The 57,671-nt window shown below is 55.4% G+C and carries 45 protein-coding genes, 2 tRNA genes and 5 pseudogenes; 24 read left to right on the top strand and 28 right to left on the bottom strand.

What is annotated here, in order from left to right; all coding sequences use genetic code 11:
• The first annotated feature begins 113 nt into the window (after positions 1-113).
• Together AC1DOQ_RS20770 and AC1DOQ_RS20765 are read left to right on the top strand one after the other, a co-directional pair.
• Entirely contained in the window at positions 114-569 is a 456-nt protein-coding gene (locus tag AC1DOQ_RS20770; RefSeq protein ID WP_477368630.1) for a TadE/TadG family type IV pilus assembly protein, read from the top strand.
• A 13-nt stretch (positions 570-582) separates the two neighbouring features.
• Entirely contained in the window at positions 583-1,179 is a 597-nt protein-coding gene (locus AC1DOQ_RS20765) for a TadE family protein (RefSeq protein ID WP_477368628.1), read from the top strand.
• Between the two features lie 367 nt (positions 1,180-1,546).
• Here AC1DOQ_RS20765 and AC1DOQ_RS20760 read toward each other — a convergent pair.
• Together AC1DOQ_RS20760 and AC1DOQ_RS20755 are read right to left on the bottom strand one after the other, a co-directional pair.
• Positions 1,547-1,622, bottom strand: a tRNA-Ile gene (locus AC1DOQ_RS20760).
• Positions 1,623-1,926: 304 nt separating this feature from the next.
• Positions 1,927-3,522 carry an AAA family ATPase gene (locus AC1DOQ_RS20755; protein ID WP_477368625.1) on the bottom strand — a complete coding sequence of 532 codons (1,596 nt, stop codon included), beginning with the start codon at positions 3,520-3,522 and terminating at the stop codon, positions 1,927-1,929.
• A 544-nt stretch (positions 3,523-4,066) separates the two neighbouring features.
• Between AC1DOQ_RS20755 and AC1DOQ_RS20750 the strand changes: the two are divergent.
• From AC1DOQ_RS20750 to AC1DOQ_RS20735, 4 genes and pseudogenes are all read left to right on the top strand, one after another.
• Positions 4,067-4,965, top strand: a pseudogene (locus AC1DOQ_RS20750) (IS3 family transposase); the annotation flags it as partial.
• Positions 4,966-5,223: 258 nt separating this feature from the next.
• Positions 5,224-6,288: pseudogene (locus tag AC1DOQ_RS20745) on the top strand (IS110 family RNA-guided transposase); the annotation flags it as partial.
• A 17-nt stretch (positions 6,289-6,305) separates the two neighbouring features.
• A pseudogene (locus AC1DOQ_RS20740) lies at positions 6,306-6,587 on the top strand (IS3 family transposase); the annotation flags it as partial.
• A 228-nt stretch (positions 6,588-6,815) separates the two neighbouring features.
• A complete protein-coding gene (locus tag AC1DOQ_RS20735) occupies positions 6,816-7,097 on the top strand; it encodes a tyrosine-type recombinase/integrase (protein ID WP_477368622.1) in 282 nt (93 codons plus the stop codon).
• A gap of 8 nt (positions 7,098-7,105) precedes the next feature.
• Here the strand turns inward: AC1DOQ_RS20735 and AC1DOQ_RS20730 are convergent, their stop codons facing one another.
• Both AC1DOQ_RS20730 and AC1DOQ_RS20725 read right to left on the bottom strand, forming a co-directional pair.
• A complete protein-coding gene (locus AC1DOQ_RS20730; protein WP_477368619.1) occupies positions 7,106-7,981 on the bottom strand; it encodes a restriction endonuclease in 876 nt (291 codons plus the stop codon).
• A 102-nt stretch (positions 7,982-8,083) separates the two neighbouring features.
• Positions 8,084-8,185, bottom strand: a tRNA-Met gene (locus AC1DOQ_RS20725).
• A 126-nt stretch (positions 8,186-8,311) separates the two neighbouring features.
• Between AC1DOQ_RS20725 and AC1DOQ_RS20720 the strand changes: the two genes are divergently transcribed.
• Positions 8,312-9,634 carry a tyrosine-type recombinase/integrase gene (locus AC1DOQ_RS20720; RefSeq protein WP_477368616.1) on the top strand — a complete coding sequence of 441 codons (1,323 nt, stop codon included), beginning with the start codon at positions 8,312-8,314 and terminating at the stop codon, positions 9,632-9,634.
• Between the two features lie 351 nt (positions 9,635-9,985).
• Here the strand turns inward: AC1DOQ_RS20720 and AC1DOQ_RS20715 are convergent, their stop codons facing one another.
• The 5 genes from AC1DOQ_RS20715 to AC1DOQ_RS20695 form a co-directional block, all read right to left on the bottom strand.
• Positions 9,986-10,564, bottom strand: a complete 579-nt coding sequence (locus AC1DOQ_RS20715) for a GNAT family N-acetyltransferase (protein ID WP_477368613.1) — start codon at positions 10,562-10,564, stop codon at positions 9,986-9,988.
• A gap of 199 nt (positions 10,565-10,763) precedes the next feature.
• Positions 10,764-11,000 (bottom strand): hypothetical protein, encoded by a 237-nt coding sequence (locus AC1DOQ_RS20710; protein WP_477368611.1) that lies wholly within the window; start codon positions 10,998-11,000, stop codon positions 10,764-10,766.
• Positions 11,001-11,169: 169 nt separating this feature from the next.
• The gene (locus AC1DOQ_RS20705) at positions 11,170-11,634 is read right to left on the bottom strand and encodes a protein-export chaperone SecB (RefSeq protein ID WP_477368608.1); all 465 of its coding nucleotides are present in this window, start codon (positions 11,632-11,634) and stop codon (positions 11,170-11,172) included.
• Complete coding sequence (locus tag AC1DOQ_RS20700; RefSeq protein ID WP_477368605.1) at positions 11,631-12,260, bottom strand: type II toxin-antitoxin system MqsA family antitoxin; 630 nt, start codon at positions 12,258-12,260, stop codon at positions 11,631-11,633. Before AC1DOQ_RS20700 ends, AC1DOQ_RS20705 begins: the two co-directional genes overlap by 4 nt.
• Before the next feature lie 19 nt (positions 12,261-12,279).
• Complete coding sequence (locus AC1DOQ_RS20695) at positions 12,280-12,753, bottom strand: hypothetical protein (RefSeq protein ID WP_477368602.1); 474 nt, start codon at positions 12,751-12,753, stop codon at positions 12,280-12,282.
• Positions 12,754-13,178: 425 nt separating this feature from the next.
• Between AC1DOQ_RS20695 and AC1DOQ_RS20690 the strand changes: the two genes are divergently transcribed.
• The gene (locus tag AC1DOQ_RS20690; protein ID WP_477368599.1) at positions 13,179-14,333 is read left to right on the top strand and encodes a tyrosine-type recombinase/integrase; all 1,155 of its coding nucleotides are present in this window, start codon (positions 13,179-13,181) and stop codon (positions 14,331-14,333) included.
• Positions 14,334-14,530: 197 nt separating this feature from the next.
• On the opposite strand, the gene AC1DOQ_RS20685 is transcribed toward AC1DOQ_RS20690, so the two are convergent.
• From AC1DOQ_RS20685 to tssK, 5 genes are all read right to left on the bottom strand, one after another.
• Positions 14,531-14,836: a hypothetical protein gene (locus AC1DOQ_RS20685; RefSeq protein WP_477368596.1), complete on the bottom strand. Its 306-nt coding sequence runs from the start codon at positions 14,834-14,836 to the stop codon at positions 14,531-14,533.
• 55 nt (positions 14,837-14,891) lie between these two features.
• Positions 14,892-15,413 carry a helix-turn-helix domain-containing protein gene (locus AC1DOQ_RS20680; protein ID WP_477368593.1) on the bottom strand — a complete coding sequence of 174 codons (522 nt, stop codon included), beginning with the start codon at positions 15,411-15,413 and terminating at the stop codon, positions 14,892-14,894.
• Between the two features lie 231 nt (positions 15,414-15,644).
• Complete coding sequence (locus AC1DOQ_RS20675; RefSeq protein ID WP_477368591.1) at positions 15,645-16,931, bottom strand: McrC family protein; 1,287 nt, start codon at positions 16,929-16,931, stop codon at positions 15,645-15,647.
• The gene (locus tag AC1DOQ_RS20670; RefSeq protein WP_477368588.1) at positions 16,928-19,456 is read right to left on the bottom strand and encodes an AAA family ATPase; all 2,529 of its coding nucleotides are present in this window, start codon (positions 19,454-19,456) and stop codon (positions 16,928-16,930) included. Before AC1DOQ_RS20670 ends, AC1DOQ_RS20675 begins: the two co-directional genes overlap by 4 nt.
• 423 nt (positions 19,457-19,879) lie before the next feature.
• A complete protein-coding gene (tssK, locus tag AC1DOQ_RS20665) occupies positions 19,880-21,214 on the bottom strand; it encodes a type VI secretion system baseplate subunit TssK (RefSeq protein WP_477368585.1) in 1,335 nt (444 codons plus the stop codon).
• Between the two features lie 154 nt (positions 21,215-21,368).
• Here tssK and tssE point away from each other — a divergent pair, with 154 nt between their 5' ends.
• From tssE to tssG, 3 genes are read left to right on the top strand one after another with little or no spacing between them, the layout of a single operon-like run.
• Positions 21,369-21,890: a type VI secretion system baseplate subunit TssE gene (gene tssE / locus AC1DOQ_RS20660; RefSeq protein WP_477368581.1), complete on the top strand. Its 522-nt coding sequence runs from the start codon at positions 21,369-21,371 to the stop codon at positions 21,888-21,890.
• A gap of 11 nt (positions 21,891-21,901) precedes the next feature.
• Positions 21,902-23,734 (top strand): type VI secretion system baseplate subunit TssF, encoded by a 1,833-nt coding sequence (gene tssF, locus AC1DOQ_RS20655; RefSeq protein WP_477368578.1) that lies wholly within the window; start codon positions 21,902-21,904, stop codon positions 23,732-23,734.
• Entirely contained in the window at positions 23,698-24,813 is a 1,116-nt protein-coding gene (gene tssG / locus AC1DOQ_RS20650; RefSeq protein WP_477368575.1) for a type VI secretion system baseplate subunit TssG, read from the top strand. The genes tssF and tssG overlap by 37 nt, the downstream gene beginning before the upstream one ends.
• 10 nt (positions 24,814-24,823) lie before the next feature.
• Here the strand turns inward: tssG and AC1DOQ_RS20645 are convergent, their stop codons facing one another.
• A complete protein-coding gene (locus tag AC1DOQ_RS20645; protein ID WP_477368572.1) occupies positions 24,824-26,092 on the bottom strand; it encodes an AcrVA2 family anti-CRISPR protein in 1,269 nt (422 codons plus the stop codon).
• A 185-nt stretch (positions 26,093-26,277) separates the two neighbouring features.
• On the opposite strand from AC1DOQ_RS20645, the gene AC1DOQ_RS20640 reads away from it, so the two are divergent.
• The 4 genes from AC1DOQ_RS20640 (at position 26,278) to AC1DOQ_RS20625 (ending at position 32,248) form a co-directional block, all read left to right on the top strand.
• Positions 26,278-28,914, top strand: a complete 2,637-nt coding sequence (locus AC1DOQ_RS20640; protein WP_477368569.1) for a type VI secretion system Vgr family protein — start codon at positions 26,278-26,280, stop codon at positions 28,912-28,914.
• A complete protein-coding gene (locus tag AC1DOQ_RS20635; protein ID WP_477368567.1) occupies positions 28,911-30,809 on the top strand; it encodes a hypothetical protein in 1,899 nt (632 codons plus the stop codon). The genes AC1DOQ_RS20640 and AC1DOQ_RS20635 overlap by 4 nt, the downstream gene beginning before the upstream one ends.
• 102 nt (positions 30,810-30,911) lie before the next feature.
• On the top strand, positions 30,912-31,952 hold the full coding sequence (locus tag AC1DOQ_RS20630; RefSeq protein ID WP_477368564.1) for a T6SS immunity protein Tli4 family protein: 1,041 nt from the start codon (positions 30,912-30,914) through the stop codon (positions 31,950-31,952).
• A 41-nt stretch (positions 31,953-31,993) separates the two neighbouring features.
• Entirely contained in the window at positions 31,994-32,248 is a 255-nt protein-coding gene (locus AC1DOQ_RS20625; protein ID WP_477368561.1) for a PAAR domain-containing protein, read from the top strand.
• A gap of 614 nt (positions 32,249-32,862) precedes the next feature.
• Here the strand turns inward: AC1DOQ_RS20625 and AC1DOQ_RS20620 are convergent.
• Positions 32,863-33,068 (bottom strand): annotated as a pseudogene (locus tag AC1DOQ_RS20620) (transposase); the annotation flags it as partial.
• Between the two features lie 118 nt (positions 33,069-33,186).
• Between AC1DOQ_RS20620 and AC1DOQ_RS20615 the strand changes: the two are divergent.
• The 4 genes and pseudogenes from AC1DOQ_RS20615 to AC1DOQ_RS20600 form a co-directional block, all read left to right on the top strand.
• Entirely contained in the window at positions 33,187-33,474 is a 288-nt protein-coding gene (locus AC1DOQ_RS20615) for a transposase (RefSeq protein WP_477368558.1), read from the top strand.
• On the top strand, positions 33,471-34,142 hold the full coding sequence (locus AC1DOQ_RS20610; protein WP_477368555.1) for an IS3 family transposase: 672 nt from the start codon (positions 33,471-33,473) through the stop codon (positions 34,140-34,142). Before AC1DOQ_RS20615 ends, AC1DOQ_RS20610 begins: the two co-directional genes overlap by 4 nt.
• The gene (locus AC1DOQ_RS20605; RefSeq protein ID WP_477368747.1) at positions 34,130-35,506 is read left to right on the top strand and encodes an IS30 family transposase; all 1,377 of its coding nucleotides are present in this window, start codon (positions 34,130-34,132) and stop codon (positions 35,504-35,506) included. Before AC1DOQ_RS20610 ends, AC1DOQ_RS20605 begins: the two co-directional genes overlap by 13 nt.
• A 1-nt stretch (position 35,507) precedes the next feature.
• Positions 35,508-35,786 (top strand): annotated as a pseudogene (locus AC1DOQ_RS20600) (IS3 family transposase); the annotation flags it as partial.
• Positions 35,787-36,452: 666 nt separating this feature from the next.
• On the opposite strand, the gene AC1DOQ_RS20595 reads toward AC1DOQ_RS20600, so the two are convergent.
• The 8 genes from AC1DOQ_RS20595 to AC1DOQ_RS20560 all read right to left on the bottom strand — a co-directional run bounded on the left by AC1DOQ_RS20595 (position 36,453) and on the right by AC1DOQ_RS20560 (position 47,966).
• A complete protein-coding gene (locus tag AC1DOQ_RS20595; protein ID WP_477368552.1) occupies positions 36,453-37,655 on the bottom strand; it encodes a TerD family protein in 1,203 nt (400 codons plus the stop codon).
• 31 nt (positions 37,656-37,686) lie between these two features.
• Positions 37,687-40,338 (bottom strand): virulence factor SrfC family protein, encoded by a 2,652-nt coding sequence (locus AC1DOQ_RS20590; RefSeq protein WP_477368549.1) that lies wholly within the window; start codon positions 40,336-40,338, stop codon positions 37,687-37,689.
• A 14-nt stretch (positions 40,339-40,352) separates the two neighbouring features.
• Positions 40,353-43,427, bottom strand: coding sequence for a virulence factor SrfB (locus tag AC1DOQ_RS20585; protein ID WP_477368546.1), 3,075 nt, complete (start codon positions 43,425-43,427; stop codon positions 40,353-40,355).
• The gene (locus AC1DOQ_RS20580; RefSeq protein ID WP_477368543.1) at positions 43,424-44,452 is read right to left on the bottom strand and encodes a hypothetical protein; all 1,029 of its coding nucleotides are present in this window, start codon (positions 44,450-44,452) and stop codon (positions 43,424-43,426) included. The genes AC1DOQ_RS20585 and AC1DOQ_RS20580 overlap by 4 nt, the downstream gene beginning before the upstream one ends.
• Entirely contained in the window at positions 44,449-45,105 is a 657-nt protein-coding gene (locus tag AC1DOQ_RS20575) for a S1C family serine protease (RefSeq protein WP_477368540.1), read from the bottom strand. The genes AC1DOQ_RS20580 and AC1DOQ_RS20575 overlap by 4 nt, the downstream gene beginning before the upstream one ends.
• A 358-nt stretch (positions 45,106-45,463) precedes the next feature.
• Positions 45,464-46,360, bottom strand: coding sequence for a hypothetical protein (locus AC1DOQ_RS20570; protein WP_477368537.1), 897 nt, complete (start codon positions 46,358-46,360; stop codon positions 45,464-45,466).
• A gap of 41 nt (positions 46,361-46,401) precedes the next feature.
• A complete protein-coding gene (locus AC1DOQ_RS20565) occupies positions 46,402-46,845 on the bottom strand; it encodes a hypothetical protein (protein ID WP_477368534.1) in 444 nt (147 codons plus the stop codon).
• 56 nt (positions 46,846-46,901) lie between these two features.
• Positions 46,902-47,966, bottom strand: coding sequence for a DUF475 domain-containing protein (locus tag AC1DOQ_RS20560; protein ID WP_477368531.1), 1,065 nt, complete (start codon positions 47,964-47,966; stop codon positions 46,902-46,904).
• Between the two features lie 431 nt (positions 47,967-48,397).
• On the opposite strand from AC1DOQ_RS20560, the gene AC1DOQ_RS20555 reads away from it, so the two are divergent.
• A complete protein-coding gene (locus AC1DOQ_RS20555; RefSeq protein WP_477368528.1) occupies positions 48,398-48,631 on the top strand; it encodes a hypothetical protein in 234 nt (77 codons plus the stop codon).
• Positions 48,632-49,626: 995 nt separating this feature from the next.
• On the opposite strand, the gene AC1DOQ_RS20550 is transcribed toward AC1DOQ_RS20555, so the two are convergent.
• The gene (locus AC1DOQ_RS20550) at positions 49,627-50,154 is read right to left on the bottom strand and encodes a hypothetical protein (RefSeq protein WP_477368525.1); all 528 of its coding nucleotides are present in this window, start codon (positions 50,152-50,154) and stop codon (positions 49,627-49,629) included.
• Positions 50,155-51,645: 1,491 nt separating this feature from the next.
• On the opposite strand from AC1DOQ_RS20550, the gene AC1DOQ_RS20545 reads away from it, so the two are divergent.
• Together AC1DOQ_RS20545 and AC1DOQ_RS20540 are read left to right on the top strand one after the other, a co-directional pair.
• Entirely contained in the window at positions 51,646-51,975 is a 330-nt protein-coding gene (locus tag AC1DOQ_RS20545; protein ID WP_477368522.1) for a hypothetical protein, read from the top strand.
• Between the two features lie 272 nt (positions 51,976-52,247).
• Complete coding sequence (locus AC1DOQ_RS20540) at positions 52,248-52,508, top strand: hypothetical protein (RefSeq protein ID WP_477368519.1); 261 nt, start codon at positions 52,248-52,250, stop codon at positions 52,506-52,508.
• Positions 52,509-52,602: 94 nt separating this feature from the next.
• Here AC1DOQ_RS20540 and AC1DOQ_RS20535 read toward each other — a convergent pair whose 3' ends face one another.
• Both AC1DOQ_RS20535 and AC1DOQ_RS20530 read right to left on the bottom strand, forming a co-directional pair.
• Positions 52,603-53,319: a hypothetical protein gene (locus AC1DOQ_RS20535; protein WP_477368516.1), complete on the bottom strand. Its 717-nt coding sequence runs from the start codon at positions 53,317-53,319 to the stop codon at positions 52,603-52,605.
• A gap of 80 nt (positions 53,320-53,399) precedes the next feature.
• Positions 53,400-54,692 carry a phage integrase N-terminal domain-containing protein gene (locus tag AC1DOQ_RS20530; RefSeq protein ID WP_477368513.1) on the bottom strand — a complete coding sequence of 431 codons (1,293 nt, stop codon included), beginning with the start codon at positions 54,690-54,692 and terminating at the stop codon, positions 53,400-53,402.
• A gap of 928 nt (positions 54,693-55,620) precedes the next feature.
• Between AC1DOQ_RS20530 and AC1DOQ_RS20525 the strand changes: the two genes are divergently transcribed.
• A complete protein-coding gene (locus AC1DOQ_RS20525; protein WP_477368510.1) occupies positions 55,621-56,628 on the top strand; it encodes a ParM/StbA family protein in 1,008 nt (335 codons plus the stop codon).
• 14 nt (positions 56,629-56,642) lie between these two features.
• A complete protein-coding gene (locus AC1DOQ_RS20520) occupies positions 56,643-57,086 on the top strand; it encodes a hypothetical protein (protein WP_477368507.1) in 444 nt (147 codons plus the stop codon).
• Between the two features lie 110 nt (positions 57,087-57,196).
• On the opposite strand, the gene AC1DOQ_RS20515 is transcribed toward AC1DOQ_RS20520, so the two are convergent.
• The gene (locus AC1DOQ_RS20515) at positions 57,197-57,478 is read right to left on the bottom strand and encodes a hypothetical protein (RefSeq protein WP_477368504.1); all 282 of its coding nucleotides are present in this window, start codon (positions 57,476-57,478) and stop codon (positions 57,197-57,199) included.
• Positions 57,479-57,671: the final 193 nt, after the last annotated feature.

Below are 57,671 nucleotides of genomic sequence, written 5' to 3'. Positions count from 1 at the left end.
GTTCCAGCCACCAAGGACAAACTCATCGCCGAATTCGCCGGAACAGCCCCTGAAAATTCACTCGTTGGTATTGTGGAGCTTTACCCGTGAACCCATCAATTCACAGGACCAGATTGGGCAAACGCAAGCGCCAAGACGGTTCCGCCGCGGTCGAATTTGTGCTCGTACTACCCATCCTTTTCATCACCCTTGTACCCCTGATTCTGTACGCGCGTTATATGTGGCACTACACGGTCGCGCAAAAAGCCGCGCAGGACGCTGCGCGCTATATGTCAAGCGTGTCCCAAGCTGAAATGAAATCAAAAAAACTTGCTGGATATGCCAAGAATATCGCTATTGAGATTGCGAGAAGAGAAGTTGCTGAGCTGAGCCCTGGAGAAGAAATTTATGACGCTGACATACAGTGCACCACCAGCAGCGGCACCCATACCTGCGGCAGTACGACTTCAATACCGACCAGCGTCAATGTTTTTATCAATTTCAAGATCTTCGACACCGTCTTTGGCAGTTACCTGCCCTTCGACATGATCGTCGAATCGAATGTGACAATGCGCTATGTCGGAAAATAATCGATCGAAAGGGATGCGTCACCGTCCCCATATCCGGCAACAGGGTTCTGCGGTTCTCGAGTTTGTCCTGCTTGCGGGGGTCTTCTTCACGCTCGTGTTTGGCATCATCGAGGTTGCCCGGCTCATGTATATCTACAACACACTCCAGGAAGTTACGCGTCGTGCCGCAGCGGCTGCGGTCAACGTGTACCCCCGCGACACGGCCGCGATCAAGAAAGTGAAAGTGGACGCGGTATTCCGCAACTCCCCCGGTGAACTCCCGCTGGCGCCGCCTATCAAGGATGACAATATTCGGATCGAGTATTTGGCACTTAAGCGAGCGAGCTCAAGCAACGAGTTGAGCTTGGCGGACATTGACGTAGGCTCATTACCCACCTGTGCTGCCCAGAATCGGCAGATTTGCATGCGTGATACAAACGCCGATAACTGCATTCGTTTCGTCCAGGTGCGTATTTGCGATACGTCGGATACCACAAATTGCAACCCAGTGGTTTCGAAGATGCTCCTACCGCTGGTTGACCTGCGCGTTCCTCTTCACAGGGCCACCACCATTGTGCCAGCGGAGTCGCTTGGTTACAGCATGGGCATGTCGCCGTGCCCTCTACCTTGACCTCACCTGAAGACAGGTGATTTGCGTCATGCCTTTCTAGGCAAATTCAATTAAGCCAGCCCCGTCTCAACATCAATGCCTGCTGGCTTATAAGATGATTGCCCTCTTCTACAAATCCAAGGTACAGGAGGAAGTAGAACTCCGAATGCCTGGTTAAATGATGCGTAACCCCGAGCACAGATTGAGCTATTCCTGGCCATCGAGGTCCCGCGGCGGTACGCACATCTGGCGCCGGCCCATATGGCCAGGAACGCGGCCGTGATCGATTCCCTGCTGCACGTCAAAACCACGTCATAGTGCCATTTGCAGGGTCAACAAAAAAGGGGCTACGGAACACCGTAACCCCGTGATTCTAATGTTGAAATGGTGGTAGGCCTCCCCGGAGTCGAACCGGGCACCAACGGATTATGAGTGCTTTCGCTTGCTTTGCAAGCTCGCATCCTCCGCTGCTCTTTCCCTTTCAGATCAACAGTTTACGCATACTAGGAGGTCAGCGCAACTCATCCCGAACGCGTCTCTCTTGAGCACCGATTGAGCACCGATTGAGCAGCGATTGAGCACAACCTTGCCTCCCACCCCGGGGGGAATACCCCCTTCGTAGAGTGCATTCCGCTTTCAAAATATCTCAGCAAAATTATGATATTTGGAGCCTTCGCAATCGTTTCAAGGGAAATTAAGTAAGACAACGATCATGTATCGCATAGCCGTCTGGACGATATATCTTCTTCACCCGCGCCAGCAAACTCGTTACTTACCGAATATATCTTTCTTAAGCTCCAAATAAACACTCATGCCAGGCTTGATTAGAGGTGCCAATGTATTACGCGCAAACGCATTCCGATCATTGCCTACCTGTGTCAACCCTAGAATTCGTTTAGTTTCAGTGTAGATTTTTCCTGCCGCAGACTTGATATCATCCGGAGCATTTTTACGATCTACACTTTCGCTTATGGCCTGTTGTTTTGCCGCCAAAATTGCACTAGATTGGCTAGGCTGCCCCACTGAATTACATAACGTGACCAAAACTTCATCATCAAATAAATATGCTTCTATATGACGACGCCCAAGGACCGTTATCCCATTCTGCCTGTAATTTGCGACATCAGCTGGAGCATGATCATCCAAATCAATTAATCTTCTTACGCTCATTCCAACCGCGACTTTTGGCAACGCAGTAGCGAGACCCATAAAATCACCAGATACTTGGCTAGCACTACCAGCCGATATAAATGTTACATCTGGGAACTCCTCTGCGAAGATCGTGGAATAGATACGTGCGTCATACTCTACATTTTTCCCTTGAACAGGACCGTCAGGATTTCCCTCGCATATAACTACTTCACGCGGAGCAACAAGTGTTGCGAGGTCGTCTAACGCTACGTGTAACACGCTTTCCCAGAATGCCCGACTAGGTTTTGTAGGAGTGATTACTGTATGATTGTCAAAATCGTGTCCACTGAAGTCCAAGAAAGCTACTGAGCTAGGATCTTGATTATATAACTCTCTTGCCTTCCTCATCATTCCAATAGAGTGGGAAGCTATCCAAAGTTGAGATTTTTCAGGAATCAAGTTAAGCAACTCTTGAAGTACAGCTCCTTGGACCTTTGTATTCATATGCGTCTCGGGCTCGTCGATGCAATAAATAGCCTCTGAATAACTCTTACGCTTTACTACAATATCTAGGATTAGGTCAAACGCCGCCTTTTCCCCACCAGAGAGGTTACGATAATCGAAATTCTTGATAGCACCCTTCTCAAACTGGAAAGATCCTTGAGATAGAGGATTACCTACTCCTGTGAAAATTAGTCCCGGAAATAATCGACTAATTGGCTCACGTACCTCACCGATAATTTTGTCACGGTAGTTCCCAATGGTAGTTGAAGCCTGTTCATTTACAAATACATCCTCTAGAGCCTGTGATGCAATTCGGCCATAGTTGAGAGCTACGGTCGCATCCGTTTGGATGAGTTTTTGAAGAGGCAAATTATCTAAGATTGGTCCTTGCCGAGCAAGAGAACTGACTTCAAACTCGGCATCATATCGATATGCGGTGCGAACATATACATCGCCACGACTAAAAGATTTCCCCTCATGGTTCTCGACATTAACCATATTAATAGGATTTATATGCAGCACTGTTTCACGGGTAAAGTACTTGCTATCGTTTGCCCATCCAAGCTGTGCATGATAGCGATAACCCATCAGTAGAGCATCGAAGAGTGAAGACTTACCCGATCCGTTAGGCCCTGCAAGCACTACCAACTTAGCAGTCTGTGGAATGTCTTTAATTTCCGTATTAGCGAAACGACGAAAATTAGTCAGCTTTATACTTCGAACGCGCACGTTGACCCCTATGAACATTAAGACCACAGTGTATGCATGAAGTTTTCCAGTTTGCAAGTAAAATTATACAAAAATTGTCTGCAAGTGCCCCTTGGAAGCATGTGGTCCACAATCGCGGTTCGGGTCCTAAATAGTAGCTATAGCGTGTGAAGCATGACTTCGAGCTCATTCCTGACTAGCTCATCACTTAAAAGGTGAGCTGCTATAAATTTAGCGTTGCTATTGTCTGGATAGAGCTCAGCGTAGGCAATTATGGCCGAAGTGCCGTAGCGCCACTCTCGACGGCAGAACGGGTCGTTAGATGTACGCACCTTGATGTCCTTGTACATCGATAGTGGCCAGTTCACACGGGTTGCCATAATCCACAACGTTACCCCTTCCATGAGCGCTAACAGTCCATAGACAATCGAAACCTTCCAGAACACAATCAGTCCAGAGAGTATTTGCAAAAGCGCTAGCGAAGTGCAGGTGTACTGGCGTGCCTGGCCTGCTGCCGATTCCACAGACACCAAGTTAAGGTGGAACATGAAGTCAGGAGGAATCAATGGCAGCAGCAAGAAGGCAGTTCAGTCGCGAGTTCAAACTTGAGGCCGTAAAGTTGGTCGAGGAACGCGGGGTATCGGTACGCCAAGCCGCTCAAGACCTGGATGTGCATGAAAACGTGCTGCGCAAATGGGTGCGCGAATTGCGCGAGCAACCCGAGGAAGCATTTCCAGGCAATGGCAAGATGACGGCTCAGGATGCTGAGATTGCGCGGCTGCGCAAGGAAGTCGCCAAGCTCAAGATGGAGCGCGATCTGTTGAAAAAAGCCGCGGCCTACTTCGCGAAGGAGTCGATTTGAAGTTCGGCTTCATCGCGAAGCACCGAGGAGACTGGCCGGTCAATTTGATGTGCGAGGCGCTCGGTGTCTCGAGGGGCGGTTTCTACGCCTGGCTGACGCGTCTGCCAAGCCATCGCAGCAGACAAGACGAAAAGCTGGGTGTGCAAGTACGGCAAAGCTTCCTGCGCAGTGATCGCACCTATGGAGCGCGGCGAGTGTGGCGCGACGTCCTTGAGCAAGGGCTGTCGTGTGGATTGCACCGTATCGAGCGTTTGATGCGAGACCAGGCATTGCGTGCACGGCCCCGACGCCGAGGTCTGCCCAAGGACCGTGGAGCGCGTAGTGCTGTAGCAGAGCACCTCCTCGATCGGCAGTTCCAGGCTGAAGCGCCAAACCAGAAATGGGTTGCCGACTTTACGTATATCTGGACTGCCGAGGGATGGCTGTACGTCGCCGCCGTTCTGGACCTTTATTCGCGCCGTATTGTTGGCTGGTCGATGCAAGACAGCATGACTTCGCAACTTGTTGTCGATGCGCTGATGATGGGTGTCTGGCGTCGCGGCAAGCCAACTGCGTTGCTCCACCATTCGGACAGTAAGAATGTCTGTACCAGCCATTCCTGGACGAGCTGATCCTCGTAGCATAGATCGGCCAGCGAAGACCTGGTGCCGTGCAGCGTTCTGGGCAACCTGACCCGCATTCTGATCGACAGAGTAATGTCTTCCCCTGGACCTGTCGGTTGCCCAGCAACGTTTTGCGGCGAGGTTTCGCCTCGTCGATACATGTGACCCAAGAAGGGCCTGACGCTCTGTCGCTTTACTGTCTTGTCCAGGTATTCGTAGTGGCGGAATCGCTAACTTTACCTAAAGGAGCGGCAGGCCATGGATGAGCAACGGGTTGTAGTCGGTGGTGTGGATACCCACAAGGACCTGCATTTCGCAGCGGTGGTGGATGAGCAGGATCACGTTCTGGGCAACGAATACTTTCCAAGCACGCGTCATGGGTACAAGCAGATGTTGGCTTGGCTGCGTTCGTTTGGCGAGCTTGCGCGAATCGGTGTGGAGTGCACTGGGACCTATGGGGCCGGGCTGCTTCGCTACCTTCAACAAGCTGGCGTGACCGTGCTGGAAGTGACTGCGCCGGATAAACATGATCGCCGCAAGCGAGGCAAAAACGATACGATCGACGCCGAAAATGCCGCCCATGCGGCGTTGGCCGAGGTCCGGACCGTCACACCCAAAACGCGTGATGGCATGGTCGAGTCGCTACGTGTACTGAAGGCCTGCCGCAAGACTGCAATCGCTGCGCGCCGTGTCGCTTTGCAGCTCATCCAAAATAGCATCATCAGTGCGCCAGACGAGCTGCGAGAATCGCTGCGTACACTCACCCGTATGCAGCTTATTTGGACGCTGGCAGCCTGGCGCCCCGACCTGTCTGATTACCGAAACCTGACCTCGGCTTATCGCATCGCGCTCAAGTCGTTGGGCCGACGCTATCTGGAGTTGCAAGACGAGATCGCTGACCTGGATACCATGATCGCCGCACTTGTCGATGAACTTGCTCCAGAACTCATCGAGCAAAACTCTATTAAGTATGAATCGGCATCGCAGCTGTTACTGACGGCTGGCGATAACAGCGGAAGAATGCAGTCTGAATCCAGTTTCGCTGCCCTATGCGGCGTTAGCCCAGTACCCGCTTCCTCAGGAAAGGTATCGAGGCATCGCTTGAACCGCGGCGGCGACCGGGCCGCAAACAGCGCACTGCACATTATTGCCATCGGTCGCCTGCGAACCGACGCGCGTACCCAGGCATACGTGGCTAAGCGGCTCAATGAAGGGCATTCGAAGCTCGAAGCCATCCGCTGCCTCAAGCGCTATATAGCCCGGGAAGTCTTCTACATCATTCAGCGGCGACAACGCGAGATAAACGCCATCAAAATCACCGCTTGGCATAGAAGGGCGTCGAAGGCAGCCAATACACCAGCGAGCACTTCCAGCAACTGCTCAAGGAACAGGGCATTACCTGCAGCATGAGCCGGGCTGGCAAAGTCTGGGACAACTCGGCAATGGAAAGCTTTTTCAGCTCACTCAAGACCGAACGAACGGCAAGAAAGGTGTACCGTACCCGCGCCCAGGCCCGCTCAGACGTGTTCGACTACATCGAACGCTACTACAATCCTACGCGGCGTCATTCGACGCTGGGATACGTCAGTCCAGTACAGTTTGAAGAAGCTAAAAAAGCTTAAAGCGGTGTCATCCGAATCGGCAGCAGGCCAAAGGTCGGGTCCTGTTTAGCAAAAGCTGCGATGAATGACCACGTTGTTGTCGATTTGTCTGAGCCTGTTGGCAATGGAAGGGCTCGTATCGATACTTGACCCTTGCCTTGCTTGCCATACTCAACCGTCGCCCATGCCTCCCTGAAGACGGCTTGATCGATCAACTGGTCTGTGACTGTCGGGATCCTGGCGCGAAACGTGGCCGAGAAGGTTACAAGCCTGCGATTGATCCCGAAGAGCTACAGCCAGTTCCGCAACGCTTTTGACCGCGCACGCACGAAAGCAGCCGAGCAGCATCCTGAGCTGGCGGCCGAGATTAAGGAATTTCAGTTCCGCGACCTACGTGCGAAAGCCGGTACGGATAAGGAAGAGCAGCAAGGCATGGAAGCGGCCCAGAGCCAACTGGGTCACGCGTCGGCTACGATGACCAGGCAGTATGTCCGCCACCGGAAGGGTAAGCTAGTAAAACCGACGAAATAGTGGATTAATTAGGATAGTTTCGGAGTGTGTATATATTCAACACTTTGAGTATTGAAGTCTTTCAAAATTGCCTCAACTAGATTTTCCCCATGAGAAATAATCTCTTGGCTTATCGACTCTACATAGAACGTACACTCGAGTGCGGCAACACGAACTAATTCCTCAGTTGGTTGCCCCTCATCCATAAGCATGTATGCATCTTTAAGCTCGATACGTTGTGTATATGGGCCACCGTCATCTTTGTCCAGTACTTCCAACTGTTGTGGAATGTACCACCGAAATTCGTCACTGATCGGGAGACGGTCTTTATCTAGCAAACATGCGTCTGGCCTATAAGCTAGTCGGCCCAGACCTCTTGCTTGAAGCGCTACCATTCGGTCTGCCTGTTCTTCGCTAGAAGGCGCAAGCTGAACTTGTACGACCAACGGCTTTTCCTCTGTACTCACTGCAGTTTTTGCAGTGATATTCAGATGAATATCTTTAATTCGCCCCTTCCAATCCTCTTCCGTCGGCTTGCGTAGAAGTTTCAACTCAATACCGTAGTGCTTGCCAAACTCGACTGTTCCTGACTGAAAACCGGTTTTGGTTACCATAATGCCCCGGGCATTTCCGATATCGTGGCACACTGCGAAAAAATTGCGCACTTTCTCAAGAGTTAAAGGCGTCGCGTAGTTTTTGCATTCAATCAAAACCAAGTGCTCTAACCCTGCCTGCCTGAAGCGCCACAACACATCAACTTGATGCGCAACACCAGATCTACCTTTGACATCAACGTTATGCTCCACATTGACGTTGATAATGCCCTCACGCCTCAAAATGGCTTGGTATACGGTTTGCGTCAGCTGCTCATACTGCGTGGCCTGAGCGCGCATTTCTGCGTCCATGGAAACACCTCGAGGTAAGCTTGTGGAAGAGAATTTGCGGAACTCGCCATTTTTTGCAGAACTACAAAGTTCGCAAAAAATGGCATAAGTCCTTGATTATATTGGTAGGCCTCCCCGGAGTCGAACCGGGCACCAACGGATTATGAGTCCGCAAAAATGGGTATTCAGGCGCGTTGATCAATGTTGAAGAATTCTACAAAACCCTTAAAAATCATCGTGTTATGATTTTCTCGCTCGTTCTTGGTGTTGATGAGAGTTCATTGATATACTCGAAATTCACTTACACGGCCGTTACATGGGGCTCATCAGCGGACAAGGACACAGCAACGAATGTCGAGAGTAAAACTGACAGCAGGCCGCATCGAGGCCTTTAGGTGCGAGGACGGGAAATCGCAGTCGTTCCTGTGGCACGCGACGGTGCATCAGCTAGCGTTGCGGGTCACCAGCACCGGAGCCAAAGCATTCATCTTTCAATCGACCTTGGCCGGCAAGACAATTCGCATCACCATCGGTTCGCCCCAGGCTTGGACGATCGAACAGGCCGAGAGCGAGGCCAGGAGGCTGCAAACCATCGTCGACAGCGGTAAGGATCCGCGCCAAGTCAAGCAAGACGAAATCGAGGCCATGAAGGCGGCTGCAGCCGAGAAGGCTGCCGCTGAACTGGCAGCGAAACACGCGGCGGCGCGAGACGCCCTCACTTTGAAAACAGTGTGGGAAACGTATGTTGCGGACCGAGCGCCGCACTGGGGCGAGCGCCACCACGCTGACCACTTCAAACTCATTAAGGAAGGTGGGGAACCGCGGACACGTAGCAAGAAGAAGGTGACGGAACCAGGACCACTTGCTGCCCTCGCAGATGTGCGCCTTGTCGATCTCGTACCAGAACGAATCGAAGCATGGGCAAAGGTAGAGGCGGCTAAAAGGCCGACAAGTGCGAGACTTGCGCACCGAATGCTCAAGGCGTTTCTCAACTGGTGTATGGAGCATCCTGTCTACGGCAGCGCCGTTACCACTAATGCTGCGCGCAGCAAGAGGGCTCGGGAGGTCTTGGGCAAGCCTGGCGTCAAACGTGACTCGCTACAGCGGGAACAGCTTGCTGCATGGTTTGCCGCGGTTCGAAGCCTTGGCAATCCTGTGATGGCGGCTTATCTGCAGACGCTGCTTCTCACCGGGGCACGGCCAGGCGAAATCATGGCGCTTCGTTGGGAGGACCTGAACCTTCGATGGAAGGGGCTTACGATCAGGGACAAGGTAGAGGGCGAGCGCGAGATTCCGCTGACTCCGTACGTAGCAACGCTTCTTGCTGCCCTACCCCGCCGTAATGAATGGGTGTTCTCAAGTACGAAAAGGGGGCATATCACCAGTCCGAACTATCAACTCAACTCTGTGTGTGCTGTCGCTGGCATTGAGGGGATGACATTGCATGGGTTGAGGCGGTCGTTCAAGTCATTATCGGAATGGCTCGACCTGCCTGCTGGCGTGATCGCACAAATTCAAGGGCATAAGCCAAGTGCTACCGTTGAGAAACACTATACGAATCGGCCGTTGGATCTGCTGCGAATTCATCATGAGAAGCTGGAAGCATGGATTCTCGAGCAAGCGGACGTCGACTTAACATTGGGAGCCCGAAAACTCCACGCAATCGCTGCTTGATAACGGCAATCTCTTTGCAATTCAATTGCCGTCCTTGATAGAATCCGGATTCACACGACCCATGATTAGTGAGAGCACTTTGAAATCGTCTAGTATGATGCCGAGGGGTATTGGATTCGTACAAGGCGGGGGTTTTTAGGGGAAAAATTTTTACGGTACTCGACAACGCAATCAGCAAACCGGCTACTCTTCCGGCGGCAACCGGGGCAACAATTTCGCAAGAGGCGGATAAACTCATGCAGGATCAGTTCTGTACTTACTGTCCCGCACTGTATTAACCAAAGACACTGACGATCTTCTTTATATGTAATCGGGTTATTTTAGTTCCCAGATTAATCCACGACGACCAATTCACTTCCGCTCGCGACGCATCCTATTAGAAACGAATTCTTCTGCTTGGCGCACTGCAAGTGCACTCTGCTGATTAAATTTTACATACCCGGCTTGCGATTTTTTTCCAAGTATCGCCGATATCCTCTGCTTTGCTTGCCTTAATTCAGGATAAGTCATCATCTCAGCAGTGTCTAAACTAACCATCTTTCCATTAAGTGGGCCTGTTGCCATTGCAATGTGACATTCTTGGGTATGTGCAACAGCGAAACCGAACTTCTCATAAAGAGTTACTAGATGAGGCGGACAATCAAGCCCAACGATAGGATACTGGCTCAGCAATTCCTTCATCATCATTTTCAAGATGCCTTGCCCTCGATAGCCCTTCTCGACAACCATATAGCCAATGGACGCAGACGTGAGGGCGGGTGAGCGTGGCTTGTAAGTAACAAAGCCTGCAAGTTTAGGAGGGGTGAACGCATCATCAAGCACAAAGATACCTTCCCCCTTATACGACACTCCGCTTTCTACGTATGGCTTTTCGATCAAGTCAAAATCGTTCTTGAGTCTTGTAGATACTTCCGCTTCGGCGAGTGGCATAAAAGGATCGCCTTCAACCAGGTGAAATGCCGACAGGTCTTTGGCGTTATCAATCGCATCCTCAACGCCGCTCTTTGCAAATCCTCAGGAATCCTGCTAATTAGACGAAGAACCTTCATTTCTTTCTCTCATTCGTTATTTATGACAGTTGCAAGAGATATGTTGAGTAACAATGGGTGGCCAGGAAGCTTAAATAGCCTTAGTCTTCCAAATCATCTGGATCATCAATAGGGTGCGAACCGTTTAGGTCTTCTTCATCACCATCATCATCATCGCCACCTTCAAGTTGACGTTGCAAGTCGCGTTCTTCCCGCTGCTCTATTGCACGATAGTGTTCAGCCATCTCAACTTCTTCGGCTTCGTCAGCTATGCGTTGGTTGCACTCACCGCAATCCGGGTCATAGCAGTCACATGGCTCTTCTTCACGGTCGGTCATTGTTTCCTCGATCAAACTGTTATTTAAGTGCTAGTAACCGGCCGGTAATGACGCGCTTGAAGCGGATTTCCTTAGCCCAACCAAGCCACTTAGCTAGATTTTCGCTACGACACCAACATCTTAAAAAATTTAATTTCTAAAGGTCGGCGATTCCAATAAACACCTTTCTTTAGCTTTCTTCCGATTTGCGCTCGGTTTGTTGCTGAATCTTTTTCTGATGACTCTCGAATTCACCAACAAAACTAGCAGTTGGAAGCATGAGAGCACCGTGTGCTGATCGAGATGTCGTCATCGACACCATTTCACGAATTGCTCCATACACTAAAGACGAACCGCTTTCGAAGACGAATTTTTCACGTTTATCTTCAGGAACTTTTTCGCTTATCGTGAACAACCCTACAGCTTTAACTTCGATCAAGTATGGACAGGGTTTTTCCTCGCTTCCTTTTGTGGCGAAGTCCATACCCACCCACCACGATAATCCGTCATCTTTTTGCGGGCCATGCCTAAGTCCCCAGTGCATAGGTGCACCATCAAAGTCATATTCTTTGGAATTTTCGTTGTAGTCGGGATCGATCTCTACACGAATTCCAAGAAATGTCAGGTCACGTAAAGTGAGAGCACTTGGTTTCATGCCGCAATTTCCTCTTCAAGCGCCCATTCGGACGAATTTTTCCTTTTATCATGATCATTTGCCGCATATGCTTTAAAAATTCCGTCATTTGCGCACAAAGATGAATTTGAGTGCCATTCCTTGGCGGACTCTTCCAAGGCTGCCCAGGCTTCCGCAACTGCCATAAATTTTTCGTTCTCGGCCTCGTTAACTCGTTTTACAACTTTTACGGGAAGCTGAACATTGCTTTCTTTAGCTAGCAATATAATATTTTTAGGCTCGGCCAAACATAGCCGCAGGAGACGATCCATTGATACTGTATGAGCTATTTCATCAGCCTCATATTTTGCAAACGCACTTTGCCCGCCCCCAAACAATTCAGCGGCCAACTTCTGGGTCATACCAAAAGAATCTAAGAAATCACGAATTTGATCACCCAACAGTAATCCATCGTGCTTATTCTTTTCTCTTTGCTTGTTTCTTATATTTTCTCTAATTATTTTTGGCGACTGCAGCGCAGTACCACAAGCATCACAATATTCCTCTATATAATCAGAAGATAACGTAACGCCCTGATACTCAAATTCCGCCGGCCAGGTCTCGCGCACGATATTGCCTTCGCAGCAAACGGGGCAGTTGGCACTCATGATTCACTCCTGGTTAAGACTATAAATGTACAGATACAAAAAGAACTACAGAGCCATCAAGACTCTTACACATCTTTAAATAATAATTAGCTATTCCACAGTAGCCAGTTTTTGGATTTTCGTAATCCAACGTGATTGAGTATGCATCGCAAGGAATCCATGCTCCCACTCCGCGAGGTTTCCCGTTGCGATCTTTCGATGGACTGGTCTTACACCACCAAGAGCCCTTGAATACACCTTTTACAGCAAGTTGCGCTAGCACGTCGTTCAAGTCAAAACCATTTTCGACCAGATTTTCGTAATCTCGCACTGCCCTATTCGTTACCATCTTTACATTCTCATCATCATCCGATGATGCTATTTCGACAAGTTCGTGCAGCTTCCACAGTGCTTCCTCCCCAATTTTGCGATCGCTCCCATCTGGGTCGGTGCACAAAGGTGGGTGACAAATGTCAGGCAAGACCGTGAGATAAGGATTGGTAGAGTTCACCATGATGGTAAGTTTTGCGGCCGGAGGGGTATTATTTACCATCAAGGTAAGTCGCGCAACAAGTTTCGAAGTGTGCTCTGGCCTAACGCATCAGTCTGCTGGTTCTTAGGTACGGTTAAGTACGCACGTAGCAAGGTCGATCCGTGATGTGCTATACGCAATGGCCACATACCTAGTCGTACTTCGCAGCATCTCAAGCGTCTCCTCCTTCTAGAGTAGGGAGGGCTCACTGCATTGTTTGGTAGTCGGCTACCCTAATAGGCTAGTTGTCCATTACTACTCGCGAATTTCTTACTATTGATAAAAAGCGTTATCGCTAGTACCGCCGAGCTCAAGGTGAGGGAAGCTGTAAGGCTCGAGCGCCGAGCAGCGGACCGAGGTGGCGGTCAGGAAAACCTGCTGTTGCAGGCTACGGTTTTGGCGACATAATGTGGCGTCGATTCCCAAAGCAGAGTGTCTCGACAAACAAAAGCCACCTAGCCCACGCAAGGCCTCCTGGAGTATTTCAGCGGCCAGAGAACGAAGGTGCACCTGCTCGGCCACACCTGCCTGGCGGCGCCATCCTCGCTCGCCTCGAACGGCGTGTTGAAATTTTTGATGAAGGTGTTCAATTGCCATCGAAGCTACCACTGACTGCACCCCAGGCTGCCCCATCCGGCAGCCTAACACCCGTCCAGTTCCTGCATTTGGTCGACGTGCCGCCAGCGGTTGCCTGGTTCGCCAACATCGACAACCCTCGCACGCGTCGTGCGTATGAAAGCGACCTACGCGAGTTCATGCTCTTTACCGGCATTGAGGAATCGACGCAGTTCCGCAAGGTCAGCCGAGGCCATGTATTGGCTTGGCGTCACGACCTTGAGCGGCGCATCTTGAGTGGTGCGACTATTCGTCGCAAGCTTGCCGCGCTGTCGTCGCTGTTCGACTACCTGTGCGAATCCAATGCGGTGACCGGCAATCCGGTCGAGGGGGTAAAACGCCCCAGGATGGAAAGCGGGCAAGGCAAGACGCCAGCGATTGGCGACCACCAAGCACGCGCGCTGTTGAATGTGGCCGATGTCTCTACTCTGCACGGTCGGCGCGATCGCGCGATTCTCGCCACCCTGCTGTATCACGGCCTTCGTCGTGCCGAGCTGTGCGCACTGCGCGTGGCCGACATCCAGGAGCGTCGCGGAGTCAAGCACCTGCAGGTACGGGGCAAGGGTAGCAAGATACGATACGTGCCGCTGCACCCAGCTGCGGCCGGGGCGATCGCGACATACCTCGAGGCGGCGAGCCATAGCGATGACCCAAGCAGTGCGCTGTTCCGTTCAATCAGCAACAACTCACGAGGCCGCACTGCGTCGATCACGCCCGACGGCGTCTATAAGATGCTGGCCAGTTACGCCAAGAGGCTCCAGATCGACGTCGCGGGTTTCGGGCCGCATGCACTTCGCGCGACCGCTGCTACCAACGCACTTGACAACGGTGCCGATATTGCAAAGGTCCAAGAATGGCTGGGCCATGCAAACATCGCGACTACACGCATTTATGACCGCCGCCAGAGCCGTCCCGAGGATAGTCCCACATTTAAGGTCACATACTAAAAGCTGCTAACGCAACTAGACGAAGAGTCGTTGTCGGGGGGGGTAAGATCGAATATAGCAGGCTGCCAGGGTTGGACGAGCCCGCATGTAGAGTTGCTATAGACGTGACACCGTCGGGCAAGACCGTTCTCGTCGAGACGAAGGTGTACAGCAGTCTGGAAGCGCAACGCACACCCATCGAGCAGATCCTCGACTATTCAGTTCGCAAGCCACTTTTCGTTAAATCGTTCTCTGAAATCTTCAACAATATCTTCAAATCTTTTGAAGCCCTCTTCGCGCATTTTCTTTGCGAAGCTAATGCTTTGCTCCGTTCCACTAACTGCAGACCAGTAGAAGTGGACGATGCCTTTGGCATCACGTTGGTTCATGCGCATGATCGTCTGCCGAATCCCGCTTTTGAGGGAGTTGGATGCGTTAGGGGACGTAAGTATCGGGTCAAAAACCTGCTCGTGAAGAAACCGAAGTACTTCCGCTTTTTTTACACTATTTGTTGGATCGAGCATAATTTTTCTCTGTACGTAAGAGCGCGCCTCTCCGAAAATGCGCACCGTTCATGCACTACCCTTTGATCAGGATCTCGATCTGAGTTGCATCGATACCGAACATCAGTGACAGCCCCTGCTTGGCCTCTGCAATGGTCAACGGACGTATTGCAACGGCTTTATCGGCGACTAACCCGCTAGGGGTTTGAGGCTGCGTAGCGGCGTCATCTTCGGCTGACAATGTGTTCGGAGCCCACAGTGCCTCATCAGGGGCAGCTATTGGCCCGCTTCCGAACAGCCCCTCGTTTTGCAACTCCAGAACATTCGTAAAATCTCGCTCGAGATCAGTTGGGATTTCGTACCCAAGGGCACGATTGAGTGCAAGCCACGTGGTCTCCGGTCGCGGGCGCGCAAACTCACCACAGTCCGGCTCTTCGTAGCGTCGGGGCATCACCCCGTGGATTCCAGCGGCTCTCGCCAACGCTGCTCGGCTCATACCCAGCAACTCCCGTCGCGCTCTCAGAGCCGCAGGAAATTCGGGCGAATACGGATGAGGCAACATGTTCTTCGAGGATGGATGTACAACGTAGTTCGACATATTTCACCTTACAGGGTAAGTAGGGGGCAGGACGTAACTCACATGTCACTTAATATAACTTATAAATCATCAATCAGCAACAAAAAGTTGGATTAAGTGATACTCGTAGCCTTACCTACCTTCTAATCCTCAGGGAACATCGATACAAAAGTTCTATAAAAGTTGTATTGGTGTAGTTGCTCACTTCACCTCGACGCACGCGGCTGCTCGCTCACGAATGCTGCTAGCCTTCTAGTGGCACAAGCCAGCTTCAACCCTCATCAGCTCGAACGGCCATTTCAATAGCCCAGCGTCAAGATCAAAAGGTGCAACCCACAATTTGAGATGAGAAGAAAAATCGAACCTCGGCAACACATCGTCAAACCCGACCGTCTTCGGAAAAATTAGCACCATGTTCCCGATGCCATTCAGATACTTATGGCCATAGGCAAACATTTGATAAAAATCACTCTGGCTCAGGCCATACTTGCTGGCCTTTTCTGAGGTGGCTAGCAGCTTCCACTTCGCGTCCATCACAAGTACGTTCTTGCCCTCGTCAAGCACAAGAAAATCCGGGCGCAGCTGAAACATGTCGATGCCATCGTGCACGCACAGCGATTCGCTGCGCGCCTGGGCTTTCAGCCGGTAGGCCCGCGGCAGCTGCCTGGAAAGCCGCACCTCCACATAGCGTTCGAACAGCTTCTCCATCGGGAACAGCAGGCTGATGCCATTGACCGCGCCGCGTACCGCCAGCGGCATGTGCTCACCCAGAACCAGCTCGCACCACGGTCGGACCGCCGTATAGTGCGCCATCAGGCGATCCGTACGCCACGCCCGGAAATCGGCCCATGTGTCGACGCTGTGCGGCATGTCGGCGAACAGGCCGGCCAGTTCGTGCGCTAGCCGCCAGGTGTCCGGCTGGGCGGTGGTCTGGCATACGCGCATCAGCGCCGATTTGAGCAGGCGGTTCTCCGGCCTGTCGGGCAGGAACAGGTCATGCCGGATGTTGAACATATGCCTCCGCCCGGGAGGCTGGCGCATCTGCCTGACGACATCCAGCCGGCCGCGCAGGTAACGCGCCTCTTCTTGCACCCGCTGGTAATCGAAACGCAACCCACGCTTGACCAGATCGTCGAGCGAAGACACGAAGCGCCGCATGACCCACTCCAGCAGCGGATGGCGAAACATCGCGATGTCGGCCACCTCCGCAGTGCGCACCGGCAGATCGAGCGCTTCCGCGAGCATCCTGACCAGCAGCGCACGAGCCCCGCCTGCCGTCGCCTCATCGGCGATCGGCGTATGTTTGGGCAGGATTTCCAGCAGGGTGCCGCAGGGCGTCTGTATCACACCCACATGGCTGTCGAGGCGCAGCCAGCGCCGGTTTTCCAAGTGCAGCAAGGACGCGCCTGAGCGGCTGAAGCCGGCCGCCAGATTGCACAGCCATTCGAACGCCGAGGACGTGACGGTGGCCTGGTCGAGCGAAGCGGGGACATCGTCCGTGGTCAGCCGTGCGTATTCGCGCACGACCACCGTCTTCACGCCGCGTCTCCGATAATGCCGAGATAGCTGTCGATCCTGTCGAAGGCCTTGTGATTGATACGCCAGCGCTTGTCGGCATCTCTCAGGTTGGCCGCCGCCCCCGCGCCGAACAGCTTGGTCAGGTCGTCCGAAGCCTTCACGACGAAGGCCAGATCGGAGTTCTTCTTTGCCTGGTCGTTCAGGACCCAAGCGATACGCTCCCAGTCCTCGAAAAAATACTCCTGCAGCAAAGGCAGGATCTGCTGCCTGAAAATGAAGGAAAGTTCGGCCAGAGACGGATTCGTTTTCTCGCGCAGAGGCATGAAGTAGGCATGTCCGAGGCAGTGGTCACGGTCCAGCAAGACCTTGATCCGTTCGTTCATCACGCGCAGCATGACACCGATGTTCACGCCCTCGACTTCGGTCTTCATCAGCAGTTCTGGATCCGGAGCCATTTCCCTGAACGTGAAGCGCCGGCGCAGTGCGATGTCCAGTCCGGCCAGAGAACGGTCGGCGGTGTTCATGGTGCCGATCAGATAGACGTTGTCCGGCACGCTGAACGGCTTTTTCGAATACGGCAGCACGACGGTCAGTGCATCCGGCTTTCCCATTCGCTTGCTTGGTTCGATCAGCGTGATGAGTTCTCCGAAGATGCGCGAAATATTGCCGCGGTTGATTTCGTCGATGATCAGCACATGCGGTTTGCGCTCATCCTTGGCCTCGGCCTGCTGAATCGGCTTTGCGCTCGACTGCTCCAGATAGGACAGCAAATCGCCCCAGGTGATGCGGTCGAGCGGGTACACCGTCTTCTGCGTCAGCTGCTTGTTGTCGTTCAGCGGCAGAATCGACAGCGCAAGGTTGCGGTACAGCCAGGTCACGGGACGAACGTGCTGGTAGTCGTCACGAATGCCCCGCGGCGCCTCGTCGTCGTAGCGGTAGTCTCCGGTCACCACCCCCACCGCACAGAATTGTTCCGCAGTGTGCAGCACAAGCAGGATGTCCCCAGGCACGATCTCGTTGGCGAAGTAGGCGAGTGTTCCCTGCTCTCCCGTGCCAAGCCCCTTGTGATAGGCGTTTTTCTCGCCGGACTTCAGGTCGCCCGTGCGGCCCCAGCCGATGCGCGCTTCCTGGTGATTGAGACAGTAGGTTTTCTCGGGGCTAGACCCGCTGCCGTTTATCGAGATCTTCCAGATGCGCGGATTGCTGCGAATTCCCACTCCAGCCTGTACGCCCTGCGTGCGGGCACCATCGCAGACGCGTTTGAAGACGCCCGGCTCGATCACATATTCGACCTGTTTGTCGTCGTTGACCGTCGCCCGCAGACCCTCGACGAAATCCTCGTAACTGAAGCTCTGGTGGAAAGTAACGAAGTGGACCTGTTCTGATGCGTTCAGGGCGTCGAAACGCTCCTTCAGCACGACTGGCGCCGACTCGTGCGCCGCGAGAAATGCCGGGTCCAAAATGCGCAGCGTTTCGCGAATGGTCGCGTGGGTCTTACCCGTGCCCGGCGGCCCGTACAGAATCTGATTCAGTGGAATTTGTACGTCTTCGAAGGAAGATTGGGAACTCATGATGTCATTTGTAGGCGATTCGGGAGTGTCATAGGCGTCGAACAGGGCAAGCAGCGCGGCACGGGTCGGCACCGTCAAGTAGACTGCCGGCCGTCCCCGCGCGAGACGCGGCGCGTTAGCGTCCAGATTAGTGTTGCGAGACTCGTCGGCGGCATATTGCTCGATGTCCTTCAGCTGCGACTTGACTGTATCCAGCCAGGTGCCAGGTTCTAGCCACAATCTGGCCGACTTGTTATCGAGCGCGAGCGCCACATTGCGCCCTTCACTCGTCATGAAACCTGCGATTTTATCGGTCCGGTTCTTGATCGGCTGGAACCTCTCTGGACTTTCCTGCAGATACGCCAACGCGTCTTCCATCCGCAGACTCATCGCCGCCAGCGTTGCCCCTGCGGTATCCCAAACTTCGGCGCCGAACTGGAACAGATCGGTATCGCCTCGCCGCGCCATCGTAGCCTTCTGCAAGTCCGCTATATTGCGTTTCGAGGTCCGCTCAAGATACGCCGCAAGGTGGTCGCCGCTGTACACCGGCAGTACGATCGGGGCGGACCGATCCTGGTACAGGAAGGCGAGCTTCCATTTGATCGTCGCGCCCAGATCGGTCCGCTGGACGGCTTCCAGGTCGCCAGCGCGGGCGGCCCGCGCTACCTCGCAGACCAGCTCGCGCACACGCTCGAACGCCTCTTCTGCGGTGCTGCCATATTTCGCATACCAACCGTACTTGGTCGAATACGCTCTTCCCGCGCCACCAGGCTTGTCGCTCTGGTCCTTGCGCGAATAAACTCCGAATTTAAAGGCGGAGCCGCCCCAGACGGAACCAAGTTGTTCGGTCTTTTGCTCAAGCCAGCCGTACGTAAAACAATCGGCATCCCCCGCCCTGCTGTACTCCTCTAGGGTCATCTCGGCCAGTTTTTCGAGAGGCCAGCGTTTTAGAAAACTGTCCCAAATTGCATTGGCTTCCAAACTTGAAATCGTCATGTCAGGGATAATGTTGAGTTGATATATTTGATGCCCGACGTGCGTTTCGCCAGCGAAGGCAACAGAAGCGCCCCGCGCGGTCTCCTAGGTCAGGTTGCTGAGGCGATCTGGTGCTTGAGTGACGCTCGCATGGTGAAACGCCAGCTCTCGGTCGCTACGGCGAGAAGGGAGGTGCTCGAAGCGGGATGATGCTTGGTAAGAGATATCGTCCATCGGCCAATATTAAGAAAGTGGTGGCCAATGCAGGCCGATTAGATTATGTCAGTTGCTCCACTTGCGTCGCCGGACGCGCTGATGCCGGTCCAGGCCGTGCTTCCTACATACGTGCCAAGTAAAAGATGATTCCTAGATAATAATCGGAAGCGATATCAATTAGCAACGTTCAATAACACTCGAGAAATGACAGTACCGAACCCGTTGAACTCACTGCGTGAACGCGATCAGCTCCATTTTCAGCTCACGCATCCCGTCCGGCGCATAGATCGCAATCGCCTGCGTTTTCAGCGCATTCTCGTAGAGCCCATTCTTGGTCGACAGCAGGAAATAATAGGTGTCTGGACGAATAGGCACCGCCGCCGGCACCTGCGGCATGTGCGTCAGCGTAATGCCGGGGAGTGCCGATGCCACAATGCGTTCGATATCGTCGGGCGATCCGATCTTGACCCGGACCGGTACAGCAGCCACCAGCTCGAGTGGAGGCATGTCCGCACTCACGGCAAGGCAAAGCTGCGTTTCCTGGGTAATTTTCGAAGAATCGAGCGTACCCTTGAAGTGGGTACGGCGACTGTCCTCGGCTATGAGCGGAATGGTGAAGTACTTAGCCGAAATGACGGTATCGACCAGGTCCCGGATCACGGCATCGAGCTGTGCAAACGTGACGCCGGGATCGGCGTGGACGTAGGCGGGCAGATCCGGCGTTGTGTACCTGTCCGAAAAGGTCATCAATCCGCCTGCCAGTGCGAGGAGCTTCTCATACAGGTCCTCGGGATGCTGCACCCGGGAACGCGCGCAGTGCTGCAGGGACGCGTTCGCCGTGCTGATAATGTTGAGCATCCACCAAGACGTGATATCGCCGGCATGGACCTCGAAGGTGGACGCCTTTGTCTTCCGGTGCGAGTTATGCAGCGACACGATTTTTGCCGATAGCGCGCTCATCAGCCCGTCAAGCAACTGCTGGAGCGGACGAGCAGCGCTGATCGCCACGCATGGCGGGACGAATGTCGGATCCGCCTCGAAACCACCGCGCGGGTCGCGATGGATGCGCAGCACCGGAAAGCTGACATGGCCATCTCGCGGCTCAACGTGGGTAATCAGCCGGAGCCGCTTCTTCAGGAACGGCACATCGATCGGAACCGCGTCACTGAACAGGTCGGACGTTTCCGCCTCCGCCAACGCATAACGGCCGCCCTCCTCCGCATTGGCGCCATGCGGCCGGATGGTCGGGAGCGCGGCGTAAATGGTGAAGGTGTTGATCTCCTGCGGCAGCTGGGTCAAGTCGACCGAAAGCGGCAACAGGTCTGTTGCAGGCGCATCGTAGACTGCGCCATCCTGGAAGATCAGCGACATCGCTTGCGCTTCGAGCAGATTATGGCCGAGCCCATCCATATTCCATTGCAGCCGGCGGACACCCCAGAAGTTGGGATTCAGCGCAGACGCCATCCCGAGCAGTCGTGTCTCGTGGTACAGGTCCTGCCGCTGGAAATGCTGGGGTCCCAGCGTCAGTCCCTCGGACCACAAGATTTTTGCTCCCATGCTCATCGGTCTCTCCTGATGCAGATTCGCATTGTTCAGATGCCACAAAGCATGGCCGGCATTGCGTAAAAATTGTTGATCTGGCGCATAAACCTTAAATTTGTTCTGCTAAATAAATACGTTGATGAGACGCAACTTTATTCTCTGCAAGAAGGGAATAATGACGCTTCTTCTGCTTCACGACGGCTTTAAAGGAAACAGCATGCAGAGTTTTGTGCCCGGCTTGTTCGACCGTTTGGACGCCGATGACGACGCCCCTCAGGGCGGATTCCGCACACCGTCCAAAAAGGCCGACGAATGGAAGGAAAGCATCACTCGCGACTTGGAAGCACTCCTCAACACCCGTTCCGCTCTCCTCCCTAACGCACTGGCTGATTACTCCGAAGTCAGCGGCTCCATCGTGAACTACGGCCTGATCGATTTTGCCGGCATGTGCATGACGAGCGACACCGATCAGAAACGGATCTGCACTGCGGTCCGGCAGGCAATCGAACGGCATGAACCGCGGCTACACAGGGTGACGGCAACGCTGCAGCCAAGGAAAGGGGCGATCAACCGAGTCGACTTCGTGATTACCGCCGAATTGAAAAACGCACCGATAGCCGAACCAATGCAATTCAACGCCGTGTTCCAGCCGTCGCTGCAGCGCTATTCGGTCCAGAGCGTACGCAGCGCTCCTTAGGCACAACCACCATGGATGAACTGTTTGCGCAGTACGAACGCGAGCTCGTCACCATGCGGCAGCTTTGCCGCGAGTATGGCGAGCGCTATCCAAAGGTGGCGGCCAAGCTGCAGATCGGCGGCGACGCCTGCGATGATCCGCATGTCGAACGCCTGATCCAGTCCGTCGCCCTGCTATGCGCCCGGGTGTCGAAACGACTGGACGACTCCTATCCGCAATTTACGGAGGCGCTGCTCAACCTCCTGTTTCCGCACTATCTTCGGCCGTTTCCCTCCTGTGCGATCGTGCGCTTTCTCCCGGCCGCCCGCGGCGCTGGCGGCAGCACCGGAACCGTCCCGCAGGGAACTTTGCTGGAGTCGGCGCCGGTTCGCGGCGTGAACTGCAAGTTCCAGACCGCATATGACGTCACGCCGTCCCCGCTCGCCATTGCCTCGGCCTGGTTCGATGCTGTCATCCGCGCGCCGTCTTCGACAAGGTTGCCGCCGGGCGTGACGGCGTCGATCGGCATCGAGTTCGAGTCCACGGCTCCTATTCCCCCGAGTATCTCGACCCCATTCAGGGTCTATCTCGACGGAGACTCTTCGTTTTGCGCAGCGCTGCGCGATGCGCTGTTCATGCGAGCATCATCGGCGTACGTCCAAGCAGCAGGCGACGCAACATGGATTCCGGTCTCTGCGATACCAATCGCACCGGTCGGCTTTTCCGACGATGATGCCTTGATCCCGTTCGAGGCCCGCTCGCACCGCGCCTACCGGGTTCTTGCGGAGTACTTTGCCTTCCCAGAAAAGTTCAGCTTCGTCGACATCGACCTGGCTACACTCTGCGCGCGCCTCCCCGCAGGTTGCACCCGCTTCACGCTGCATCTGGCGCTCGCAGGCGTGCCGCCGGGCTCGGACCAGGCAAGGATGCTCGCCGGGCTGTCGACGCAAAGCCTGATCCCTGACTGCACCCCAGTCGTCAACCTGTTCAAGCAACCAGGCGTCCCGATCGGCTACAGCCAGCAAACAGCCGAATATTCCGTGCTGGCGCATTCCGCGCATGCGGCAGCGTACGAAGTCTATTCCGTCGACCGGGTTCACCTAGTGCAGCAGCAAGGCAAAGGCATCGCGCCAGTCGAATTCCGCCCCTTCTATGCCCTCCGGCACGGCGAGAGCGATGCGCGCAAGGGACGCTACTGGATACTGCGCCATGACGACACGCTGGCAGCCACCAGTCCGGGCCATGAAAAAGTCATCTCGCTGGTCGACGTCGACGGTGCGCCAATCGAGGTCGAGAGAACAACGCTGTCAATCGACCTCACCTGCACGAACCGGGACTTGCCTTGCTTGTTGAAATCCGGCTCGGCCGACGGCGACCTGTCCATTCCCGGCGCAGCACAGGGCACGGCGATCCGTTTTCTTCGCAGGCCCACGCGCCCCCATCGCCTGGCAAATGGCCAGGGCGCCCACTGGCGCCTCATCTCGCACCTGACGCTGAACCATCACTCGCTCGCGACCGAAGGCGCGGACGGCTTGCGCGAACTGCTGGCCTTGTACGACTTCACCGGATCGGCGGTCTCGCGGCGACAGATCGCCGGCATCGTCGGGCTTGAACATGCCGAGGCCACCGCCTGGTTGAGGCACAAACGCGGGTCGTCGTTGGCGCACGGGACCGAAGTGCGCCTGACGATCAATGAAGATGCCTTCGTCGGCGCCGGCTTGCACCTGTTCGTCCAGGTCATCGACCAGTTCTTTGCGCTGTACGTCCAGATGAACAGCTTTATCGAACTCGTGATCCTGTCACACCAGTCCGGGGAGGAGCTGTTCCGATGCAAACCGAGAAGCGGCAGCATGCCGCTGTCATGACCGAGCAGCTGCGCGCGGCGCCATACCGCTACCGGTTCGCACAACTGCTGAATATCCTGGTGCGGCTGCTGCGCCAACAGGGCATCCCATACGCCCAAGCATTCAGCCGGGTCCTGCGCTTTCGGAACAGCCTGTCGCTGGCTTTTCCGGCCAGTGAGATCGAGAGCATGCAGGTCGAAACGCTCGACGCCACCGGAACGCCAGGGCAAGCCATCCCTCGCATTCACATCACGCCGGCATTTATCGGACTGCTCGGCGCAAGCGGCACGCTGCCCCTGCATGACACCGAACGGGCGGCCGCCAGGACGAGCCTGGGCGCGGACGAGAGCTGGAAGCCATTCATCGATCTGTTTTCGAATCGAGTCATTGGCCTGCACTACGAGGCGTGGGGAAAATACCGTGTCGAACACGGCCTGAACACGCGGGCGCAGGACGATCTGCTTCCGATGCTGAGCGCACTGGGCGGGCTCCGGCCGACCAGCTTCGGACCAGCCAGGCCCTATGCATCGATTCCCGCGGAAGTGGCTGGCTTCTACGCCGGACTGCTCAGGACGCGCCCGGTCGCCGCCTCGACAGTGGAACGCGTGCTGGGCGAGTATTTCGGCGTTCCGGTCCGTGTCGAGGAATTCGTCGGTGCCTGGGACCCGATACCGCAAAAGATCCGCAGCACACTGGGCGTCACCGATCCCACCCTCGGCTTCGGCACTGTGCTCGGCGCGCGTGCGTGGCGCAACGACTTGCGGGTCCGCCTGCATATCGGTCCGCTGGATGATGAGACGGCGAAGGCTTTCCTGCCAAATGGCCGGTCTCACGCCGCGCTGAAAGAGATGGTCAGCCTGTTTGCAGTGCCTTCGGTGCAGTACGAAATCAGGCTCTTGCTGGACAAGCCGTGTCTCAAACCACTGACCCTGGCGACTAAAGGGACGGATCGCAAGCGGCTCGGTTTGAACTCCTTCCTGACCGTCAGTGCGGGCAAGGCAAGCCGGCCCGATATACGTTCGGTCCTCCGTCTTGCGACGGCTACAAAGCCAACGGGACAGCAGAATCGGGCTGCACAAGCGCCTGCGGTTCAGCTGTAATCGCGTTCACCTACGAGGCCACCGGACGCTCAGGACCCCGTGTGCCGCCTGCGCGATACGGCTTAGGCGCTGGGATGTCCCCCTGCAGCTGCGCGGCATGGATCAGCATGGGCGCCACGAATATCAGCTTGCGTTCGAGTTTCCCGACTCCACAAGCCTGCATCCGGAAGTGCCCGCGGCGCCAATGCGGCGCCACGGTACTGCCACCCTCATGGGCAGCGCCCTCCTGGGGCAGGTCATCCGGGCCAACCCGGATGCCGTTGTAGAGGGACTCGACGCGTTGAAGCAATCGGGCCCGCTTCTTGATCCCGAGTCCGACGATTCGCCGCATCGCTTCATCGTATTCCTGATGCTCGATGCTGCGTGCCTGCCTGAGCGCCATGTAGAGGAAGACTTTGACCACATAGCTCACCGCTGCGTACATGGGCTTGTAGAAGGTCTCGACCGACCGACCCTTCGCCGTGTCGAGAACCCGGTTGAGCCATTCACCCAGAGGCGTGTCGTCACGCTCCGTTTCTCCCAGCAGGGCGACCTGGCCGCTATAGCAATCCTGACGCTGGCTGACGAAAATGAGCTCGAGCGTCCACTTGATTCCATCGCCGTAGCGCGTTGATGGAGGCGTGAAAAAGCAGAACACGCCGTCGAACAGACGGTCCGGCAAATCCGAATCCGGCACCTTCAGGTGGCGAGCCGCCTCCGGACCGAACCTGAGATATTGCGCAGGATAGGGAGGCGCAACCATCTTCATCGGCAAGTTCAAATCCATGTCGGAGTTGAGGAGCAAGGTCTCGAGCGCCGGCGTCGCTTCGATGATTGCGCCCTTCTGCAGCTCGTACTTCAGGTTTGCGCTGATCGATATGGCCTGCATTCGCGCGTCGACCTGCGCCCGTGCTTCGGCGTCCATGTTGTCATGCGCACGCATGTTGTTGAGCTGCTGCTGGATCTCATGGCGTATGTTCCAGCACGTCGCCTCTGGGTCCGCCCACCGCTTCCATTCCTGGCCGCTGCCGAGTGCCTGCTTCCAAGCGTCGAATGCGCCCTGATTGCGGAACTGGACCGGGTACGGCCGGCCATAAAGCTTGCTGACGCGGCTCTTCTTCAGAGCCGGGCCGATGTCGATGCGCTCCACTGTGAGAGCATGCGCGTTCCCACTGCTTGCGGGCCTGCGAACCATGTCCAGTCCCATGGGCCTTTCGTTCGATACGTACTTGCGCATGCTCCATCCCCTTGTTTTGCGCTGCTTCTTGGCAACCAAAGGAAAAATGTAGAACCCGCCCATCAGCTCACCTTGAGACTAATCAAGCTGAACAAGATCAGCACATCATTGGACATTCGTTTCTCCGCTCCTACCCATCAAGGCAACAGCCGAGTCCGCCTCTTGCTTTTTATCAAGGTCGCCCAAGACTTGTTCGTTACCTTAGCCGATGGAAAATCTGATACCTGATAAGCCATTGGAGGCAACACATGGGCGAAAGCCAAGCGATCGCGGCGGGAGCTGCGCTGTCGGCGTTCACTCTCGATGCGCAGCACGACCGCCTGATGCGCCTGGACTTCCCCCGCGGCGACGGACCGGAGGCCATCCTCCTGCCGAACAGGATGACGGCGCATGAGGAGGTCTCGCGCTGCTTCCGCTTCGAGGTCGAACTCCTGTCGGACGACGCACGGATTCCCCTGAAGGAGATAATGGCCAGGATGGTCACGATCTCCCTGGTGCGCGAAGACGGTTCGCTGCGCTACTTCAACGGCTACGTCACCGAATTCCGATTCCTGCGCGCCGATGGCGGCTTCGCCTTTTACCAGATGGTGCTTGAACCCTGGCTGGCCTTCGCCAGGCTCCGCAAGGACAACGTGTCCTTCCACGGCAAGAGCGTTCTCGAACTGACCGAGCTCACCTTTGGCCATTACCGCCAGGCCGACTGGAATCCAGTCATTGTCGGCGACTATCCGCGCTTGACCTGCGCGAACCAGTACGGCGAGACCGACTACAATCATCTGCACCGCCGCTGGGAAGAGCTCGGACTGCACTACTGGTACGAGCACCGGGCCGACGGGCACACGCTCTGGCTCAGCGACAGGAGCACGCTGGCGCAACCCATCGATCCGACCGGGATCGACGATTCCGGCGAAATCCCGTTCCGCGACAAGGGCGGTTCGCTCGAAGACGATGGCATCCGCGAATGGAGCCCTGTGCGCCGCATCGGCTCCGGCCGGACGACCCTGGCCAGCTTCGACTACAAGAACCCGGTCGCGCAACGGGCAAGCGCCGAGTCGCTGAACAACCAGGGCGACGTCTATCCGCACGAAATCTACGAAAACACGGGCTCGTATGGTTTCCGCACCCACGACGAGGGCGAACAGCTCGCGCAGCAGCGCATGGGCGAGCGCGACGCGAATACGCAGACTTTCGAAGCGCGCGGCAACGATCGTACCGCCCAGCCGGGCCGGTGCTTCAAGCTCGGCGACCACTTCAGCGCCGAGCTGCGCGTGCCCAAGCGCGGCGAGCCCGCTCCACCCAGCATCCGCGACCGCGACTACCTGATCCTGAGCGTCAACCACGAAGCCAGCAACAACTACCAGGCCGGGCCGGGCGCGCCATCGAATTACGAGAACACGTTCCGGTGCGTGCGCAAGGACATCCAGTGGCGCCCGGGACGCCACTACAACAGCCAACCCTGCACCTATCCCGGCATCCAGACAGCCATCGTGGTCGGACCTGCCGGCTCCGAGATCCATACCGATGGCTATGGACGGGTCAAAGTCCAGTTCCACTGGAACAGGCTGGACGAATACGACGAGAACAGCTCGCCCTGGTTGCGCGTGATGTCGCCGGGCGCGGGCAGCGAATTCGGGAAGATCCGCCTGCCGCGGGTTGGCGAAGAAGTGGCTGTGGTCTATCTCGACGGGAACATCGATCATCCGGTGATTCTTGGCGCGCTGTACAACTACACCCACATGCCGCCGTGGCAGCTGCCGGAGCAGCAGGCCTTGAGCGGTCTGCGCAGCCGCGAGCTGCAGTCGGGTGAAGGCAGCGGGCGCGGCAATCACTTGGTGTTGGACGATACCCCAGGCAAGATCCAGGCGCAGCTGAAGAGCGATCATCAGTGCAGCCAGCTGTCGCTCGGGCACATTACCCGCATCGAGGACACGTCCGGAAGAAAAGACCCGCGCGGCGAAGGCTGGGAATTGACCACCAATGCCGTAGGCGTCGCGCGCGCCGACCAAGGCATGCTCATCACCACGGAAGCGCGGCCGAACGCGGCTTCCCATATCAAGGACATGGGCGAGACGATTCAGCGGCTCTCGGCCGCCGCGGACGTGCAGGAGCAGTTGACCGGAATGGCGCAGCACTATGGGGCGCAGGAGAAGCAGGAACCCCAGCAAGGGGATGCCGTCGAGGACCTCAAATCCCAGAACCAGGGCATCCGAGGCGGCGGCAAGGGGGAGTTTCCGGAATTGGCCGAGCCGCACTTGGTCGTCGCGAGCCCAGCCGGGATCGAACTCAGCTCCGCGCAGTCCACCCACATCGCCAGCAGCCGCCACACCGCCATCACCAGCGGCAAAAGCGTGTCGATCGCCAGCGTCGACGGTCTGTTTGCGAGCGTCGGCAACACATTCCGGCTGTTCGTACACAAGGCCGGGATGAAGCTGATTGCTGCCGGCGGCAAGGTGACCGTGCACGCGCAAGAGGATGACGTGGAGATCATTGCCAACAAGGTTCTTGCTCTCTTAAGCGAATCGGACTGGGTCAATATCAGGGGCAAAAAAGGAGTCCGGCTGCATGGTGCCAATCACATGCTTGAGATTAGCGATCAAACGCAGTTCTTCACTTCATCGCCTGTGCTATTTCACGGCAACTTAGAAACCCTGCCTCCCAAGAGCGTTTCGCAAGCCATCAACGAGAAACCGACCGGTTATCACTTCGACCAGGAAGTTAGTTTTCTTGATGTAAGCAGTAAGCCAGCAAAGGACGTTGCCTACGAGCTCGTTCGGGATGACGGCACCGTGATGAATGCCAAAACCGGCGCTAACGGCAGTACCGGGGTACAAAAAGGGGCAGGACTCGACGGCTATACGATTCGGTGGAAAGGTGAACTCCCATGAGCGATAAAAGCAACCTTAATGAGCGCGGTAACTATCAGGGGCACTTCACTCAAGGCGTCGGCGGCTGGGCTGAATACACGGTCAACATGACTGAAATCGGGGACACCGTTCGGCATGACGTGGTGGTACCGCCAGGAAAAGTAATTCCCGTCATCTTCCTGCCAGGCGTAATGGGGAGTAATCTCCGCATGAGCAAGAAGCTCCAAAACAATAAAGAACTTAAGCGCAGCGATAACCGTGCTTGGCGCCCGGACGACCTTATGTCCGCCACCGGCCAAATGGATGTTGTAGGCGGCTTCGGTATGGGGAACTGGTTCAAGAACGCAACACCTGCGCAGCGCCAACTCGTCTTTGACCCGAACGAAACAGAGGTCGAATACTACCATTACACGGAAAGCAAGAACCGCTTCGACCCCGATGGAAAAGAAACGCTTGCCGCTGACGCTCGACATCAAAACGTACCAGATGGTTTATCTCCAATTCCACCGCTGATCGGAAGTCAGCAGGCCATCTACGAAACTAAAGGCGCAAAAAGCTCGAAAGCAACTCCGGCACAAATCGCCCGCTGGAGAGGCTGGAGCGAAGTATTGTTTGACGGCGCGTACGGAGAAATGCTGAAAACAACCGAACATTTCCTTAACAACATGATCATGCCGGTGCAGCTCAACCCATGTTGGCAGAAAAACCCAACGAGTCCGAACACTCTCCAACCTATAAAAAGATCAGACTGGAAATATGGCAATATTTCCGAACTACTCTTAGGTGACCCAAAACATCTTGGTGCCAGCTCGGGTGCGCCGCTTGACGAAAAAGATATTAAAAAAATATCCAAATGCTGGTATCCGGTCCATGCGATGGGCTACAATTTTTTGCAGAGCAATGCCGAATCAGCAATAGTAATTTCGGAGCGTATTTGTGGACTAGTAACTGGTTACCAAAAGCGCGGCTTTAAATGTGACGAAGTGATCATCGTAACCCATAGTATGGGCGGCATTGTCGCGCGCGCACTGCTTCACCCTGACTACGGAAATATGCTTAACAACCAGAGCGCCAAGATATTAGGCATCTACCACAATGTAATGCCTACGATGGGGGCCGGAAGTGCATATAAGAGGATGCGATTTGGATTCTTGGATAAACCCGGAAAAATAGAGCAAATCAAGGCCAAGACTATCGCCATCAACGGTGAACACGCGACCGCGATCCTTGCCAACACATCTGCGCCTCTGGAATTACTTCCCGGCGCAGCATATGGAAAAGCTTGGGTAAAGGTAATAGACGAATCAGGCAAGACACTGTGGAGCTGGCCAGGCAATAATGAGACTGCGCTTGACAGTATTTATCTACAACCCGAGGATGCCTGGTGGCGCCTAATCAATCCGCAATGGATTAATCCTGCCAATATAACAAAAGAGGGCGGTGGCGGATTAAAAAACGTACAAAATCGTTTAAGGCAAGCGGCAAAGTTTCTAAATTCTATCGAAAATACCTTTCATCCAAACAATTGCTACGCGAGCTTCTGCGCCTCTCGCGAGCGCGTAACATACGGCGAAGTTGTCTTCAAGACGCAGGATTTATTATGGCAGCCCGGAAAAATTCGCAAGGCATTGCCCCCGCCCGAGACTTGGAAACTATTGGCTGACGATGCCAGAGGCACGCTTACAGTTCAGGCAGGAGAGCAAAAATTATTTCTGTTGTTACAGCCCCCTAATGCGCCCGGGGATGAGACCGTTCCTTCGGAGCGTTCTGCGCGGCTGATCAAAGGTACTCTCTTCGTGCATGGCGAAACAAAAGGCGAAAGCTACGAGCATCAGGCGAGCTATTCAGATCCGAAAGTTCTGGCATCGATGTTATATTCGATCGTTCAAATAGCCAAGACGGCGAAGTGGGAGTAAAGCATGCATATCCCATCGAGGCGGGCACTACATTGGAGCATTTTCATATTTTTGATATCACTACAAGCCTGCTCACCCAGCTATTCCTATAAGGAGAAAGCCGTGCCTGAACCCGTACAACTTAGTCCGCGCCTACTCAAATTATTCTCAAAAACTAAGTTGATCTGCTTCGGTCGATATGCATTAGAAGTGCCCGAGGAAGCTCAGCTTATATGGGGAAGCGTTTCTTTTCCGTCTGAGATAGAGGCGTTTCCCGGCGGTTTAGATGCGATCAAACTTCGGATCGAAGAGGACATTGCAAGGTTGAAACGCAAAAGTAAAACGTTAGATATTAATTACCATCAAGCCGGCCCAATCGACAATAGCTGGCAAATTCGGTATTACCCTAACGAGTTTGCCAAATCTGATGGGCTTTATTTCTTCAATACTTACGTTAACAAGGGGGAGCTTAGTTTCCTGCTCCGTGGCGCTATTGAAGACAACGAAACAGAAGATGCAACGGCATTGAGACAGGCGATGCGAGCCAAGAGTTTACGTCTCCGCACATCAGATGAAGTTCCCGCAGAGCCAGGTTATTGCATCGAACATGGTTTCATGGCCAGTTCTTTTTATGGGGACCAAGAGATGGTCAATGTAGGAATTGTGATCCCAAACCTACCAGATGTAAAATTCTCGGTGAGTTCAAATAAGGACGCATACGCCAATTATTCTCCTGAAGAGTTCGAGAAAATTCAGCGGCCGAAGCTTTCTCTGCTCGCTCGCATTCAAGAAGCAAAAGATGATCAGGGCATTCACTATCCTAGCCGTATGGTACTGCGTGAAGGAAAGCGAAACGTTCAGCACTGGTATGGCGAGGAATCTCTGGTCAAGCGTAAAGACGGCACGCACGATTTCGAGTGGGCTTTGGTCGGAACTCCAAAGAATGTTGCCTATCCCTCCGAGTTTAGCGCGCAGATGTACACGAAGGTCGAACATAACACTGTTGGCGCAGCTAAATCGGCGTCACTTAGCGATGACGAAGCGGTAGCGCTATGGGACAAACTCCTCTCTGGCCTGAAGTTCCGGGTCAAGGTGCCTGGCGCTCCAGAGGGCTCGTACTTCATACCGCCAGGTAAAACCGACACTTCCACTGCAGGCCGATGACACTCGAATCCCGATCTCTACAAGAATGAACAGGACGAACAATGAAGCATCAAGGACGCGGTGTAATTCGTCTCAACGACAAAACCGATCATGGCGGCCAGGTCATCAGCGCATCCTCAGGAACAACGGTGATGGGCGTGGTCGCAGCGCTCCAGGATGACATGACGCAGTGCCCTAAATGCAAGGGAAACTTCGCGATCAAGCCTGATGGCGTGGGCGCGCGACATGAAGGCAAGCCGTACGCGTATGACGGAGACGTGACGGAATGCGGCGCAAAATTGATAACGTCGTTGTGAGTTGACCGCTAAAAATACCGTCACTGTGGCATGCTATCTCGATGTGAAGGAGCATGCCATGGCAACGAGAGATCCACTCGACGGTACTGAGCCGTCAAACAGCGCTGGCCATCAGGCTATAGATTGTAATCAATCTGAAAGCTAATGCAGGAGCATGCTGCGCTTAGAGACAACCTTCTCTGACAACACAAAGGCGTCGATTTCTGTTCAATCGGCTCTTTCCCTCGCCGCCTTGAAGTATCAGTTTCCTGAAGTTATGTACACAATGGAGACACTATGACGGACCACCCTAGTTCAAAGGTAGCTGCTGGGGCTGCGGTTGGAACGATGGCTTACCTCGTTCTCTCGGTCTTCGCGTTTGCCGTGCCCTCTCCTGCGTTAAATTTGGTTCTGCTGCCCGGTTACTTCCTGTTGGTCGCGCCGGCGCCGATCCTTGCCCTGGTAGGGTTGAGTGCTGGAGGCTGGCTCGTGGCAGAACCGAACACGGCTGGATTCGTGCTGTTGATCGCCCTGTACACGACTGGAGCGTATTTCCTGGCAGATTCTATCGTACGACGCTTGCAGAAGCGCTCGCGTGCCAGAGCACAGTCACAAACCCCGCAAGGATGATCGAACTGAGCGTCAATGATAGCCGCTGTTGGCTCATTGACCGTCCCATGCGTGAACGCCATTGCTGGCGCAACCCATCCTGCATCTGCTCGAATACGCCTGCGGCGGCCCAACGCGCGAACGCTTTGTAAACTGCTTGCCTGGGTGGGAACGTCGTAGGCAGTAGCCGCCAAGCGCAGCCAGCGCGCAATACGTAGGAGCAGGCATTGACACGGGGTCAACAAGATTATCACTGCCCACCCCACCTTGTCCGTAAGAGGCATTGCCTGGCCTTCCCCCACCACGACGGACACTTTCGATAGGTATGATGTCCCTCTCGGAGGTATTACATGGCACGTGAAAGACGGGTATTTTCAGAAGAGTTTAAGCGCGAAGCAGTCAAGCTGGTAGGCCAGCCTGGTGCGAGCAAGGCGGCAATAGCGCGTGACCTTGGCATCGGTGCCAACTTGCTGGGACGGTGGTGCAGGGATGCCGACGTCGATACAGAGGTCGCAGTCGGGCGCGAGAAAGTGTCGGCCCAGGAATACGAGCGTATGCGGCGCGAGCTGGCGAAGGTCAAGACGGAGCGCGACATATTAAAAAAGGCGCTCGGCTACTTCGCAGCCGACCTCAAGTGAAATACGGCTTCATCGCCAAATATCGAACCATCTGGCCAACGCGAACGATGTGCCGACTACTCGACGTATCGAGCAGCGGTTTTTACGATTGGCTTGGACGGCCGACGAGTGCTCATGAGCGCGAGAATGCCGAACTCCTCAAGGCAATCAAGGATAGCCACGAAGCCAGCGATGGCACATATGGTTCGCCGCGCGTAGTGCGAGACCTTATCGATGCTGGTTTCTCTTGCAGCGAAAACCGTGTAGCGCGGCTGATGAAAGTCGCTGGCATCAAGGCCCGTCATAAGCGACGTCGAGCACCAGGACAGCTTGATTCCCCTGTCCACGCCATCGCGCCGAATCTGCTGGACCGGCAGTTTGAAGCCACAGGGCCGAATCAGAAATGGGCTGCGGACTTTACCTACGTGTGGACTGGCGAAGGCTGGCTATTTGTTGCTGTCGTCCTCGACCTGTACTCGCGACGTGTAGTGGGATGGTCGATGCAACCAACGATGACGGCGCAGCTCGTAATGGATGCACTGCTGATGGCTATTTTCCGTCGCGGCCGTCCTCATGCCGTACTGCATCATTCAGACCAGGGAGCGCAAGGCGGATTCAACTGGTCGTCGCAACACCTTAAATCAAGGAGGTGTTTATGGGACGACCAGCGGGGTGGATGCACAAGTTGACAGGGCGAGGGGCGATGCGCTCACCAGGTGCACCGTCGCATCGCCGGGAAACCGAGCGGCGATTCTGGGAGCAAATAGCAACGGGCATCATAAGCGAGAAGGCTGCTAAAGCGGTTGGCGTGTCGCAGGCAGTTGGGACTCGTTGGTTTCGTCATAATGGCGGCATGCCACTTTCTATGTTGAGCCCAATATCAGGGAGGTACTTGTCGTTCGCGGAGCGAGAAGAGATTGGACTTCTTTCGTGCCAAGGCGTCGGCGTACGAGAGATTGCGCGCCGTATTGGGCGTAGCGCATCAACGGTTTCCCGGGAGCTGACACGTAACGCTGCAACTCGCTGCGGCCGACTTGAGTATCGAGCTTCGGTTGCGCAGTGGAAGGCGGAACTCGTCGCTAGAAGACCCAAGCCTTCGAAACTGGTGACTAATCCACGGTTGCACGACTACGTTCAAGACCGTCTAGAGGGCAAGGTTCGCGACGCGAATGGCCGTGACATTTCTGGGCGTCGGCCAGCGCCGTTCATAGGGAGAAACAAGCCGCATCGCGGTGACCGCAAATGGGTCACTGGTTGGTCGCCCGAACAGATCTCCAACCGACTACAGACCGACTTTCCGGATGACCAATCCATGCGCATCTCTCACGAAGCCATTTACCAAGCACTTTATATCCAAGGTCGAGGAGCTCTCAAGCGCGAGCTGGTTAGCTGTCTGCGCACTGGTCGGGCGTTGCGCGTGCCGAGGGCCAGCGCACAAGCCAAAGCCTGGGCACACGTTAGCGAGGGTGTGATGATCTCCAACCGGCCTGCAGAAGCCGAAGATCGTGCTGTGCCGGGCCACTGGGAGGGTGACCTAATCATCGGCCTGAATCGGTCCGCAATCGGAACACTGGTCGAGCGATCAAGCCGATTCACCATGCTTGTCCACCTGCCTCGCGAAGAAGGCTACGGGTTGCTACCCAGGACGAAGAATGGTCCTGCGTTGGCCGGGTACGGAGCTGTCACGATGGCTAATGCGCTCAAGAATACCGTGACTGACATGCCTGCCCTTTTGTGGCAGTCATTGACTTGGGATCGTGGCAAAGAACTGTCTGATCACGCCCGCTTCACAGTCGAGTCCGGAGTGAAGGTATTCTTCGCTGATCCGCACAGTCCATGGCAGCGCGGCACAAATGAAAACACGAACGGCCTCTTGCGGCAATACTTTCCAAAGGGCACCGACCTGTCTCGGTGGAACGCCAGTGAGATCCAGGCCGTTGCCAATACATTGAATTCCAGGCCCCGTAAAACGCTTGGTTGGAAGACACCGGCCGAAGCACTGGACGAGTACCTGAAATCTGTTCAACAATCTAGTGTTGCGACGATCAGTTGAATCCGCCCAATACACGAGCGAAAATTTTCAGCGGCTACTCGAATCCCACGGCATCGTTTGCAGCATGAGCCGTCGCGGTAACTGCTGGGACAACGCTGCAATGGAAAGCTTCTTCTCGACGCTGAAGACCGAGCGCCTGAGAAAAAAGCACTACCGGACCAGGGATGATTTACGGGCAGATGTGTTCGACTACATCGAAAGGTTCTACAATCCACGCCGGCGTCATTCCACTATCGGCTACATCAGCCCGATACAGTTTGAAAATCTAAAATGCGCCTAACGGAAGTGTCCGTGACGATGGGGGGGGGGAAGGCCATGTCGCTTCCAAAATAGCAATAAATCCAACGACAAGATAAATTCCTACCTGCATCCAAAAGAGAATTGGATTTTCAGCTCTTCTTATCTGCATGAGCCATTTATCACGGACGACGCGTGTAATCATGCCGTGCGCTCCAAATGCGAGCAGAATCGAACCAAGCCCTGCAGTAACGTAGACATCATTCATCGATAGAAATACCGAAATTCTTATCGATTCGCCTTAGGATAAAACACAGCAACAATTTTTCCATTTCACACCAAAAACGTAAAGCTGCCTGGAGAAATTATAAAAACTCATCCGCTACGTTAGGGATAATCAGCGGCGCTTACCACGGAATATAATACGAACGCGTTTTGAAAAATACTGAGAACCTTGTCCACACGATTACAAATTTCCGCGCCCGACCTTAACTGGCGCCCTAGCTTTGAAAGCTAATGAAGTTTATTTAAACTAACCTACACCGTTTTTAAACAACACTTATTTATTAATAAGGGTCAAGCCAGGTTTATAAATCGGCCTCAATGTAATCTAGGCAGTTTTTAATCGTTGTTGTGGGACCAAATGGATTACCGGTGCCTGATGACTTTATCTTACTGTCTGCTGTACTCATGTTGCGCAGGACAGTGATCAAGCAACGACAATTCCGAAGCGCCTGCACAGCCCATAAATACCGTCCTCGAATGTTTCTGACGAGCGATGCAATTTCCAGTCCGTGCCATGCCGCTGCAACATCAGCATCACCCGCCCACGGCTACCGACAGCGCCATGCCCCGATTGCCAAGCGACCAGCACCTCGCCACGTGCAGTATCGATCAGCTCGGTCGTAGAATCGACCGCTGGTAGACAGTGCTGCCGTGCAGCGTGAACGTTCATGCTCACCGTGACGGCAATCTTCTCGATCTCCAGGGGCACTTGGTCAAGGTCAATCTCCAGAGTTTCGCTAGCGTGCCGCTCGCTGTCCTTGCTAATGCCACTGTTGCGCACCGACCCACAGGGCGAATGCCGCAAGATTGCGTTGGTAGCAGGATCGGTTGCCCAGTTTGAGATGAAGTCAGCATCGCCGCGCACTTGGCCCGCAGGCGTCAACAGAAACGCACAGGTGTCGACGCCGTAAGGCGCCGCTGCACCAATCACAGACCAGCGCGTCCGTATGGTCAGACGTGGGGGCATGAACGCTGCCAGTTTAGCTTTGGCACGCTCTGCGTAAGCACCGTCGGAATGGGCGATCATAAAGGCAGTCCAACTTGCCTTGGTATCGGCATCGCATGCGGCGCGCCAAGCCAACTCTTCAGAGTCGACCGAGCGCGATGCGGGCGCCAGCCGTGCTAGCGCAGAGCGAGCGTCCGCAGCATGTGAACTGGACGGATGGGCAGCGAGAAAGGCCGCATACGCCTCGCGCGAATCAAGTGCTTGCGCGGTCTGCCATGCCATATCGGCACGCGCCTCCGACATGTCGGGCTCACGTTCCACGACTGCAGGCGCGATAGCGGCCGCTGGCTTGTTCACGGGAGCACGCGCACCGCTGGACATGGACCAGCGCACACCCTGTTGGACTGACCCACCGCCGAGCGGATCGAGCTTAATGAGGTAGTTACTATTCTCATCGAAATGTCTGGCCAGCGCTGACGGCATCGGCAAGGTGAGCTGATCTGGGCCAGTGATATGGCCCTGCAGTTCGATCCAGTTCTCAGCAACATCCCAGTCGTGCAAGTGCAGATAAGGACGGGGGTACCCCCAGCGCTTAAAGCATGCCCGTACTACGCCATTGACCAGGTTCGGCCCCGTAACGACGAGACCGACGCTTCGTTCTTCAACCCCGGTCTCTGCCAACCTAATCCTATACATCGCCATCTACTCCCCGCTATGCGTGCGCACGCAGCGCAATCAGGATGTCACCTAAGCGCGCATTGGCCTCGACATTGCCCGAGATGCCGGCCAGATAGTCAGCGTTGGTGCGGACTGTTGCCTGAAGGCCTTGCAGCCAATCCATCAGATAGGTCTTTTCGTAGTCAGCCGACGTTTCCGTTAGCGCTGCCATCGGCGTGGCCGTCTCACGGCTCGCGAAAATGACTTGCCGGGTCCCTTGCAGCGTATCGATGCCAACGCCGCTCGGATTGCATGGATAGTGCCCAGCAAGGTCAACAAAATGGTTCCAGCGATTGGTCACGGGGGCAGTCTGGCGCCAGCGCCAGGTCCCGGTCTCGGCTCGGAAACTGCGATTCTTACGCACGTCTTCAGCAAGTTCGTCCACAAGCCCCGTCTTGCGCGCAGAGACTTCCAACTCGCGCGCAATGTCGAGTAAGTGCTGTGCCGTGACGCCGTAGTAGTTCAACACTTGCGGTGCCCGGGTCAGATCGGCAACCCCCGCCTGCCACGTAGCAATGACAGTCTCAACAAAAATATGCCCAAAATGGCGCTCTGCTGCCACGGGACGCGGCGCTGCCTCGACCGGCGCGAGCCCAAGCAGTGCCGCTGTTTCGGCATCGAGCTCGTCAGGTTCGGGTGCCGCTTGCGCCTTGTCGGAAGCGCGGTCTGGTATTGCAGCTTGCTCGGACTGATAGAACGCAGCACGCGCTGCCTCGTCGTCTAATTTAAGAGAGCCGATGAGTTCGCCCAGACGCTCACGCTTGAGCAATGGGGCCAGCGCAAGCAACAGGGTTTTGGCCAGCGTAGCCTTTTCGCTACGCAGTTCGCTGACGTCAGCGCTGATGTAATGGCGGCCCAACGCATTGGCGACTCTGCGCGCCAGCAGCGCCAACTGCTGCCGTACCTGGTTTGCTTTGACTTGCGGATGGCAGATGGGGACCAGCGCCTTCACGATGCGCATAATGCCGCCATCGTTGAGCAACATGGCCTCGTCCCAAGCGGCGGCTGGCTCGGCAAAATGTTCGTGCACAAGCGGATTGTCGAGGAACGCACCCCGCAAGGTCGCGATGAACTCTTGCTTATCAGGGCGCACCGAGGTTTCTTGTGCGTTCCCTGCGCCGCCATAGGCGAACAAGGCGTCTTGACGGAAGTTAGGGTTGCGCAGCCAGAAGGTATTCTTGAACGGCCCCCTGTTATCCCACCTCTTGACCCAGTCCGTACGGTGTGCGTGCGCAGCGAAGGGTTTAAGGAGCGAGGCTTCGAGTCGAGTGGCCCAGCGCGTGCCATCCACGCCCTTTCCGGCGCTTTGCTCAAAGGCCGTATCGAATTTCGTCAGCACGAACAACAAGGTGGAAGGCACTTGGCTGCGGTCTGCGGCGGTGGCCCCGTGGGTCAATTCGATCCAGTTCTCGATGAGCTGACCTAAACCAACCACCTCCTGATTCGACGGCCCGACGCAAAGCAACATCGCGGAGAGTTCGCGCTCTTCGGCATACCGTTCGAATAGGTACGCTACTTTACCCCGAAGGAAATTCTCGGCGCGAATGTCGCGCTCACCTAAGCGCTGACGCGGCTGCGGCTGGCGCGAGCGTGCGCCAGGGAAGTCGAGTAGATCCGTGTGGGCGAAAAATGGGTGCGGACAATGCGCCAAGTTGATGCGCAGTTCCGACACCAGCGCCGCGAGCTCGGCGCGCTCCAACTGGACCGCGGTGCCGTTAGGTGCGACCACGTTCACCAAATCGCCGGCTGCCTCCCCGAGCATGCTCAGGGTCGCGACATCGATAATGCTTTGGGTCGAGCGCTGCCAGTTGTCGCCGCGAACATCGAACAACACCGCTGGTTCGCACAACGCAGAGCGCGCACCACCGAGTTGCATCAAGCGGCCTTGCAATCGTCGGTAAATATCCGTATAGCTGGGCAGTTGTTCCCACAAGGTCGAGAACAAAGCGACGCGCGCTTCTGGCCCAAGGGCAGGCGCAAGCTCGATCGCTTGCTGCCAGAATCCAAAGCGTCGCAGCGCCTTCATGCGTGTGTTGCTGCCCAGATGGCCGTTCACGTACGCTTCCAGGTCGTACACCGCTTCAATCGCGATGCCAGCCCCAGCCCGAACATGACCGCGCGCAGCAGCGATGGCCTGGTCGATCTCGGCCTGATGCTGCTCAGGCTCGCTGTCGTCGGGATGTTGGACATCGGCGGCGAATGAGTTGGCGAGAATCTTGACGACATCGATCTCGGTCAACAACCCAACCTGCACCGGAAAGTCTGGCGTTCCTAACGCGCCTGGCTGGTAAGTAAAGCGCGTGACCAAGCCAGTCGATTCCTTACCGCCTTCTGGATTGATTTTGGCGAGGAAGTCTTCTTGGCGGTCGCCAAATAAGGACAAGACGCTGCCGTCTCGATCGCGTGCAAGTGCCGAGATCAAGTAGGATTTGCCGGCCTGGCTTGGGCCAAACACCCCGACCGCCATTTTGGCACCGGCGGCATATTGCAGCCGTTCGGCGTTCACTACAGCCAGGCGTAGTTCGCGCGTCAGCAGCGCGTCAGCGCGGACGGCGTCATCGCCCGACTCGCTGCACCATGCAAGCGCTTGCTGGCAGGCTCGTGCCACCGAGGCGGCGGCATCCTTGAGATTGTCGTTGTGCTCCAAGTGTGCTCCCGCTGTCAGTGGCGCTCGAACAGACCGGTATCGATCCAGTGGCCGTGTTCGTCTTTAAGTGTCTTCAGTTGTAGCGTCAAGTCGCGCGCCGGGACCATATGGCCGTCGGCGGCGCTGATCTCTTCGATCTTGAACACGCCTTCATCAAACGTCGCGTTATCTTCTTCGGCTACGGTGCCGGCCCGATTGCGCCGGTAGCTGAGTGTGACCCGATAAGGTACGCCATGACGGATCGCCGTCTCTTTCGCACTTTGGCTAGCGAAGCTTAAGTAATAAAACGGTGTCGCCGTCCAACGCTCGAGAGGCAGCTGTCGGAAACCGATAAAGATCGGGCCAACAAAGTCGAAGGTATGTTCCTGCTCCTGATCGGCCTGTGCGTCTAAGTCGATGCCCGAAAAAAAGCGATCGGCGGCCAAAATCTGCCCGCTTTTCTGCATGAGCCCGACGTGGCGTACGGTCGAGACTGGCTTGAGCCTCGATGTCCTGCAGTGGAAGTTCAGGAGATCGCCTTCGGACAGTGCACACAGCATTGCTCCGACCACGCCGGTCGTCTTCGGGTCGGCGATGACGCCACCCCGGCTCCAGAACGGATACCAACGCTCGACCTGATAAGTGTTCATCGGCACGATGCGCGAAGCCGGCAATGGCGGGCGCCTCTGGACCACCGCCTTCACGGCGGGCAGACACGACGGCCGTCCCGACAGCAGTAGTACGTCACACGACCAAGCCGCAACGGCCTCGCACAGATCGCGCAGCACGGGCGTTACGACGTTTTCGATGGTGCGCGCCACCTCGGCCAAGTTGACTGGATTCTCCCAGTCGCGCAGCGAAAAGCCGGGTAGGCCATGCTGCATGATCGGTTCGTCCAGATAGCGCAAGACTTCCGCGCGCGGCTGACTACTCCCGGCAAACACGTCGGCAAAACGAAGCGTAAATGGCGTCGTTGCTGCCTCGGCCAATGGCGTTTGTTCGGCCTGGCGCAAAATCGCAAGACCCATCGGAACCGCATACTGCTGGGCAAATTGGCTACGGAGGTTACGGTCCTGTTCAGACAGGCCAGCGTAGTCACGGCACAGGCGCGACGTTAACACGGTCGCGGCATCGGCTAGCCCACGCTCCGCCAGCGCCGCCTCTAGGGGTGCGAGCACATGGCGCTCAATCACTGCTTTTAAAATATTGTCGCCGGCCAGATTAAAACCTTCGCGAAATTCCTGAACCGGTTCCAGAAGCGCTGCCGCACCGGCCGACTTATCGACGTAAGTTGTCACGATCAAGTCAGTGGTACCCCCGCCAATATCGATGCTAGCCACGCGGAAGCACGGCCGCTCACCGTGCGCGGCACGGCGTCGCCCGAACACGCTGAAATAAGCGCTGGCATCACCTGCGTATTTTTCGGCAACTTCGTTATAGACGTAGACCATTTGCGTGGTGCTGGCCTCGTCCCATTGGCAGCGCACTGCAGGTGGCGCTTGGTACGCAAAGCGCACGTCGTGCGCGCCGTCTTCGTCAATCCAACCGAGCGCCCGCCACAAGGTTCCCACCGCCCAGTTGGCTGAGCGCTCAAAAATCTGCCGTTCGGCGATCGTCATGGCCGATGGTACGGTCAAGATCACGGTACGCAGACGACGTGCTAGGTCGCTGTTCTGCTTGGTTGCGCGCTGCGCAGGCGAATTGATCTGCACAAGTGCGTGCGCCAGGATTTCACAGAGCAGAAAGCACATCAGCGAACTGCGCGAAAACATGGGTTCGGTAACCGGATACGGCTCCTGATCGCGTAGCAAAGGGTCTCGCTGCGCACGCGGATCCTCTAGCACATGCAGCGGGGTGCCCTGGTTATTCACGAAGCCAGCCAACAGACCGCTGTTCACCGGGGGTTCCTCCCCGTTCGGCTCGTCGGGGTCAGGACAGTAACGCCACTCCTGCAGACGCGCGCCGCGGTCCCAAAGATAGCGCTTGGGACTCGACATAGTCGTCTGGCCCTCGTCGCGCCGCGAACCCAGCGCAACGCGCGCAGCCTCAGGCCCAACCCGCACCATCGAGGGCCATTCGAAAGCGGCGCGGCGGCGTCCGCTGCCACGCGCGTGCCCATGTGGATCGCCAAAGCGCATCTTCACGAACGCCAGGTTCGAGCCGAACGGCTCCGTATGGCGCTGCAGCGGATCAGACAGGTCCCGCAACTCCAGCACCGCGCTGTTCGCCAGTGCCAATCCTTGTTCCGGACGGCGCTCGAGCAACATGCCAGCGGTACGCGAATTTCCGATATCGAGCACAAGGTCGACGTCAATCGGTTCGTTGCGGTCTGGGTCAATCAGGCGCACCGATGGAATCGAGCCAGCGTTGTGCAACAGGTCGACGAAGGTGATGTAGCGCGCGAGATGTTCCAGCTGATAATCGAACTCTTCAGTGCGTATCGGTCTGCCGGGGCGACGCCGCCGTAGCAGCGCGTAGTGCAAGTCGCGCAGCCATTCATGGACCCAGTCCTGTGCCAGGAACCACGCACTCTGGCTGACATCAGCGACCAAGGCAAACTCGGCGCCGTCGCGCACGTCGCGCTCGCGCGGCGCTGGATACGTCTGCTCATCGCTGCCCTCGTGAGCAGCTTCCAGGTTGGTATCGAAGGCAATCGTCAGCTGGTGGGTGTAACGCCCCTCGGGATCGTCCCATGTGCAAAGACGAGCGCGTACCCAATTGCTCGGACCGTTGCGGAAGCGCGGCGTCTCGGCCCCTGCCATCACTTCGCGTCGGAAGAATGGCAGGGGTACCCATTGGTTCAGGAAGGGTTCAACGGCCTTCTCTGCACTGGTTGCGTAGGCTGGTTGGATTGGTTTGCCGCCTTGCCCAGGCCGTGGATCGGTTGCCGGCACACCTCTCGCTAGGTCGATGTAGCGACCATCTTCCTCTTTCAAGCACATCAAATGCCAGCGCCGCTCATCGCCAGACGCCCCGTCGTGGTACTCCCAAAACTGGATCTGGCTCTTCGGGATGGCCTTCAGGTTCAGTCCAATGTCCAGAAATTGAAGCGTGCCACCTGGGATCAGCGCGACGCTGCCACGATACTCCGGTAAATGATGTTTTTTCATTGTTTGTTTTCCGTCGACGCGCAACGCGCCGCAATCTGGCCAGCCTGATCTCGCAGTGCCGCAATCTCGGTGCGCAATTGCTGCTCTTCGTTGTCGCCAGACAGGGCAAGGCTATCCGGCACAGCGCTGCAGGCCCGCACCAAAAAACCAATCAGCAGTAGCGCAAGTATGAGTAGCAGCAGGTACCTCAGCAGGCCCCATAGACCGCCATCCCAATGGCCGTGCCAGCGTACGTCCTGACTGGCCGACACCTTGTACGCTCCATCTGTCGCAGTCGGCTTCCTCACTGGGGGAACCACGGGTGAAACCGGTGGCGTCACACGTACGGTCGGCTTGCGCGGCGGCGCCGCTTTGAACACCTTGCTCGGCTCGGGCTGGGCTTGTTCAATCGGTTCGTCTTGACGCACCTGGAGTGGCTCGCTGACGCTCACATGTTGAGGCTCAGGCGCCGGTTCGGGCGCGACGGCCGGGAAGGCAGGCTCGGTTGCCACTAAGGGCGGTGGCGCTTCATTCGTAGGCTCTGCTGGTTCGCTTGGTGTACGGGCCGATCCAATTGTCCACAGATCGACGGATCGTTCTTCGCCCGTCACGAGACTGCAGCCCCACTCCGCCAGAACGGGCTGGCCGCCTACCGAAAACAGGCAACGCGCCGGATCGGTCACGGTGAGCATTGCGCGGAAGGTGTCGGCACGCGTACCTGCAGTCTGCGCACCGCTCGCGATATAGCGTTCCGCCACACTCTTGATTTGTGCACGAAGCTGATCCAGCTGGTGCCACAACGCTTGCTGGGCGTCGGGCGCCAATTGCGCGACTGGCACGATCGGTCCGTCTGTCCCCGTGTACCACGCGATCTCGCCCCGTACAGGATTCAGCTGTGGCTCGGCGAATACGTCACCGACCAAGCGATTGCCTGTATGTTGGACAAGCAAGCGCCGCATCTGCCCATACAGGTCGAGCACGGACTGCCCATACACGCCTCGGATATCAACTGCGGCGCGCGCTGTTACAAGGGGAAGTTTTCTCATCGCAGTGCTCCAGCAGAGCAATGTTCGCTGGCTTCAGTAAAGCGTGCGCCGTGGGCGCGCAAGAATGTGCTCAGGTCTGCCGCGCTCAGCGCGTAGAGGACGCGTCCAGTAAAGTCGCTGGACTTGCTTACAAAGGTGTTGACGCCAACGACACGCGCGCAGCGATCGACAAGCGGGCCACCAGAATTGCCGGGCGAGATATCGGCCGTATGAATCACCAGTTTGACGCCGTTGTCTTGGGGCTGGGTGACGCTGACTTCGCCAGGCGACAGCACTGTCTCCGGCGCTTCTCCGCCCTGCCCCTGTAACAAATTTGCCAAGCGTGGATCCGTACGCATCACGAGACCCGGATAACCCGCCGCGACAACCGGCGCGAGCCGACTGGCATCATCAGCAATGGCCAGCGGCATAGCAGCCACGGGCGCTGCAAGACGCAGTAAGGCGAAGTCAGGAGAACCTACCTTGCTCGTCGGCGTGGTTGCCACCACACGCGCCGGCAGCACCTTACCCAACGTGCGGCTCGTTACCCAGACACCGTCCGAGCCAGCGCTCTCAACCACGTGACTATTCGTAACGATCAGGTCGGGCGTCACGAAAAAGCCGCTTCCATGGGCGTGCTTACTAATGATGAGCACAACTGCGGCGTCAAGCATGGCGGTCAGCTGTTCTGGCGAACGAGGCTGTCCATCCGTAGGCGTAACGGGCAGCGTACCGCTCTGCGGAGGAATTGCGCGGTAGGCGTTATATTCTGTGCCGTGTGCACGCAAGTCGGCCGAGGTGCAGCCGGCCGCAACAAGCGCACTGAGGCGATCGCGCTCGCTACGCAGCGATGCTAGAAGCAAGCCACGCTGCGTCGCCGCGGTGCCCGACGGACTGGCGCTTGCGCTGGTACGCGTGAGCAGAAGCACGGCCGCTAGCGCAATGGCGAGCGCAACGACCGTGTACCACCAGACGCGCGAGCTCATTGCCGGGACACCCTTAAGAAACAACTACCGCTTCTGCCCATGCACTTCACTTGGCAGGTGAAAGCGAGCTGGTGCGCTCATTGTTGGCAACCAAGCCAAGCGCGAGCTCTTTTTCGCGAATCACTTCAGATTCGGCGTTGAATAGCTTAGCCCGGTCAATCCATTTACGGGCGGCGACCTTGTCTTTCTGGGCAGCTGCATGATCAGTCAGCGTCATGTATTGGCTGACGATGTTGGACACCAGCTCCTTGACTTCGCCGCCACGATAAGTACCAGCCGGGTCCACACGGTGGATCGTATCGAGGCAGGCTTTGGCGGATTTTTCCGGCGGGTCAGTGAACTGCGCAGCCTCGGCATACGATCGTGCACGCCGGAGTTGGTCGTCGATCTCAGCGCGATCATCGGCGCTCAGCTTCACATCCGTGGTGGCGCTCACTGTACGTAAGGCAGTGTCACCAGGTTTAGCTACAGACTCGCCTTTTGGCAACATGAGGAAGGCCCCAATTGCCAGCACCGCTGCCACGCTTGCTACCGCCAGCGGAATCTTGAGCTTATTACCGTCGGTGCTGCGGCGAATGCCATTCGCTTTACAGAAACTGGACACATAGTCCTCTGCCACGCGCGGGTCCAGTCCCGCCTTCTTACCCGGCGCTGCAATCACCACTTGATCAAGGCAATCTTTTTCTTCTTTCTTGTCGAGTACTTTGTCGTTATCAGTGGATTGGTGGAGCCATTTATCGAGTGTAGCAACCAGTTGGCGTTCCGAGACGGCACCGTACTGATCTAGCACTTTGCGCAAAGTCAATTCGATTTCAGCCACCGCGAAGCCGCGCGCTGCCGCCTCTTCTTTGATGCCCTTCTCTTCATCGCGATCCAAGTAAAAGTCGTCTGCAACCGAAGCGGCGATGCGATTTTCGAGCCAAGCCTGTTCATTGTCGTTCATGTGATTCCTTATTAGCGGTGGTAGTGAGTGCAAAGACAGGGTCAAGGCACGGCCCAGGAAAACAGCCCCACTTTTTGTTTTACGTTGTGGGCGCGGCAATAAGCCAAAATCGCTGCCTGTGCAACCTCATACCGAAGTCCATGACGAAAGCCTGGACGCGACTTGCAAACCAGTTGCACAGCATCGTCTTTTTCTTTCGCATCGAGTTTCCGGTCGCTCGCCGTGAAGCGGTGGAGTGCACTATCAAGCTCGGCAAGTAGTCGCAACTCATTGGCCGCCCCCATGCGCTCGAGCTCAAGGTCCACAGCGTGTTCGACAGTCGCCACGTCCTGCCCGGTCGAGGCAACGCCGTGCGCCACAAAGGCACGGTACTCATCCACTGAGCAATAGTCGTCAAAGACGCGCGCCGCGATATAGGCGCTGAGTGCAGCCAACGTCTCTTGCGGTTTGGCAGGATCGTTCGGACGGGATAGGTTAACGGCCATGAGCTACACACTGCATAAGATAATTTTGACGATCGACGTTGCGCGGTACCGCCGGGTCAGCTTAGCTGGGCTGCTGCCGCTTCCTGTCGTTTATGGACGATAGATGCCCACAGTGCTGTGCCGACAAAAGCAATGCCGATGAGTCCGGTGAACAGGTCCGGAATGTGATAACGCGCGCTGACCAGCATGATTACGGCTAGCACACCGATAGCATAATGAGCGCCATGTTCGAGATAGACGAACTCTTCGAGCGTACCTTGACGGACCAAGTACACGGTCAGTGAGCGCACGAACATTGCACCAATCGCCAGGCCGAGCATGATCAGGACAATGTCATTGGTGATAGCGAATGCCCCGATCACGCCGTCGAACGAAAACGACGCGTCGAGTACTTCAATGTAAAGGAAGGCGCCGATGCTGCCTTGTTTGACGAGCGCAACAGCACTCCCGGCGCTGGACTCACCCTCTTCAGCATCATCGTTTTCAAGCATCCCACCCAGGACGTCGACCGCAACATAGACAATGACACCCCATACGCCAGCGGCCATCACCGATGCACTTTGGTCAGGCTCAACCATCGCGCTGGCGGCCATCACAGCCGCCAAAGCCAACAAGATCGGTACAGCACCAATGCTGCCAAGCGCGCTCAGCGGCCGCTCAATGTGGCCCAGCCAATGCACATCTTTTTCGTCATCGATAGCGAAATTCAAGAACACCAGTAACAAGAATGCGCCGCCAAAGGCCGCAATTTGAGCGTGGTGACTGGCCAGCTGCGCTGAATACTGATCGGGCTGGTGCAGAGCCATCGCCCAAACTTCTGCAATGTTTAAGTGCCCAGCAGTAGCGACGATCGCCAAAGGGAAAAGAAGGCGCATGCCGAATACGGCTATCAGGACACCAAGACTAAGGAACAACCGCTGCCAGAAGGCGTTCCAAGTGCGCAGTATGGAGGCGTTGACAACCGCATTGTCAAATGACAGCGACACTTCCATTATGCCCAGTACAGCAGCAACATAAATGGCGGCTGCGGCGCCCTCTAGCCCGGTATGTGCAAAACCCCACGCTGCCGCACAAGCTAGGCAAACAGCGGTAACAAGGAAGGATGTGGCGAAGTGTCTCACGATGCGAAAGATTAGTAGAAATGGGATGAGCCCGACGGCAACCGTGAGCAATTCTCACAAAAAACCACTTATTCGCAGGCGCGAAGACTGATTAATTGTAGGTAAATTTTATTCTATTTCCTTGCAGGAACGGAAATTATTGTTGCAAATTTCATGACGGTGCAAAAATGCAACACCTACGCTTGACTAAGGCTAACGCTGCTTCTCACCGGGGTGCGACTAGGCGAAATCGTGGCCATTGCGAGTCGAAGTGGGTAGCAATCATATTGATCGCAGCTAATATAGGCTGGCCGCCGGCGACTCTGCGCCGCTTGGTAGTGAATAATGCATTCTGATGGATGCTAAATTTTGCAGGCCCGGTATGCTCGACCGCACATGGCGGAGTGAAAGCTGGCTGTACTTGTGGCAAAATGGACCCACTGGAGGAAAACATGACTCTGCCTGCTCGACTCAAACGCATCGGACGCCTTGCTATCGCACCGATCAAGGGCTTTTTCTGCTTAAAGACGCGGACTACTACGCCACGCTTTGATCCAAAGCGCACGACCTTGTGGACTCATTTGAAAGAGGTGGCTCGCCAAGACACCATTCTTTATTTTGAACCCTTCACTAACGCAATCCGGTATTATCGTGAAGAGCGCGCTAAAGGCCTAGAAATTAAATAGATCTGTTAAGTTCCAGCGTCTTGTGGGGATAATTCGCCTGAGCACCTAGGCAACTTTTTTTCTACTTATTGAATTCGGATTCCGACGGCTAACTTCGCAAAGTACCGATTGGCGACGTTTTGACGCAGGCGTAGTATGCGCATCAGCCGGGATACGGTCCTTCCCCACAAAGAGTGGTTATCGCTAGGGGAAACGTTATAACGTTATTACGACCTCCGCACGAGGGGAGGAAGTGCCACCTCATCCCGGTCGCCCGCCGAGGTAAAACAATTTTTCGAAAGTGAACGCACCCGCGGCCATGTGGCATTGCGTCCAGGTTGGGCCTGCAGCTCTCGGCACTTCCGACTCCTCCATGCGGACGCCACACAGCCGGCGGAACCGGCTGTATGCGCCTAACTGAAAACCGGCTACGATTGGAGAACCCGTCGTATTTCCTCTACGGGCCAAGCCAAGCGCCCGTTGACGCGAACCGGGCGAAGCGGGCCCGTTTCGTAGGACGCCCAAACTCGCAGCGTCTGAGGTTTTCGCCCAAGGTGAAAAGCCGCGCACGCCGTGTCCACATGTGTTCGCCGCTCGACGGAAAGCGCGACGAAGCCTGAATGAAACTTCGAATGCGTTTCATATTCGTTCTCGCCGGCACGTTGCTGTTGATAATTCATTTATCACCTCACAGAAGGTCGGCGGTCGCCGAAATTGAGGGTTCCGCACGACCGTATTCATATACATAGTCGAAGAAATATCAGCGCGTGGGTTTTAAACGCAGGAATTAAGTTGGCGCCCTCATGCACAGGTCAATTAATACACCTACACTTTTGGCAACCCGTCACTGATCACTGCTGATGGCTTTGAAGCTCTCACGAGCATCTAGCACAGCACTTCCGGACACAACCAAGTCACGCTCGCATACCCTGTTAATCCTGGCCCACGCGGAACCCACGGCCACAGCTTCTTACGTTCGCTGTGCAGCCACAATTTCACATCGGGTAAAGCCATGATTAGCAATCCTTCTCAAGGAGAAGCTCGAACCGTTTCGAGATTGTTCGCTTTTCTCGTAACTGCTGCAGCATTTGACGTACGCGACGCGGGGTGACTTCCAAAAGCTGTGCAATTTCCGTCGTCGACATTCCGCTTAAAAGACGTACGAGCGATAGAATTTTGGCTTCATCAGTATTGTCCGATACGAACGACAGTTCGTCACCGTCGTCGTCCGCCGAGTTGGGCATATTCTCGATCAGTGTGCGTGTTTCCTCCCCAAAAATGTCGTCGCCATCGAATGACACTGCGAAGCTGTGCGCTCCTAGTTGTCGCCTCCTTCGCTTCTCCCAATGCCCAAAAATGAAATGGCGTAGAGTTCCCTTATTTGGGTCGAACTCCGCACCTCTTTCTAGAATGATGACGCTCAAGTCGTGGCTCAGATCCTCTCGAGGTTCACCATATTTTGCCGATTTGGCATTGATCTGGTCTGCGTGATCCTTAGGGAAAGTGACGGCAAGCTCGGCTATTTCGCTTGGGGTAAGGGACATGTTTTCCTTCTCGACTAAAGTAGTACAGGCTTAACTAAAAGGTGACAAAAGCTCTGTGCGACTAGAAGGGAATGGCCATCCCCTTCAACCCGGTCGTACTCGGGTAAACCTTTTCACATGCACAAGCGAAATTAGCCGTGGAGCAGTACACGGCATGATCCGAGCGGGGCAGGAGATTTGTGGGAAGAGATGTGCCGAACAATCAGACCAAACGAATGTCCACTCGGCGAAACAGAAGGATGTGCGAGGAAACAGACTCGGACACCCTAAACAAAATTTGGAGGTACTGAGAGGGGCTTTGAGAAGGCGCCAAATTATGGATAGCGCGACTCGTAGTAAGTCGGAACTATTCTGGACGCGTAAAGAATTTTAGGTTGCAGCTGAGAAGCCACAACGAGATGTTTGAAACAATGCCGCATAGCGACAAGCCACAATACCACCAAAGTTTTCCATATGTCAATAGATAATTTTCTATAATAACTTTCACTGACTGCTTACCTACTTCTGCCGTCGCCATTGATTTCAGCTTCCGTGGTACGGCTTACCTCACCACCACATGCAGCGTCCACTTAGGCGTGTCTGATCGTTTAGTAGTCTGAGTGACAGTTTAATAACTCCACGGCAACACGTTCTGTCGCAATTTCATGCCATTTCGAACGCGAGATCGGATTTAGATTGCGCATATATCTGAAAGTGCGCAAGAACATCTCGGCCGTATCGAGTTTTCAAACCGTCTCTGAGCGCGTTAATTTGGATTTCCCCTTCTTGGGTACCTGCCGCTGGCGATCACCCATGTGACTTGCCCATTGCTTTTTCCGCTCCAGATCAACCCAAACTGATCGTCAACGAGCGGCAAAGAAAGCTCGACATTTTTCCCAGGTCGGTTTCAGTCGAATGCGATAGCTTTCACTCACGAGAACGGCCACTGCAGCTCTATGACAGATAGACCGATGGGTGAAGATGTAAAGGATATGTCTCATTAGCGCAGCGCTTAGCTTGCAATGCCTGAGGCGTAGAGGTCCCAGTAATTTCGCACGTGGGTGGTGTGGCGTTAATACGGATAGTTATCGCACTTTGTAAACGCACCCCTGTAGCGTCTTTTCAAGAATGCCTAATAGGGCCGGCGCTGACCAAGTGATTTTCAAGTTTCGACAGCCAAACTCAGCAAACGGTCACGCGGACTTTCCGGGTCGTTACTAAGCATATGCTAGGTACCGCTCGAACTATCAGCCTCCCCCGGCACGCCGCAGCTACCGCACTGTGCCGGAGATCCATGCATCGAATCACAAAATCCGACGGCTTACTCTCGATATTCCCTAATGATGATTATCGCCATGCCTTCATTGATTGACAGGAATTCCTCTTGATGGCTAACGCGAGCGGAAACTCCTTATGCCAGAACTTGACTTGCTCCAGCACGAATGGGACTTATGATTGATCTGTGGCGGTTACATACACCGCTCAATGCAGCAGGCCAAAGGAGATGTCCCAATGAATACTAAAGAGATCACGAACCAAACTATTTTTAAGATTGACTGGGCAAAGGCAGATCGGCGTTCCGTAAAAGCGCACCTCGCCGGCAATGGTGACGGCCGAGTGCTATGGTGGAATATCAACTGCTTGGCTCACCAATTAGTTCGCCCGAAAGCTTCACTGGAGAAGATTATGTTTTCCTTCCATTCGCGGCATCATGCAATCACCCTGTTAACCTTAAAGTTTTGCGCCGACGTCCAAGAAGTAGCAAAGATCATTCAATCCAAAGGGATCGTGGCAGGAATTCGCCGTGCAGTTTCCTTAAGCGGTGAGAACACGCTGGTTTGAATGCAGTACTTTTTTCAATACGGCAGGCACAAAGGTGCTGAACAAGCCAGCGTACGGCACTCGTACTGCAAGACACCGTTTCACTTCAACGACGTTAATGTAAAACACCAGATGAAAGAATTTTTCGAACATATCAAAAAAATTGCCATCGCCGACAGCCGTCTCTATTTTGAGCCGTACATGATGATAGGCCGGTTTATTCGGCGCCTCTTCAGGGCCATTTTTTCAATCCTCAAGCGGTCAAGGACAAATTACAAAAAAGGAGACGGCCAATGAAAAACCTCACCTTTTATTTGTTGCTATATTTCCATCCCTTAGCAAAGACCGTCTTATCGATCGTGTGCGGAGTCTTTTCCCTCTTCTCGGCCATCACACTGATAGCGATCTTCTTCAACGATTTTTCTATGGAGCATCTCTTGACTGCTGCAATATTTTTTTCAGTGTCGCTCAGCGCATTGACCCTTCAAGAGAAGTACACGACGCTTCTCCTAAAGCTTCAACCTGACGACACCGAATATACGTTCTATAGCTGACCGAATTGATAAAGGCCGATAACCGCATGATTATCGGCCTGAACTGGGTTTCTGCGCAGCTATGTCAAGCTTCGAAACGGCTGACTTCACTCGCTCATTTAGGCACCCGGGCTTCACGAAGTATGGTGCCTATACTCGCCATTTTAATACTGACGCCGTTATCATACAAAAACTGCGCGCACTGCTCATAGGTATAACCCGAATCACGGAGATGCATGATCTGCGGAATGTACGGCTCCAAAAGGTCTCGTAACCTAGGGCGTCGCACAGGGGGTTTAACGCTCTTCATAAATTCTTCGGCAGTAACTCGGCAGGTAGTTTTGTTTTTTTCACTAGCCTCGTCGTTTTCGGCTTGGTTGACGAGCTGAAGTCTTCTCACCATATAAATCTGTACCTCGAAAAGCACCTCTACTTGCTGTGCCAAGTATCGCACCGACGAGGCAATCGTCTCTAACCCATCACAGTGCGGTAAACCGTCCTCCTGTTCTGCCCGGATACCTGCTATCACATCGGCTACCCCTTCAATGATTCCCTTCTGAACTGAGTTACCAATAGCCTGAAGGTCGGTGCAAGTGCTCCCGCAAATATCATCGATCATCGCCCTGCCGGCCTCTGGGGTACTGACCCGGAAAGGGAACTTATCGTCCACCGATAAGTTAAACGCTGCGTGCTTAACGTTCGCATCATCATCTCCGGCGAGGAGCTCGCGACTGAAGACCTTGCATGCGGTAGTAAAACGGTTGACCAGGTGACGCTGTAGCGGATTCAGATCTTTTCCGACTACATTCAGGCGAACTAAGATGTCATCCAACTCTTTGAAGAGAGCAACGCAATTTTCTGCCGATGAATTGCCGGGTACATTTTTCCATGGGAGGTACCTGTTTAGCATTGTTAGACACCCTCCCAGTCTTTCACAGCTTCAACCAACATATTTTGCTCCTTTAGAGATAATAAGAAATCTTTCAACATGGCCTCGGCGGTAATCCGCAGGGCAACAGATACCGCGGCGCTCTCCGGTGCTATCCAATTCGCGCCATGACGCTGCGCATGCTTAGCCCACAGCACATGCACCTGCTCGACATTCAGTCCTAGGCCTGTGTTTTGAAGTAGGTCCTGTATCGCGCGGCAGTCGTTCACGCGCTCAGCAGGCACCTCTGGTAGTCCTACGACATCGAAAATACGAAGCGATTTCCGGAGCGCTTCTTGCCCCTGCTCGTCTAGCGGGTCTTTGGTACTGGCCCTGGAAGATCCGATGTAAGCGCTCATCACAGACTGTCGGTTATGCCCCAACGCTTGGGCGACCTTCATCTTCACGACGCCCAAATCGGAGCGAGCCAGCTGCCCGCCGCTCTCACCCACCGTCCGTGGCACCATTCCAAGCAATAGCGCATGGTTTTCTGCAAACTGGGCTCGCAACCCGTGACCGGTTACGCCAGCATCGGCCTTGGTGAAACCCAGCGACGCCATCAAGTTTTCATAACGGCGGATATTTTGTTGCAGACTGGCTACCTTGCCTGAGCGGGAGTATTCCCATCCAAGCGGCTGGTCCTTTGGTACACGGGATTTGACATAGTCCAGGAGCTCGCGTTGAGCACTCGAGGCGATAGGGATGTTGCGCCAACGGCCGCCCTTCCCCATTCCTGGGAAAACCTGTAGGTAGTGGCCGAAATCCTGGACGTGTGGATTGCATTTCAGGACCTCTTCGCGCCGCAACCCGAAACCTAGTTCGAGACGCAACATCAGTCCAAGTCGCGGGTCGCGCTCGTCAACCTCACGAAAGGTCGTCACCAGATCAATGCCATGGCCGGACCACGACTTTGTGGTTTGCGCAGCCGAACTCACCTTCAACAAGTCCGGATCCACGTCGGGCAGATACTTCTGAACAGAGCCAACCATACCCGGCTTGCCGAGCATTGCGCAGAAGACGCGTAACCGCGATAGGTCGTTCTGGATGGTTTTGATCTTCTTGTGCTGGCAATACCACCAGTGCTTGACGAGTACTTCGATGTGTCGCTCGCCAAGGTTCTTCGGATCTTGGACCTTATAGCCGAGTTCGTGCAGCAGCCGGATCGCTGCATATACCACGTCTTTCGTCAGCGTCTGGGTCCGCTCGGACGCGACTTTCCCATTCACTCGGCGCGTACCGTGCAACTTCATCTCGGCATTCACTTTTTGCTGCCACATATGTCCTCACAAAAACTATCGATACCTCTTATCGCCAAAGGCGGAAGCACGGCAGGTCGAGCTGGCGGGGGTTAAGGCACCCGTCTTAAATAAACCGGTTTCGCGTCCGCGGGCCTTACTGCCAACCACGGATGCGCCGAACCCTCACGGTAATCGGTCTCTCTTCCAAAGAAGAGAACAGAACTTAAAGCAGTGTCTCGCTGCGCATTCCCGGACTAGGTCCAGGCGTTGAGGATGCGCGCCTCCAGTTGCGGAAGGACCAGTGAAAGCTGGCGTGATATTTCATAGGTGCCGTGCCATGAGCACATGCGGCCTAAGGGGTAACTAACCCGATCACGATGGTTTCAGTTGGACGATGGAAGACACGACTCTCTAAAGCGAAGAGCGGACGTGGAGATGGCTGGAGGATGGCCGGAAAGGCAAACGGATCAGGTAGGGACTTCGATCTGTGACCGAGTTTTCCCTGCCATTGCGCTAAAAAGCCGATGACGACACGTTTTCGGAATCACTCTGTACCTGTCTGTGGAGACGCGCGGACAGGACTCAGCCAAGTAAGAGCTGATTTTTTAATGAGATGGGTGCTTGCTATCGGATGGAAGCAAGCCGGTGCCAAAGCCTGGCGTTGCGAAAAGCTGTTCTCTCGCAGTGGATAGAACAACTTGTAAAGAGGGGTACAAAAATGCCGGAAGCCGACCAGCGCAACTGTAATAGGGACATGGGTAATGTGTCAAGAGATATTACTTCCAAGCATGTGACTCGGATTTCCGCATGTGGTGATAAGTAGTGACGGCGCAATTTTGAACCTCGATCTTCGACACGGACGAATTTCAGGTTTCGATTGCTGCTCGGTGTCGCAAAGCCAAACCCGGCTTGCGCACGCCGACTTGCACGTTACCTTTGAATCTTTCCTCACATCTGGAGCCCTTACATGGAAAACCTCTCGATCGCAATTGACGGCGGCCATTCAATGTTCAAAGTACGCGCGGCCTCGCTGGCCTCGCCCGACAAGCGCTTCTCTTTCCAGATCCCGACCGTCGTAATGCCCGCAATCGCGCTGACGAACGAGCAAACCCGACAAAAAGCCGAGCTCGAGACTGTCGAGTTGGACGGCCGTCGATACTTCTTCGGCGAGACCGCCCTGCGGCAGGGCCGCTCCGAAGTCTATACGGGGCAAAACGCGGACTGGATCGAGAGCCCCCAGCACGATGCGCTGGTACTGGGGGCATGGCGCAAGGCCATGCAGGCGTTCGGCAATCCGCCCGCCCGGGTTCATCTGGTGATGGGCTTGCCGGCTAAATTCGTTGGGCCGCAGCGCGACACACTTCGCAAGCGCATCGCGGACTTGCTCATGCCGCGGCTCCTGCCGGGCCAGACGCTCAAAGTGATGGTCCAGAGCCAGGCGGACGCACCGCTGCAGTGGCTCTCGATCCAAAGTAACGGTAGTCCGCATCCCCAACGAGACCTCGACAACGAAGCCTGGGGCGTAATCGAGATCGGCCATTACACCACTGACTTTGCCCTATCCGATCAGGGCGCAATGATGGAGTACGCGGCCGTATCTTGCGCGGGAATGCACCTGGTCTATGACGGCATGTCCAGCGCGCTGGCGCAGGCCAAGCTGCCGACGTCCCTCGACGTGGTGGAGACGGCGGTGCGCAGTGGCGGCATCAAGCACTTCGGGGAGCGGGTCGATGTGTCGCATCTGCTGCGGCAAGCAAAAGCTGGCTTTGAAGCGGTAGTGATGGATGAGGCCAACCGGGTGTTTGGCCAGAAGGCTGCAGTACTGGACGGGATCATCGTTGGCGGTGGCGGCGCCGAGCTGCTCCTCGACGGGCTGAAACAACGATACCCCAATGCTGTTTCCAGCGACGAGCCGCGGATGATGGTGGCAGAAGGCTTCTGCCGCCTCGGCTTGCTGTCCTTGCTTCAGTCCTGATGCTGGGACTTCCCATGACGGGACAAACGGAAAAGCCGCCGAAAATCGGCACCGAGATCACGGTTCGGATCAGCCTGACTTTTCAGGAGGCGCCCGACGTTCATACGCTGCTGGCGATGACACCGGTGCGCGAACGTGGAAAACTCGTGCGTTTGGCCCTTGAACGATACATCGCTGAAACAGGCCATCCGGCCGGTGATGTCGAACAGCAGATTGACGCGATCTCGACCTGGCTGAGGTCGCGGACGGCGCACACAGAAACGATCGTGAGCGTTGCCAACCAGCTCGAAGTAGATCGAACCGTCAATGGTGGAGGCCCCCGCCATCATCACGACGTCCCCGCGCCCCTGCTTACGCGTAGTGATCCAGCTCCTGCAGAGACGATTGGTCGGAGTGATTCTGCTCCCGAGGAGGTAGGCAGTTCGTCGTCATCCATTAATCGGTGGCTCCAAGCCTAAGTAGACGGCCTGGTGCTCGACAAGTTCCGACGCTCGTTAACCACCAGGCCACTCAGACTTGCCTTTATGGTGCTGACCAAACCTACCCAGATTCAGTGCTAATCAAATTTTCATAGTCGGAACAGCTTTTTGATCTCGCTCTCGGCTTTGAGCGGCATTTCATCTTTCTCGTACCGTCTGACATTGGCCACAATGTTTTTTGCGCGCGTGATTTCATTATTCACCCGCTGCGAGTACGACGAGCTGGTATTCAGTTTTTCAATGATCGTAAGGAAATAGTCTTTTTGATTCGTCAGAAACCAGAAGCTCAAGCCACAGACCCATTTTTCCATCTCAAAGGACTGAAACGGGAATCCTGCGGTTGCATTCCAATACTTGAAGGTAAGCGTCATCCCTGCACCGTGTAGACACCTGCCAGCGCGCCACTCAACATAGTCCCCACTATTTTTTAGCGGGGACTATCTTGGCGGGTGAAGCAGAACAAAAGAAGCGTCGGCGCAGCACGAACTATCCGCTGGAGTTCAAGCGACAGCTGGCGCAGCAAGCGTGCGACGAGTCGGTGTCGGTAGCCCAGCTGGCGATGCA

Source organism: Massilia sp. 01N417 (assembly GCF_056399645.1).
Note: the sequence above shows the minus strand (reverse complement) of the source record. Positions and strands in the feature narration are given on the sequence as shown.

Coding starts and splice junctions, on each gene's coding strand:
- AC1DOQ_RS20765 (WP_477368628.1), top strand. CDS start 583: ATGCGTCACCGTCCCCATATCCGGCAACAGGGTTCTGCGGTTCTCGAG.
- AC1DOQ_RS20730 (WP_477368619.1), bottom strand. CDS start 7,981: ATGGACGCAGAAATGCGCGCTCAGGCCACGCAGTATGAGCAGCTGACG.
- AC1DOQ_RS20720 (WP_477368616.1), top strand. CDS start 8,312: ATGTCGAGAGTAAAACTGACAGCAGGCCGCATCGAGGCCTTTAGGTGC.
- AC1DOQ_RS20715 (WP_477368613.1), bottom strand. CDS start 10,564: ATGCCACTCGCCGAAGCGGAAGTATCTACAAGACTCAAGAACGATTTT.
- AC1DOQ_RS20710 (WP_477368611.1), bottom strand. CDS start 11,000: ATGACCGACCGTGAAGAAGAGCCATGTGACTGCTATGACCCGGATTGC.
- AC1DOQ_RS20705 (WP_477368608.1), bottom strand. CDS start 11,634: ATGAAACCAAGTGCTCTCACTTTACGTGACCTGACATTTCTTGGAATT.
- AC1DOQ_RS20700 (WP_477368605.1), bottom strand. CDS start 12,260: ATGAGTGCCAACTGCCCCGTTTGCTGCGAAGGCAATATCGTGCGCGAG.
- AC1DOQ_RS20695 (WP_477368602.1), bottom strand. CDS start 12,753: ATGGTGAACTCTACCAATCCTTATCTCACGGTCTTGCCTGACATTTGT.
- AC1DOQ_RS20690 (WP_477368599.1), top strand. CDS start 13,179: ATGTGGCGTCGATTCCCAAAGCAGAGTGTCTCGACAAACAAAAGCCAC.
- AC1DOQ_RS20685 (WP_477368596.1), bottom strand. CDS start 14,836: ATGCTCGATCCAACAAATAGTGTAAAAAAAGCGGAAGTACTTCGGTTT.
- AC1DOQ_RS20680 (WP_477368593.1), bottom strand. CDS start 15,413: ATGTCGAACTACGTTGTACATCCATCCTCGAAGAACATGTTGCCTCAT.
- AC1DOQ_RS20670 (WP_477368588.1), bottom strand. CDS start 19,456: ATGACGATTTCAAGTTTGGAAGCCAATGCAATTTGGGACAGTTTTCTA.
- tssK (WP_477368585.1), bottom strand. CDS start 21,214: ATGAGCATGGGAGCAAAAATCTTGTGGTCCGAGGGACTGACGCTGGGA.
- tssE (WP_477368581.1), top strand. CDS start 21,369: ATGACGCTTCTTCTGCTTCACGACGGCTTTAAAGGAAACAGCATGCAG.
- tssF (WP_477368578.1), top strand. CDS start 21,902: ATGGATGAACTGTTTGCGCAGTACGAACGCGAGCTCGTCACCATGCGG.
- tssG (WP_477368575.1), top strand. CDS start 23,698: ATGCAAACCGAGAAGCGGCAGCATGCCGCTGTCATGACCGAGCAGCTG.
- AC1DOQ_RS20645 (WP_477368572.1), bottom strand. CDS start 26,092: ATGGGCGGGTTCTACATTTTTCCTTTGGTTGCCAAGAAGCAGCGCAAA.
- AC1DOQ_RS20640 (WP_477368569.1), top strand. CDS start 26,278: ATGGGCGAAAGCCAAGCGATCGCGGCGGGAGCTGCGCTGTCGGCGTTC.
- AC1DOQ_RS20635 (WP_477368567.1), top strand. CDS start 28,911: ATGAGCGATAAAAGCAACCTTAATGAGCGCGGTAACTATCAGGGGCAC.
- AC1DOQ_RS20625 (WP_477368561.1), top strand. CDS start 31,994: ATGAAGCATCAAGGACGCGGTGTAATTCGTCTCAACGACAAAACCGAT.
- AC1DOQ_RS20615 (WP_477368558.1), top strand. CDS start 33,187: ATGGCACGTGAAAGACGGGTATTTTCAGAAGAGTTTAAGCGCGAAGCA.
- AC1DOQ_RS20605 (WP_477368747.1), top strand. CDS start 34,130: ATGCACAAGTTGACAGGGCGAGGGGCGATGCGCTCACCAGGTGCACCG.
- AC1DOQ_RS20585 (WP_477368546.1), bottom strand. CDS start 43,427: ATGAAAAAACATCATTTACCGGAGTATCGTGGCAGCGTCGCGCTGATC.
- AC1DOQ_RS20580 (WP_477368543.1), bottom strand. CDS start 44,452: ATGAGAAAACTTCCCCTTGTAACAGCGCGCGCCGCAGTTGATATCCGA.
- AC1DOQ_RS20575 (WP_477368540.1), bottom strand. CDS start 45,105: ATGCTTGACGCCGCAGTTGTGCTCATCATTAGTAAGCACGCCCATGGA.
- AC1DOQ_RS20570 (WP_477368537.1), bottom strand. CDS start 46,360: ATGAACGACAATGAACAGGCTTGGCTCGAAAATCGCATCGCCGCTTCG.
- AC1DOQ_RS20565 (WP_477368534.1), bottom strand. CDS start 46,845: ATGGCCGTTAACCTATCCCGTCCGAACGATCCTGCCAAACCGCAAGAG.
- AC1DOQ_RS20555 (WP_477368528.1), top strand. CDS start 48,398: ATGACTCTGCCTGCTCGACTCAAACGCATCGGACGCCTTGCTATCGCA.
- AC1DOQ_RS20550 (WP_477368525.1), bottom strand. CDS start 50,154: ATGTCCCTTACCCCAAGCGAAATAGCCGAGCTTGCCGTCACTTTCCCT.
- AC1DOQ_RS20545 (WP_477368522.1), top strand. CDS start 51,646: ATGAATACTAAAGAGATCACGAACCAAACTATTTTTAAGATTGACTGG.
- AC1DOQ_RS20540 (WP_477368519.1), top strand. CDS start 52,248: ATGAAAAACCTCACCTTTTATTTGTTGCTATATTTCCATCCCTTAGCA.
- AC1DOQ_RS20530 (WP_477368513.1), bottom strand. CDS start 54,692: ATGTGGCAGCAAAAAGTGAATGCCGAGATGAAGTTGCACGGTACGCGC.
- AC1DOQ_RS20525 (WP_477368510.1), top strand. CDS start 55,621: ATGGAAAACCTCTCGATCGCAATTGACGGCGGCCATTCAATGTTCAAA.
- AC1DOQ_RS20520 (WP_477368507.1), top strand. CDS start 56,643: ATGACGGGACAAACGGAAAAGCCGCCGAAAATCGGCACCGAGATCACG.
- AC1DOQ_RS20515 (WP_477368504.1), bottom strand. CDS start 57,478: ATGACGCTTACCTTCAAGTATTGGAATGCAACCGCAGGATTCCCGTTT.